Here is a 52,893-nt window from a genome sequence, read left to right as displayed (position 1 = left end):
CGGGCGGTTTCGACTAGTGTGGTCTCGGGAGTGTCGCTCATGCCGCGTGCCCTATCGCGCGCGTGCGATTCAGGCAATATCGCGCGTGGGCCACAGGCTGTCGGGAGGGCTTTACGCGGCCCTCGCGACACGCCAGAGAGCATGGCCATGTCCGACACACCCCCCGCCATCGAAATCCGCGACGTCGTCAAGCGCTATGCCGGCTCCAAGGGAGCAGAGCCCAAGCTGGCGCTGAAGGGCCTCTCGCTCGACATTCCGCAAGGCGGCGTGTTCGGCCTGCTCGGCCCCAATGGCGCTGGCAAGTCCACGCTGATCAACATCATGGCGGGCACGGTGAACAAGACCGGCGGCACGATCCGGATCTGGGGCCACGATATCGACGAGGACAGCCGCAATGCGAAGCTGTCCATCGGCATCGTGCCGCAGGAGATCATCTTCGATCCCTTTTTCACACCTTTCGAGGTGCTGGAGAACCAGGGCGGCATGTATGGCATTGCCAAGGCGCTCAGGCGCTCGGACGAATTGCTGCGCGCAGTGCGGCTGGAGGACAAGCGCAACGCATATGCGCGCACGCTGTCGGGCGGGATGAAGCGCCGCCTGCTGATCGCCAAGGCCATGGTCCATTCGCCGCCCATCCTCGTGCTGGACGAGCCGACCGCGGGCGTCGATGTCGAACTGCGCAAGCAGCTGTGGGAGCTGGTCGGCGAATTGAATGCCGAAGGCGTGACCGTGGTGCTCACCACCCACTATCTCGAAGAGGCGGAGCAGCTTTGCGACCGCATCGCCATCATCAATCATGGCGAGCTGATCACCAACAAGCCCACGCGCGAACTGGTGGGCATGATGGGTGAGAAGATCGTCGCCGTCACGGTGGACAAGGACATCGCCGAAATGCCCTCCGACCCGCGCTTCCGCAAATGCGAGGCGGTGGGTGAGCGGGTGATCGAGGTGACCTATGACAAGGCGGAAATGACCGCCGGACAGGTGCTTGCCCGCCTGCAGGAACAGGGCTTTACCATCGAGGATGTCTCCACCCGTGAGGCGGACCTGGAAGACGTTTTCGTGCAGCTGACCAGCGCAGTCGAGGCGGCCTGACGCACTAGCTGCGGCAATCGCAAGAACCGGGAAGAATCGCTCGCGCCACCGGGCTAGACCGCTCCGCCTGAAAGGAGCGGCCCCATGGCGAAATTGCTGGCGATCTTTGCGGGCGCCTTCCTGCTTCTGGCCCCAGTGGCCCTGTGGCCCTATGCCCCGGCTTGCTAGGGCCGCAACGCGAAAACCTTGCCGCCAGCCGCCTGCTTCGCCATGACGCGGGCATGACACAGCAGCACGACGTCCTTGTTATCGGTTCCGGCGCGGCCGGGCTCACCGCCGCGCTTTCGCTGGCGACGAAGCATAAGGTGCTGGTGCTGGCCAAGGGCAAGCTCACCAGCGGCTCCACCGCATGGGCGCAGGGCGGGATCGCCGCCGTGCTCGATGCGGGCGACACGTTCGAAGACCATATCCGCGACACGATGGTGGCCGGCGCCGGCCTCAACGATCTCGAGACGGTGGAATTCGTGATCGAGCGTGCGCCCGCCGCGATCGACCGGCTGTGCGAGCTGGGCGTGCCTTTCAACCGCGATGAGGGCGAGGGGCTTCACCTCACGCGCGAGGGCGGGCATTCGCATCGCCGCATCGTGCATGTCCACGATGCCACCGGCTGGGCGGTGCAGGCTGCGCTGCTGAAGGCGGCAGAGGAAAATCCCAACATCACCCTGCTGCCGCATCGCAGCTGCATCGACCTCATCACCGGCAGGCATGAGGCGAAATATTCGGGCAGCGGCCGAGTGTGGGGCGCCTATGCGCTGGATGAGGAGACCGGCAAGGTCGAAGCCCATGTCGCGCGCGCCACGGTGATGGCGGCGGGCGGTGCGGGGCGCTGCTACCTCTTCTCCACCGCGCCGCGCGGCGCGACGGGTGACGGGATCGCCATGGCCTGGCGCGCAGGCGCGCGCGTCTCAAACATGGAGATGATGCAGTTCCACCCGACCTGCCTCTACAATCTGGAGGTCAAGAACTTCCTCATTACCGAGGCGGTGCGTGGCGAGGGCGGGCATCTGCTCCACCCCGAAACCGGCCATCGTTTCATGGTCGATTACGACCCGGAGCGGATGGAACTCGCCCCGCGCGACGTGGTTGCCCGTGCGATCGACGATCAGATCAAGCGCTTCGGCCTCGACTACGTCCATCTCGATATCAGCCACCAGAAGCCAGATTTCGTGACCGGGCACTTTCCGACCATCCATGAAAAGCTGATGGGCCTCGGCATCGACATGACGAAACAGCCGATCCCGGTCGTGCCCGCGCAGCATTATACGTGCGGCGGGATCGTTATCGGGCTCGATGCGCGCAGCGACCTGCCGGGGCTATGGGCGGCGGGCGAATGCACCGAAAGCGGGTTGCACGGCGCCAACCGCCTCGCTTCCAACTCCCTGCTCGAATGTTTCGTGTTCGGCGAAGCGGCGGCGCAGGACATCCTTGCCGCCTGGGACAGCTTGCCCGAGGTGCCTTCAGTGCGCGAATGGGATGAAAGCCGCGTGACCGATTCCGACGAGGAAGTGGTCATCAAGCAGAACTGGACCGAGATTCGCCGCTTCATGTGGAACTATGTCGGCATTGTGCGCACCACCAAGCGGCTTGAGCGCGCGGCGCACCGGATCAAGCTGCTGGGCAGCGAGATTGACGATTATTACGGCCACTTCCGCGTGACCACCGACCTGATCGAACTGCGCAACCTCCACCAATGCGCCGAACTGATCGTCGGCAGCGCGCTCAAGCGGCATGAGAGCCGCGGGCTGCATTATACGCTCGATTATCCGGGGCTGGCGGAGGAGCCGGCGGATACTGTGCTGGTGCCTTAAAAGCGGGCGCTCAGCCTTGTCCATATTGTGCTGCCAGCGCCTCGCCCACGCGGCCGATCAGCTCCAGCGGCAGGGGTTCTGCATGAGGGAAGGAGAGGTTGCCCTTGGGGCCGCGCCACTGCGCCAGTTCCGCGACCAGCGCGGGCGGGGCGGTAACCGGCGGGTAGATGCCGATATGCTGCTTGAAGGCGGCGAAATAGGCGATCACCCGGCCCTTGCGCAGCGCCGGCATCTTGTAGGCGACGACGCGCTCGGTACCCGGAATGCGCGCCTCCAGCTCGGAACGGATGGCTGTCAGCCGTTCGCGCAGTTCCGGAGAAAGCGTGGCGAAATAGGCCGCATGCGGATCGGCCGCCATGGTGCGGCGATCAATCCATCATCCACAGGATCGCGAAGCTCAGGCCGGTGCCGATGAGGAACAGTATCCAGGACCAGTAAAGGTCGAAATAGAGACCGAACTCGCGAATCGCGATGTCGAAGCTGCGAATGTTAAGGAAGCCGCCAGTGGATCCGGCGGAGCCGATGAACATGCAGACAATGATGGTCAGGAAGATCCCGAAGGGGATCGCCTTCAGAAACGCAAAAACCATGCTTTGCCTCCTCGCTGAACCTTGTGATCCTTTACGTCTTACATAGTGTCGAAAGCATGCCGGCCGGTCCAGTCCCGGCAGCTACTTGCCCCCCATTATGCGCCCGCACGCGTGCCGCAGCGCAGCATTGTTGCGATCACGGATTCGAATGATTCACGGCTGTGGAACACACAGATTTTTTTCCGCAGAATCAACTTGGGGCTTGCGCTCGGCAAAACCCAAGCTTTGACCACGCGTCGCGGCGTATTGCATGGCTGACACACCGATAAAATCCACCCAATGCAATCAGTAAATAGGTCTTAACCCTCTTGCGTCCGGAATTGGTCCGATTCACTATGGGTTGTGGCACGGTTGCAGGGGGCACACACAAGACCTAGATTTGAGTAGTATGGCGCAGGGCACTGGATGCGGGCGCTTTTACTCCGATCGGGCGGGCCTTTTTTGCCGTGGCTGTGTGCTGGTGGGGGATAAGTTTTTCCCTGCCGACGCATGGAATTGAGTAGGTTGGCGCATCGCCTGCCGATTCGAACACATGCGGAACATCGGGATCGTTCGGCCAAGGGGCCGGACAGTTGGACGCTAGATCGGGGACGGGCGCGAAATGGAATTCAGGAATACGGACGAAGCGGCAATGGGTCTGGAAGAAAACATGGTTGCGGACGCTCCCGAAAAGAAGGCGGCGAAGGCCCGGACCGAAAAGCCAGGGACCGAAAAGGCAGTGGGTATGGAAAAGAAGGACGCAGGCAGTGAGGACCTGGTGAGTGAAGCCGCCGCCGAAGCGCTGGCGGAAGCGGCCAAGGCTGCCGCTGCGCCGCAAAGCGATTCCAAGAAGGTCAACCCGCGCCGATTCGACATTACAACCGATCCGGCGCGCGATGCGAACCTGACCGCTTTCGGCAAGGAAACGCTGACCGATCGCTATTTGCTGCCGAATGAGAGCTACCAGGACCTCTTCGCCCGCGTGGCCGATGCCTATGCGGACGATCAGGAGCATGCGCAGCGCCTGTACGACTATATCTCCAACCTGTGGTTCATGCCGGCAACGCCCGTCCTCTCGAATGGCGGCACCGGGCGCGGCCTGCCGATCAGTTGCTACCTGAACTCGGTGTCCGACAGCCTCGACGGCATTGTCGGCACCTGGAACGAGAATGTGTGGCTCGCTTCCAAGGGCGGCGGCATCGGCACCTATTGGGGCAATGTGCGCGGCATTGGCGAGCCGGTGGGCCTCAACGGCAAGACCAGCGGCATCATTCCCTTCGTGCGCGTGATGGACAGCCTGACGCTGGCGATTTCGCAAGGCTCGCTGCGCCGCGGCTCGGCCGCCTGCTACATCGACATCCACCATCCGGAGATCGAGGAATTCCTCGAGATCCGCAAGCCCAGCGGCGACTTCAACCGCAAGGCGCTGAACCTGCATCACGGCGTGCTGGTGACCGACGAGTTCATGGAAGCGGTGCGCGCGGGCGGGGAGTTCGAGCTCAAGTCGCCCAAGGACGGTAGTGTGCGCGGCAAGGTCAATGCCCGTTCGCTGTTCCAGAAGCTGGTCGAAACCCGTCTTGCCACGGGTGAGCCCTATATCGTCTTCTCCGACACGGTGAACCGGATGATGCCCAAGCATCACCGCGACCTGGGCCTCAAGGTCTCGACCTCGAACCTGTGCTCGGAAATCACCCTGCCGACCGGCATCGACCACCTCGGCAACGATCGCACGGCGGTGTGCTGTCTCTCCTCGCTCAACCTCGAAAAGTGGGATGAGTGGAATACGGACAAGCAGTTCATCGAGGATGTGATGCGCTTCCTCGACAACGTCCTGCAGGATTATATCGACCGCGCGCCGGACGAGATGGCCCGCGCCAAATATTCCGCCGCGCGCGAGCGTTCGGTCGGCATGGGCGTGATGGGCTTCCACTCCTTCCTGCAGTCGAAGAATATCGGCTTCGAAAGCCCGATGGCGAAGGTGTGGAACCTGAAGATGTTCAAGCACATCAACGCCAAGGCGAACGAGGCATCGATGATGCTCGCCAAGGAACGCGGGCCGTGTCCGGACGCCGAGGAAATGGGCGCGATGGAGCGCTTTTCCTGCAAGATGGCGATCGCGCCGACCGCGTCGATCAGCATCATCTGCGGCGGCACGTCGGCCTGTATCGAGCCGATCCCGGCCAATATCTATACGCACAAGACGCTGTCGGGCTCCTTCATCGTCAAGAACCCGTATCTGGAAAAGCTGCTCGACAAGAAGAGCAAGAATTCCACCAATGTGTGGAACTCGATCCTCGAAAAGGGCGGCTCGGTCCAGCATCTCGACTTCCTGACGGATGAGGAGAAGGCGACCTTCAAGACTAGCTTCGAGATCGACCAGCGCTGGCTGCTCGAATTCGCGGCCGATCGCGCGCCTTTCATCGACCAGGCGCAGTCGCTGAACCTGTTCATCCCGGCGGATGTCGACAAGTGGGACCTGATGATGCTGCACTTCCAGGCATGGGAGAAGGGTATCAAGTCGCTCTACTACCTGCGCTCCAAGTCCGTGCAGCGCGCCGGTTTCGCCGGCGGCGTGGAAGCGGACAATACGTCCGATGCGCAGAAGTTCGAACTGAGCGCAGGCGAAAGCACCGATTACGACGAGTGCCTGGCCTGCCAGTAGTAGGACCCTGCGCCATAACGTAAACACGCCGCAGATCGAAGACGGGCAAGGTGATAAAAACCTTGCCCGTTTTTCGTCTGTGAGATCAGATTTTCGTAAACCTGTGTCGAGGTTCGTTGCGATGTTATGCGGACCATGACATGTTCAGCGCCGATCCCGCCGTAACGGAGGGGCAGCAGGATGCCGCCAACGCCAATGCGCCGCGCCCGCAATCGACAATGGTGCCGGCGCCCAGCGCCCCCGCGACCACTGCCGCAGATCTCGAAGACTTCTATGCCAGCGAGGATGACGGCGAATTCCAAGGCGTCTTCGTCGAGGGCCAGCGCTCTGAAAATCGCCGCCTGCAGGATCAGTACTGAGGTCTCGCGCTAGCCGTATTGACCCAATAATACACCTCCGCTACCTTCCAATCATGAGCCAGGAAGCGTCCCACCAAGGTTCGAAGTTTGCACGTGCAGCGCTGGCCGGTGCTCTCGTCCTGCTGCTCTCCGCCTGCGCCAGCCAGATCGATGCGGGCGTGGCGCATGGAGAGGACGTGCCCGGCTTCTGGTGGGGCCTGTGGCACGGCTTCATCTTCCCCTGGGCCTGGATCGGATCACTGTTCGATAGCGACATCGCCGTTTATGCCGTGCCCAATGAAGGCGGCTGGTACGATTTCGGCTTCTTCCTCGGCATCACCGTGCTCGGTGGCGGCAGCTTCTTCGGGTCTAAAAAGGCGAAGGACTAGGGCTCAAGCGCCCATCGCGTTCCAGTACCAGACGTAGAACACCGTCCAGCAAAGGGCGAATACCGCCCAGAAAATCCGCTCGCCCAGCTTTGCGCGTAGCAGCGGACCCGCTGCGCCCGCCACCATGGCCACGGCAAGGAAACGCGGCAACCGCGCGGAGATCGACGCGGCGGCGAAGAAGGCGAGGCTGCTGCCCTTCACAGCTGCGGCATGGGCATAGAGCTTGTAGGGCACGCCGGAGAAGGAGCCTTTGGTCATGCCCATCACGCCTTCGCTGCGCCATTGTTCGGCGGCGGCCTCATACAGCTCGCGGTCGATCCCCGGCAGGGCGAGCATGGCTGCAAGGCTCCCCTGCGGATCGCTCTCCGCCCACAGATAGGTAACGACCCCGCCGATACCCGCGAAGACGGTAGCGAGTGCCGCCGCCTGCAGCGCGCGGTAACGGCCGAAGCGTGCGCCCAGTATCATGATCGGCACATCGGCCACCACGAAGAACAGCACTGCCTCCGCCAGCGCCCATATGGCGACGAGCGCGAACAGCGCGCCCATGTTAGGCGCCGAAGAAGTAGTTGGTGAGGTGGAAGAAAACGGGCGCCGCGAAGCTGACTGAGTCCATCCGGTCCATCGCCCCGCCATGCCCCTCGATCATCGTGCCCCAGTCCTTTGCGCCCAGCGAGCGCTTGACTGCCGAAAGCACCAGCCCGCCGACAAAGCCCGCCACCACGATGGCAAGCGCCATCAAAGCCGCCTGCCAGGGTGCGAAAGGCGTGATCCACCACAGGCCAGCGCCGACGGCCGAGGCGGTAAGGCCTCCGCCGACAAGCCCTTCCCAGGTCTTGGCTGGGCTGACGCGCGGCGCGACCTTGCGGCGGCCGAAGATCTTGCCGAACACATATTGCAACACGTCGGACAGCTGGACCACGGTGATGAGGAAGAACAGCAGCAGGAAGTTCTCCTCGAAACCCGGAATGTCGAGGATCAGCAGAGCGGGCGCATGGCTGATGCAGAACACGGTCAGCATCAGCGCCCACTGGATGCGTGCGTTGCGCTGGAGGAAGTCCTCGGTCTCCCCCTTCAGTACGGACATGACCGGCAGCCAGAGGAAGGCCCAGACCGGGATCGCGATGGCGAAAAGCGTGCGCCATTCCACCGCGATCAGCCAGTATTGCAGCGGGATGAAGATGTAGAAGGCCCAGACGATCGCCGCATGGTCCTCCGCCCGCCCCGGCGAGATCGAGAGGAATTCGCGCAGGCAATAGAAACTGACCAATGCGAACAGCACGACGGTCACGATCTTGCCGAAGGCGAAGGCGACCGCGAAGATCGCGATCATCAGCCACCATGCCTTGATCCGGGCATTGAGATTGTCGACCGTCGCGCGGCCGCTTTCGCTCGTCACCCGGCGGGAGAGGATGAAGCCGACGGTGGAGGCGAACAGCAGGATCGCCACCACGCCGCCGAACAGCAGGATCATCGTGTCGCTCATGCTTGCATCTCCCCTGAAAGTCCGGCCACCGCCTTGCGCGCCCGTTCGAGGAACGCGCCCTTGTCCTCATCCTCCGCCAGCGCGAGCGGCGTGCCGAAATTGGCGACACAGTTGATCGGCGCGGGCACCACCGCTCCCTTGGGATAGGCGCGCGCAAGGTTGGCGAGATAGACCGGCACCAGTTGCGCTTGCGGGTAATCGCGGGCGAGGTGGTGGAGGCCGGACTTGAACGTTCCGGGCAGCACTTCCTTGCCGCGTGTGCCTTCGGGAAAGATGATCAGGCTCTCCCCCTTGTCCAGCACATCGCGCAAGGGCGCGAGCGGATCGCGGCTGCCGGCACGCTCCACCAGCACGGCATTGAGCACGTCCAAGGCGATAAAGCGGGTGAAGGCATTGCGCCCCCAGTAATCGGCCGCCGCGACCGGGTGGGTCTTGCGCCGCAGCGTCGGCGGCAGGCAGGCCCACAATATGATCGTGTCGAGATGGCTCGCATGATTGGCGAAATAGATCCGCTGCTCCTGGTCCGGCCCGCAGCCGATCCAGCGGGCATTGCCGCCAACAAGGAAGCGGGTGAGCGCGAAGATGATTTCGCGCACGAGGCTTGCGATCATTGCCCGGCGTCTTTCAGCAGGCCCGCGATCCGCAAGCTCCGCACCGCGCAGGTCACAGCCGCACCCACGGCGATGATCCACAGCGCGATCTCCACCGCAAACCCGTCACCCATCGCCAGCGCGCCGAGCGCGCCCACGGTCAGCACGAACATGCGGTGCTGCTTCGCCATCGGCCCGACGAAATCCTGCGCGAAACCCAGCGCGCCGCCAGTGGCGCGGATATAGGCGGTGCCGAAGGCCAGGATCGTGGCGCCATAGCCAAGCTCCGCCATGCCGCAGCCATAGCCCGCGCCGATCAGCAGCAGCGCGTCCTCCGCGCGGTCGGGCAGTTCGTTGAACAAGGGGCCGGTGGCGCTCTTCTTCCCGCCCTCGACCGCGACCAGCCCGTCCAGCATATTGGCGAGCAGGCGCAGCTGGATCGCCACCGCGCCGCCAAGCCATAACAGCGGCGCGCTCTCCGCCTGCACGAAGGCCCATGCGCCCGCCGCGGCAAACAGGATGCCGATCGTCGAGATCGCATTGGGCGTCAGCCCGCTGCGCCCCAGCCCGCGCGCCAGCGCTTGTGCCCACCCGGCCTGCCGCGTCTTCAGCGGGCGGCGGTTTTCCATCTTGTCCAAGCGCGTGATCCCCTTTTCCTCCGGTCCCGCCAGCTTGAGGCAATGGCGCGGGATTGGGCAAGATTTTCCGCCAGAAGGGTTCCGTTTTCGTTGATGGCACCGGTAAAAATTGACGCCTGAGAAACCAGTTTCCAGTAGCGAATCATTAACTACACCCGGCGTATGGCTCTGCCTTATGAGCAGGGGTGCAAAGAGGTTTCCCACCCATCACGGGTATGGCGATGTTCGCGTGTCGCGCTATTTCGCGCTGTATATGGCACAGGCGGGATGGCTCGGCCTCGGCCTGTATCTCTATTTCGGCGCCTTCTGGCCCTCCACCTGCACGCCGGAAAACGTGCTGGAGGTCTATGGCTGCTCGATGATGCTGCCCGAAAGCGGCGGCTGGCGCGAGGCGAGCCTGCTGACCTGGCTGTGGGCCACGCCCATCCTGATCCTGCTGGAAATCTCGCGCCGCTTCTCCAAGGGTGACGACTAAGGGCTACGGACCTTCGGCCGGGGCAGCCCGCCCGCGCCCTCCGTTCGACTCACGCCAGCCACGCTTCACCGGGTGATTTATCCCCGCTTGAATCGGCCCGCTTGCCTTCGAATTCGCATGATGGTTCCCTATATAGGTCATTCGCGATTCATGCCGGAGGTACCAGATGTCGTTGCTCGAAGCCCGCAAGACCTACAAGCCCTTTGAATATCCCTGGGCCTATGAGTTCTGGAAGCGGCAGCAGCAGGTCCACTGGATGCCCGAGGAAGTGCCTTTGGGCGAGGATTGCCGCGACTGGGCGCAGAACCTCACCGATCATGAGCGCAATTTGCTCACCCAGATCTTCCGCTTCTTCACGCAAGCCGATGTCGAGGTGCAGGATTGCTATCATGAGAAATACGGCCGCGTCTTCAAGCCGACCGAGGTGAAGATGATGCTGGCGGCGTTCAGCAATATGGAGACGATCCATATTGCCGCATACTCGCACCTGCTCGACACGATCGGCATGCCCGAAAGCGAATACGGCATGTTCCTCGAATATGAGGAAATGAAGGACAAGCACGACTACCTGCAGGAATTCGGCGTCGACAATGACGAGGACATTGCCCGCACGCTGGCCATGTTCGGCGGCTTTACCGAAGGGCTGCAGCTCTTCGCCAGCTTCGCCATGCTGATGAACTTCCCGCGCTTCAACAAGATGAAGGGCATGGGGCAGATCGTGTCATGGTCCGTGCGCGATGAAAGCCTGCATTGCGAAGGCATCACCCGCCTGTTCCACGCCTTCTGTGCTGAGAGGGACTGCCTCACCAAGGCGGTGAAGGAAGACATCATGGATATGTGCCAGAAGACGGTGCGCCTGGAAGATGCCTTCATCGATCTCGCCTTCGAACAGGGCCCCGTGCCCGGCATGACGGCGAAGGAAATCAAGCGCTACATCCGCTATATCGCCGACTGGCGCCTGTCGCAGCTGGGCCTGCCGGCGATCTACATGATCGACGACCACCCGCTGCCCTGGCTCGCCCCGCTGCTGAACGGCGTGGAGCACGCCAACTTCTTCGAAACCCGCGCCACCGAATATTCCAAGGGCGCCACCAAGGGTAACTGGCAGGACGTCTGGTCGAGCTTTGACAGCCGCCAGAAGGCCAAGGCCGCGAACGAGGAAGAAGTGGTGGACGAGGGCCCGGACATGTTCGGCGAGGGTGGAGCTACCGAAGCGGCGGAGTAGCCGGTCGCTCGTCTGACGCGATGGATCTTCTTGCGATCTTCGACTCCGCAGTTGCGCCGCTTCCGGAAGGACCTTTCACTCCGGGGTTGAAAGCTATTCGCCGTCATATCGTCGCAGCAATTCGCCACTTCGAGCGCGAAGACGACGGCGAACAGGATAGCTTCACTGACGCCATCTATCGCTGCAATCAAGCGTATGAAGGCGGGCTAAAAGAGGCGTATCGCGTATTGGCGGATGAGGATCCCGCTCGCCTCACGCCTCACCAGATTGAGAGCTATTTGGAAGAAAAGAAGCTCTTGCGACCTCGAGTGCTCAAGCAGCTCACTAGATACAGAGAGGATTATCGGAATCCGAGTACCCACGACTACCGCTTGGATTTCGACGAAGACGAAGCGATTTTGGCCATCGTAGCCGTTTGCGCGTTCGCCCGCACTTTGATAAATCAAATCTCTGGTAAACTAGCCTACAACGCTGGCGCTGCAATACTTTCTGAAGGGCTGCTAAAATCATTTAAAAGCGAAGAAGACATGGCGGAAGAGGTCGCATCTCTCATTTCTCGGTCAATGCTCCAGGCACCTTCTTATCTTGATGGGGTTATTGATTTTGATTTATTTATTGATGGTGTGTTAAATTCAAATGGATTCGCTACAAAGCCTCGCTTTCCTTTTGACGAGCATTTCGACGAGGATGACCTGCCTTGGTCAAATGCCGCCTTGCACGGCGGGAAATGCGTTCCTGTAGAGGTACGCATTTTACCCTTAGCAAGTCTGTCAACTTCTCTAGCATGGCTTCGGGAAAAAATGCCCGAACGTAATGTTCGAGACGTTGTAATGTTCGTTGGTGGTCGCAAGAAATCGGAATCCTATGAAACGCGGACCAATGAGATATTAAAAGGTTACCGGATTCACTTAGTATTCCCTGCGCAGCATTCGCCTAGCGATATTGGTGAAGAGGAAATCGATATTTACAATTCCCTCGTGCAAGAGCGGGGCGCATAGCTATTAAGATATTGAGCGCTTGGGTGGTAATATCTGCGCTACACCTCGATTGCGCTCGACCCCTCAATCAAACGGATCCGGCGGCGGCGTCTCGCTCGGAGGCCCTGACGGGTCGGGCTCGATAAAGGGCGGCGTTTCGGGCGGCCCCGGGTCGGGGGTGAGCGGTTCCGGCGGGACGGGCGTTTCGGGCGGCAGGTCGGGCGCCGGCGTCTCCGGAGGGCTCGGCGGGGGTGTCGGGGTCGGCTCGTCCTGGCTCATGGCTCTGCTCCTTTTGGGGCTCCCTTGGCGATGGCTTGCGGCGATGGACTCGCTTGCGCGGCCATCCACGCTGCACTCACCTTAGCCTGAACCTGCATCGCGGCATTGACGTTCCGCAAATACACTGGCGCCTGCGCACCGCCACAAAAGGAAACGGCGGATCCCTTGGGGGGATCCGCCGTCCATGCGACCTTTCGCGCGCAAGTGTTTGAGGAGTCCGCGCGCTCAGGCTCTCTTATTCCGTCACCTCACCCATCGAGCCCTGCGGGATCGAGCGGGTCGAGGATCGTGGCCTGTGTATCCTCCTCTTCCCAGTCTTCATCCGCCGGGTCAAGCGGCTCGGGCGCAGGTTCCCCGTCGGGCGGGGCGGGCATGTCGGGTTCCGCGGTGGGCGGTGCTTCGGGGGGCGGCGGGGGCAGCGGCTCGTCCGGCGCCGGGGCCTCCGGCGGTTCGGGCGGCGGCGGTATGTCCTGCGCCATGGCGGCGCTGGCGCTCATGCCCAGCACGGCGATTGAAATGGCAAGAGTGGCAGCAATTGTCTTCACGGGATCTTCCTTCGTCCGGTTCGATCCCCCCGTTAACCATGATAGGGCCATGCAAACCGGCAGCTTGGCACCCCCCAAAGCGACCATGCGGTTTTTCCGCGCGACCAAAGCGCTTCGTTTATCTGGCGTTCATCTGCCAGCTGCGGCGAACCGTTGAAACGCCTCGTTTCGCCGCGACTCAGGCTTGATACGGGTCAATGCGCGCTAACCTTCATCGGGGGCATTGATGCAGATGAGGAAAGGAGACGGACGATGCAGGAAACCACTATTGAAGATCGCAAGAAGGAGCTGCGCAGCCTTCTCGACCAGATCGAGGCGCATCCGGAGAAAGCCTTTACCGAGGAGCGCAAGCGCGTCGCAGTATTGCAGAACATGCTCGCCGCGCATGAGAAGGCGCAGGGTTAGGGGGCACCCGCGCAAACCCGTGTTGCCGCTTGGTCGCAAGGCGATAAGCTGCGCGGCGAGAGGCGAATCATCGCCGATTCACCAGCTGGAGGACATTTCGATCATGAACACCATCACCAAGCCGCTGCTGCGCGCCGCCCTGCTGGGCTCCGCCGCGCTTACCCTCGCCGCCTGCCAGGCGGAGGAGCCGGAATTCGAAGTCGACGCGACCGACGAAAGCGGCGGCGAACTGATCGCGGTGCCCGAAGGCGAGGGCGTGCAGGTGGACCTGCCCGAAACCGAAATGACGCCGGTTGTTGAAGGCGCTGCGGCCGAAGACGCGATGGCCGAGGAAGCTCCGGCCGAATAAGCTACTCGCGGGTCAACCGCACCAATCGGGCCGCGCGGAGCTGCTATAGCGCTCTGCGTGGCCCTTTTGCATGAGGGTGCGGGCAAGATCCTCGCGATTGCCGTCCGCATCCTCGCGCCACAAGGTCTGCAGTTCGCGCCCATACTGGTCGCGCGGGACGCTGTTCATCGGGAGCATGAAGAAGGGCCCCTCATTGAGCCAGTCGGCCAGCGCCTGGGTGGAGATGCGCGCCTTGGCGGTCTCTGCCGCGCATCGCCCTTCGCGTTCGGGGGCGTCGATCCCCTCGATCCGTATGCGGCGATTTCCGATGCGCAACGTGTCGCCATCGACCACGCAATTGCGGCTGTATCCGGGCGCGTCGCATAGCGGGAAAGGCGCGGAGACCTCCTCGCCCGCCTCCATCGGCAAGCCGATCGCCACGCGGGTGGCGGGATCGTTCCACGCCTGCCACGCGATCAGGATCAGCGCGAGCGGGACGAGGTAGCGCAAGGGCCGCAGCCAGCGCTGCCTGCGCCGGCGGCGATATGCCGGACCTCGGTCGAAACGGGGGGTGCGGGCCATGTCCTGTCCCTGCCTGACGCGGGCCTGTGCGGCAAGCGCGCGCAAAAAATCGCCCCGACCCTTGAAAGCGATTTGCTGGTGCCTAGCTTTGTAATTGCGGACCGGGCCCCTCTGGCGGGCGTTGTTTGACGACGCTCGTGATGTCGGACCGCATCGGACAGCCGATGCGCTCCTGACCCCGGGTTCCCCATTCTCCGGAACAGCGCGGCGCAAAACCTGCCCGATCACCCTCAAGACTCTCGCAAGGAGACCAAGGATGACGGCCCGTTTGTATCGTTTGAACGAGATGCACCAGCGCATCGATTCCCGCCTGCGCGCGGCGCTGCAGCGCGCAAATGCGGACCCGCTGGAACTCACCCGGCTGACCGCGATGAAGCGGAGGGTGAAAGAGCTGATCCACAAGCTGTCGCCACGGCCCGTAGCGGGCTGAGCCGGCCAAGCCGCTTTTCGCGCCTTCATTCCCCGCCCGGCACGGCTGACGAGGATCCCTCCATGATTGCCCAGATCGCTCCCATGCTGCGCGACTTCCTGCGCCAGGAAAGCGCGGGCGGCATCGTGCTGATGGTCGCCGCGGCGGTCGCGCTCGCCATCGCCAACAGCCCCTTCGCCACCGCCTATTTCGACGTCCTGCAAGTCCCCGCCATCGCCGGGATCGGCGCGCTGGTGATCGAAAAGCCGCTGCTGCTGTGGATCAATGACGGGCTAATGGCGGTGTTCTTCTTCCTCGTCGGGCTGGAGGTGAAGCGAGAGGCGCTGGCTGGCCAGCTCGACAGCTGGGACAAGGCCGCGCTCCCGCTCTATGCGGCGATCGGCGGCATGGCGCTGCCCGCGCTGGTGTTCCTCGCCATCAATAGCGGTAGTCCCGAAAACCTTTCCGGCTGGGCGATCCCGGCGGCGACCGACATCGCCTTCGCCCTCGGTATCCTTTCGCTGCTCGGCCCGCGCGTGCCGGTGGCGCTGAAGGCGCTGCTGCTGGCGATCGCGGTGATCGACGATATCGGCGCGATCGCGATCATCGCGCTGTTCTATACCGCCGAGACCGACCTTGCGATGCTGGCAGGCGCGGCGGTGACGCTGGCGGTGCTGGCGGCGGTCGGCCGGGCGCGCGTCGTTTCCTCCATCCCCTATGTCCTGCTCGCCATCGTACTCTGGGTCTTCGTGTTGAAGAGCGGCGTCCATGCGACGCTGGCAGGAGTTGCCGCCGCTATGTGCGTGCCGCTGCAGGCGAAGGAGGAGAGCCCGCTGGAACGGATAGAGCATGCGCTGCTGCCCTGGGTGGCCTTTCTCGTCATCCCGATTTTCGGCTTTGCCAATGCCGGCGTGTCGCTTTCCGGTGTGGAGCTGGGCGACCTCGTCGCGCCGCTGCCGCTGGGCATCGCGCTCGGCCTGATTGTAGGCAAGCAGTTGGGCATTTTCGGCTTTGCCTGGGCGGCGGTGAAGCTGGGGCTGGCGCAGTTGCCCGAAGGTATCGGCTGGCGCGAGCTCCACGCCCTCTCCCTGCTCGCCGCCATCGGTTTCACCATGAGCCTGTTCATCGGCAACCTTGCCTTCGACCCCGCGATGATCGATGCGGTCAAGATCGGCGTTCTCAGCGGATCGCTGGTCGCGGCGCTGGCGGGTTACCTGCTGCTTGCACGCACATTGCCGCCGGAGCCTTCGCACGGCGAGAGCGATGCTGTCGAAGGTCCGACGCGCACCCTTTCGGCGACCGGCGAAATTCCATAGGCTCGCCCGCTCTGGCGGTCGAGCAAGTCATCGAGCATCCGCAATTGAGGAGTATGTAATGAAGACTGTTTTCCTGACTGTGTCTGCCCTGGCGCTTGCGGCCTCTCCCGCAATCGCTGCCGAGGAGTGGGAATATGAAGGCCCGCGCGGCGCCGATCGCTGGGGCCAGCTGCACCCCGATTTCGAGATGTGCGAACGCGGGATCATGCAATCGCCGATCGAGCTCGGCCAAGGCAATGCCACCGGCGATATCGAGCTGGATGTGAACTGGAGCGCCGGTCCGCTGACCATGCTCAACAATGGCCACACGGTGCAGGCGAATTTCGCGCCCGGTTCCTCGATCACCAGCGGCGGCACGGTCTTCAACCTGGTGCAGGTGCACTTCCACACGCCGTCCGAGCACACACTCAACGGTGAGCACTTCCCGATGGTGGCGCATTTCGTCCATGCCAGCGATGCGGGCGAACTGGCGGTGGTCGGTGTGATGTATGAAGCCGGTGACGCTCATGCGGAGATGCAGAAGCTGGTCGATGCCGCCCCTGCCGAAACGCAAGAGGCGACGGCGGTGGAAGGCGTGACGCTTGACCCCAACATGCTGTTGCCCGAGGACATGGCGATCTATCGCTACATGGGATCGCTCACCACGCCGCCTTGCAGCGAGGGCGTGAACTGGCACGTGGTGGCGCAGCCGGTCGAGGTCAGCCAGACGCAGCTCGATGCGATGGAAGCCATCATGGGCATGAACGCCCGCCCGGTGCAGCTGCTCAACGGACGCCTGCTGGTGGCGCCGGAATAACGGGAAATTGGTGGATGGGGGCGGTCAGTCGCCGCCGCTCCCATCCTTCAGCTGGCGGATCTGGGCGAACTCGCCGCGCAACACTGCGAACTTGTCGCGGTCATCGGGTGAGAGGCCGCTTTCGTCCACCATGTTCATCAGCACTTCGACCACGTCGCCCAGATGGCCCAGCTGGCGGCCATAGGAGCCGACCTGTTCGAGGATTTCGCGCTCTAGCTCCTCGTCCCCGCTATGGCCGAGGTCGATATTGAACAGCGAGATCGAATTGCCGGTGAAGAATAGCGGGTTGATCATCTGCCACAGCTTCTCGGGCGCCAGCGCGACATCGCCATAGCGCACGGTCAGCGCCGTTCTGTCGGGTGATGCATCGGTCATCACGGCCCTCCGAGTCATGGAGCGGGAGCGCGCATGATACACCATGTTGCAGTGCGGCAAAAGCGCTGCGCTCAGCTGCGCAGGATCTTCTCCATCGCCTTGCCGCGCGCCAGCTCGTCGACCATTTTGTCGAGGATGCGGATCTCGCGCATGAGGTCTTCCTCCACCTCCTCCACCCGCACGCCGCAGACGACGCCGGTCACCTTGTCGCGATCGGGATTGAGCGCGGGGGCTTCGGCGAAGAAGGCGGTGAAGTCGCGCTTGTCCTCCAGCACTTTGGCCAGACCCGCTGCATCATAGCCGGTGAGCCAGGCGATGATCGCGTCGAGCTCTTCCTTCGTGCGGCCCTTCTTCTCCGCCTTGGCGACATAGTGCGGATAGACGCTGGCGAAGCTCATCGCATAGATGCGGTGTCCGGCCATGGCGGTCAGTCCTTGCCCGGCCCATAATCGGGGATCGGCTTGAGCAGGCCGAATTCCTCGTCCAGCGGTTCGTGCCCCAAATCCGGCCAGTCAATCTCCTCTTGCGCAATACTCGTATCGGGCAGACGGTCCAGGAGGTTGCGGATCAGGGTCAGGCGGCCCTGCTTCTGGTCGTTGTAATCTACCACGGTCCAGGGTGCGTGATCGGTATGGGTGGCCTTGAACATCGCCTCTCGCGCGGCGGAATATTCGGCGAAGCGGGTGCGCGCCTTGATATCGATGGGGGAGAGCTTCCAGCGCTTGAGCGGGTCATCCAGCCTTTCGGCAAAGCGCTCCTCCTGATGTTCCTGGTCGCAGCTCAGCCAGTATTTGAACAGGCGGATGCCGTCATCGACCAGCAGCTTCTCGAAAGTCGGCACATCGCGCAGGAAGGCTTCGACCTGTTCGTTGGTGGCAAAGCCCATGACCTTTTCCACCCCGCCGCGATTGTACCAGCTGCGGTCGAACAGCACGATTTCGCCAGCGGCTGGAAGGTGCGGGACATAGCGCTGGAAATACCACTGCGTGCGCTCGGTTTCCGTCGGCTTGGGCAGGGCGACGACGCGCAACTGGCGCGGATTGATGCGCTGGCTGATCGCCTTGATGGTGCCGCCCTTGCCCGCCGTGTCGCGCCCTTCGAGGAGCACGCAGATCCGCTCTCCCGTCGCCCGCGCCCAATGGGCCATTGCGACCAGTTCATGTTCCAGCGGTTCGAGCGCTGCTTCATATGCCTTGCGTTTCATGGGGCGCGAGCATTCCCGCGCGCGAGGGATTTGGCAAGCCTCAGGCTGCGCACCAGTCTCCGCGCCGCCCCTGCCATTCTTCTGCCAGCCCCTCGGCCACCAGCGCCGCGCCCAGGCTCGCGCCCTCGCGGGTGACGCGGCGCAGCAGCCGGCCATAGCGGTCGGTATCGCGGCCCTCGCTCTCCAGCGTGAAGGGGCCTTCATTGAGCAGCACGATCAGCCGCTCGGTCGCCCGGCGGCCCAAAGCCGCCTCGCGATCGCAGGAGGGGCGCGAGGTTTCGGGGGTGTTGATGTCAATCAGGCGGATCTTGTCGCCGCGATACCAGATGGTGTCGCCATCGACCACGCAGGTCACGCGGTTGCTTCCGTGGCACAAGGCGAAGTTGCCCCGCTCCAGATCCCGTGCGGAAACATGTTGGGGCACGCATGCAAACAGGATCAGGAGCAGGGCTGTACGGAACATGCCCCAAGACTATTGGCGGGCGATGCGCGGCATCATCCGGGCGAACACCTAATCGGGGCAGGGATGCATCCGCATTCCCTCCGCATCGGAGCAATACAGCTCGCTCTATGCAGTGCGCACCAAAGCCTCTATTGCGCGGCCCACTATGACCGACACACGCGACAAACAGATGCTGGCCAAGGCCGAAACGCTGATCGAGGCCCTGCCCTATTTCCAGCGCTATGCCGGGCGCAGTTTCGTGGTGAAATATGGCGGCCATGCCATGGGCGATCCCGAGGCGGCGCAGGATTTCGCCGAGGATATCGTGCTGCTGAAGGCGGTCGGCATCAACCCGGTGGTGGTGCATGGCGGCGGCCCGCAGATCGGCGCCATGCTGAAAAAGCTGGGCGTCGAATCGCAATTCGTCGACGGGCTGCGCGTCACCGACAAGGAGACGGCGAGCGTTGCCGAAATGGTCCTGTCGGGCGCGATCAACAAGGAACTGGTCGGCTGGATCAACCAGGCGGGCGGCAAGGCGATCGGCCTGTCGGGCAAGGACGGCAAGATGGTCCGCGCCGAAAAGGTCACCCGCACGGTGAAGGATCCGGACAGCCAGATCGAACAGGCGGTGGACTTGGGCTTTGTGGGCGAGCCGAAGGATGTCGACATCACCGTGCTCAAGACCGTCAGCGATGCCGGCATGATCCCGATCATCGCCCCCATCGCCACTGATGGGCACGGCCATACCTACAATATCAATGCCGATACCATGGCGGGCGCGATCGCATCCGCCCTGGGCGCGGCGCGGCTGTTCCTGCTGACCGACGTGACCGGCGTGCTCGACAAGGAAGGCAAGCTGCTCACCGACCTCAAGCCCGCCGATATCGCGAAGCTCAAGGAGAACGGCACGATCAGCGGCGGGATGATCCCCAAGCTGGAGACCTGCGTCCACGCGGTCGAAGGCGGGTGCGAGGCGGCCGTGGTGCTCGACGGGCGCGTGCCGCATGCCATGCTGCTCGAATTCTTCACCAGCCGCGGTGCAGGTACGCTGGTTTCCGCTTGAGTACGCTGCTGCGTATTAGGCAGTTGATACACCTGCCGCCGATAGGCTAGACCACCTCCAAGGGACGCATAAGGAAAGGCTTTCACCCATGGTGCTTATGACCATTGCACAGATCATCAGCATGCTCGCTTCGGTGCTGATCTTCCTGGTGATCGCGCAATTCGTGCTCAGCCTGCTGATCTCGTTCAATGTCGTGAACATGCACAATGATTTCGTCGCCGCGATCTGGCGCGCGATCAATGCGCTACTCGACCCGCTGCTCAACCCGATCCGCAAGATCATGCCCAATACCGGCGCGATCGACTTCTCGCCGCTGGTGCTGATTATCGGATTGCGGATCCTCGAGGTCATCGTGACGAATATGGCGATCAGCTACGCCTACTAGTCAGACCCGATTAGTCAGCCTTTGACTTTCCGCACGCGCACGCGCAGTTCGGTTTCATGACCAACCGGTTTTCCGTTCGCGGCGCACTGTTCGCCGCCACGCTTGCCTTGCTGGCAGGCATAGCCGCCCCGGCAGAGGCGCAATTCCGCCGCCCGCGCGGGGAAGAACCTCCGCCGCTTCCCGCCAGTGCAGAGCCGGGCCGCGTTGCCGCCGCAGACTTTGCCTTCGCCAAGCAGGCGCGTGAAGAAGGGCTGTGGACCGCCTTTCGCGCCACCATGCATACTGGCGCTGTGATCCATACGCCCGGTGGCCCCAGCGATGCCGCGCAATTCCTCGAAGGGCGCGCCGATCCTGCGGAGAGCCTCGTCTGGGCACCGTCCGAAGTGTGGTCGAGCTGCGACGGCACGCTTGCCGCCACGATCGGCCGTTTCACCAATCCCGATGGCACGGTGGGCAGCTATATCACCGTCTGGGCCCTGCAGGAGGACCGCCGCTCCTATCGCTGGGCCTATGACATGGGCGCGACCGACGATCCGCAGCCGCCACCTCCCGCGCCAGAGCCCGAACCCGGCCCCGACACTATCGTGATCGAGGAGCTGGTGACCATTAACGGCCATGTTGCGGACTGTCCGGCAGGTGCCCCGCGTCGCGGAAGGCCGGGAGAGTCGTTGCAGCTCGCCATGGATGCATCAAGCGTGCGCGCCACCGACGACAGCCTGCGCGTATCGTGGGGCGATGAGGCCGACGGCGCACGCGTGGCGCGGGTCGACTGGCTGCAGGATGGCGAATGGGTGGAAGCCTATCGCATGACCATCCCCGGACGCAGCGAAGCCAGCGAATGACCGAACTCTTCCTCTCCGCCTTCGTCACCCTGTTCGTGGTGATCGATCCGCCCGGCTGCGCGCCGATCTATGCCGGGCTGACGGCCAATGCCACGCCTGCCGCGCGCCGGAGCATGGCGCTGCGCGCCTGCCTGATCGCTGGGATCATCCTCGTCGGCTTCGCCCTGTTCGGCGAGGACTTGCTCAATGCCATGCATATCGAGCTCGACGCCTTCCGCATCGCGGGCGGCATCATGCTGTTCCTCATCGCGCTGGAAATGGTGTTCGAGAAGCGCACCGAGCGGCGCGAGGACCGGGCCGAGAAGCTGAAGGGCGATCCCGAATATGAGGACGTCTCGGTATTCCCCATGGCCATGCCCATGCTGGCGGGTCCCGGCGCGATCGCTTCTATCATGCTGCTGACCGGCGAGGCGACGGGGATGGAAGGCACGCTGGTGGTGCTGGGCGCGCTGGCGGCGGTCCTGCTGCTGACCATGCTCGCCCTGATGGCTGCGAGCCCGCTGATGAAGGTCTTCGGCGCCAAGGTCGAAGCGGTGATCACACGGCTGCTGGGCGTGCTGCTGGCAGCGCTGGCCTCGCAATATGTGATCGATGGGTTGAGAAACTCGTTTTCCTGATTGTTTGCGTTTCGCTCGCCCATCCGGGCGAGCGTCCTCGGTGCTGTTCCCTCCGCTTCGCTGCGGGGCACCTGCGGGCGGCCGTTCGGCCTTGCGGTCGCAGTGCGACCGTGCTGCCGCCGCCTTCCATCAAAGCTCCAAACCGGGCCGCAGGCCCGCAAGCGCGAATGCGCGCCCGCAGCCGCCCCGCAGTCCGAAGGACGGAGGGATTCAGGCGAGGATAGCCAAGGCCGCGGATGCGGCCGCCGGCGCTTGAGGCCTACTGAAGAGTCACTCGATCATCGTCAGGATCGCCCTTGCCGAAAAACTCCATCAGCTGGACGAGCAATTCGCAGCGCGTCGGAAGGTCTGGTGCTTCGAGCAGCGCCTGCTTGCTCGCCGCATCGAAGGGGGCGATTTGGGAGAGGCCGTTGACCAGCGCCACGTCGTCCAGCCTCGCAACCGATTCCCAGTCCACAGAATAGCCCTGCGCATCGGCGAAACGGCGCGCTTCGGTTTCGAAACTGGCGCGTTCGGCGCTGGAGAGATATTCCTCCTCCGGCTCCTCGATCAGCTCGGCCTCGACCTGGCGGAAGGGGGTTGTGACGTCGAGCTCGCGCAGCACGCGAAAGCGCGCCTCTCCGCCCAGCACGATGTTGTAGCGCCCGTCCTCGCTGGTCTCGACATCCTCGATCTTGCCGACGCAACCGATCTCGAATAGCGGCGCGCCTTCGGTGCTGTCCTGCGGCTGGATCATCGCGATCCGCCGGTCACGGGCGAGCGCATCGCCCACCATTGCGCGGTATCGCGGCTCGAAGATATGCAGCGGCAATTGCAGGCCGGGGAACAGGATCGCCCCGGTCAGGGGGAAGATCGAGAGGCGCTTTGAACTCATCCGAACAGCAGCAGGGACAGCTTCCGGCGCTGGCCGGCGACCCACGGGTCTTCCAGCCCGACAGCCTCGAAGATCTGCAGCAGCTTGGCCTTGGCCGCGCCTTCGTTCCATGCCGGATCGGCCTCGATCATGCGCAGCAGCACTTCGGCCGCCTCGTCGCGTGAACCCGCGGCGAAGGCGGCCTCGGCGAATTCCATCTGCACGTCCATGGCGGCAGGCTGTTCGGCGGCCATGGCGCGCTTGGCCTGCAGCTCGCTGTCATCGACATCGGGTCCGGCAAGTTCCAGCGCGCTATAGGCCTGCTGGACCACTGCCTCGTCCTTCATCTCCTGGGGCAGGCCTTCATAGGCCTGCTCGGCATGTTCCTTGTGCCCGGCGGCGAGCAGCGCGCGGATCAGGCCGGCGAAAACCTCGGGCCGGGAATTGTCCATCTGCGCGATCTGCATGAACATCTGCGCCGCGCGTTCGGCATCGCCTTCGCCCAGCATCTGTTCGGCCATGGCCACCAGCTGGTCGAGATCGGGCAGCTGCTCGCCGCCTGTGCCGTCCTCGCCACCCGGCTTGATCGGCAATTGCGCCAGGATCTGGTCGAGCGCGCCCTTCAGCTGCGATTCGCTGCGTGCGGGCGACAGGTCGGCCACCGGCTGGCCCTGGAACATGGCATAGACGGTGGGGATGGACTGCACCTGGAACTGGCTGGCGATGAACTTTTCCTCGTCCACATTCACCTTGGCCAGCACCACGCCCTTGTCGGCATATTCGGCGCAGACCTTCTCGATCACCGGGGCCAGCGCCTTGCAGGGCCCGCACCATTCGGCCCAGAAATCGACCACCACCAGCTTGGTCTGGCTCGGTTCGACGACCTGTTTCTGGAATCGTTCGACGGCTTTCTGCTCGTCAATGCTGAGGCCCATGCTTGCCAATTGGCTGCTCCTGCTGGCGGTGTATCTGCGCTAAGCCCCCTATGTGGCGCATTATGCGCATTTGTGAAGGGTGTAGGGGGAATTGGGCGCGGCGTGGCGGCAGCGCAAATTTGCCTCTTGCACACATGCAATGCCGGTGTTAGTGGCGCGCCTCCCCACCGGGAAAGGCCCTTTTCGGCCCATCTGGTAGAGCGTCAGTGAGCGGGCGTAGCTCAGGGGTAGAGCACAACCTTGCCAAGGTTGGGGTCGTGAGTTCGAATCTCATCGCCCGCTCCATTTTCCACTTGGATATCAAGCGAAGACGGCCCGGCTGATGCGCGGGCCGTTTTGCGTTGTAGGCATTTTGCAGTTAGCGCCCGCGCGCTCGACGGTCCCGGCGATTCAATTGTTCCGTGTCTGATGGGTCTGGGTGTGTTCCTCCGCCCTTCCATTCGCCTGAGGCCAACCACTCTTCGAAATAGTAGAGCCACGTAGCTGCCCAGGGGACGAACGTTTGATCTATCCGCATCGAAGAGTCCCATTCGAAGGCCTTGGGAAGCATGAGACAAAGCCGCAATGGGTCGCGATAAACGTGCGGCAGGTCTCTGTCGCCAGCCAGTTCTGAAAGACTAGGGTCAATCACAAAGACACGCGGAGTGGAACCCTGCCGGTATTCGATGCGGACGGTATACTCCCGACCAATCAGACTCGGTCTGACCTTGTATTCCCAAGTGAGGGCCCCGGCACGAAGGCTGCCGCTGCCACTACAAATAGGGTTCTTGCGCAGGAACAGATACTGCGCCGCTGCGGTTAGGCGAGGCTGGCGAGAAGTGAACAATCTAGTCGCCGAAGAAGGTGTTGGGCTTCACTGGCGTCGCGCTAGCCATGGCAGAAGTGGTCAGCCCAACCATAGGCGCGACGAACAGCTTCTTGTCGGTGCGCGCTGCGGAAATCTCTTCGGTGCGTTTGTCGATAACGCCCCGCACCAGCGACGGCCCAAGACTATCATTCAGGCTTTTGGTGAGCTTATCCATGCCTTCCAGCCCGGCCAGTCCTTCGAAGTCACTCAGGGCCTTCGCATGCCATTCGTAGAAGGCGGCGGCGCGCTGGGGCTCGGAGTTCCACCGATCAGCAAAATTTTCGCCGCTGGTCGTTTCGTTCTCGACAACATAGATGCGCTGCCCCGACACAATTGGCCTGTCTATGAAGTGCGGCATCAAGCGGATCGTCGCTACGAGGACATCTAGCTCTGATTCGAAGGTAAAGTGATCGACACAGAATTCATACGACCTTGCAGCCAGCGTCGTTATGATGATTGAAATAGGGGCAATGTCGTCGGTAACGGGCAGAAAGTGAAGGTCTCGGTGTCTCTTAAGGAGCTGCACGGTCCGACGCAAAACACCCTTGTTTCCACTGTGGGTAGGGAACGGCTCAACGGAAGCCTGCGGGGATACACCATCGGTGATTGTCTTCGCTAAACGGAACCTCGGCATCAGTTCGGCCCGTCGCTCGAAAAGAGATTTGAAGCCCTTCGGGTTGGTCGGCTTGAACTGACGGAGCTTCTTGTCTGGCACCAATTCACCGCCGTTCTCGCAGGCGGGGTTCGCTATCGTTGGCGATATATCGAGATGATAGTCGCCCGCATAATCAAGCCGCCAGCAACGCTTCTTTTCGACAAGGATCGCGGCGTATGCAGTGTGCTCCCGGAGCCGATCACCGACAATGCGCTTGAGTTCGGCTGGGGATTGGTCGGCGGTGAAGTTGAGCACGTGCTGAATTAGATCGGCATCGAACTCGTTCTGCCCAATTGGCCGCACTGTGGTCCCTACCGCGGTAGAACCGTGGGCGTAAATTGATGAACCGGCGAGCATTGGATTGGACGATTCCGCCAGCCATTTCCCAACAGCATTGTAGCTTGTGGTGACAGCTTCCAGCTGGGTCTTCGTGGGTTCCAGCTCTTGGCATATCGCCTCCAATATCCCGAAGACTTCGGCCTTCTTGGCAGCTTCAAAAGGGAGCGTGAACTGGTTTGACATCGTGTTCATCGGTGATCGCCTTCCAGAGAATAGATCGGTTCAAATGGTTCGATAGGCTGGGCGAAAAAGACAGGATCCAGCTTCGGGCGGGCTTTCCTCGCCGCCGAGGCCCCCATTCCAGACAGCTGACTCGCTCGACGAGTGTCATCGAGCTTGAAGAAGTCCTTCGGAACGGCTGGGCAGTACCGGTAGATCGCATCCCGCGTGTGTTCATGGCCGGTAAGCAACTTGGCCATGCCATTAGCGCCGTGAGATTGCCCGTCGAAAAACAGCCTAGCGGCGTCCCACGCGAGTGATCCCCAACCGGGTGCTTCACCGAGCATATATGTTTCACTTCCACAGCCGAGGCTCAGCACCTGCAGACGATCCGAAGGCCAGCCCAGCAAGGTGATTGCTTCAACCACTGCCAGCGCAATTGGGTTGTTGGCCCAGATGCCGCCATCTAGTAGACCGACATGTTCGGCGGTCCGGTGCCTCCTGTAGTATGTTGGGGCTGCCGCCGTCGCCATCGCCGCGTCAACTGCTAGTAGTCGGTAATCGTGCTTTAGGCGCTCATGGTGGGCGGTCTTGTAGATATACACGCTCCGGTGATCGGCGTCCCACGCGGGAATAAGCAGCCGGGTTTGGGCATCACTAATCCGTCGATCCCCAAGCACTGCTTCAAGTTCTTCCCGAAGTAGGTCCGCGTCGTGCTTGGCCGTGAATGTGTGCTTGAAGCCGCGCCAGCAGTCGGCCAATCGGCCCTTAATGCCGCTTTCTGCCTGACCAAAAATCCTGGGGCCGCGTTCGGTGTAGAGCGTGAGCAGGTCTTTCGCTGGGATCCCCATGGCGAGGCCGATGGCGATAATTCCGCCGGTGGAGGTGCCTGCAATTAAATCGAAATACTGTCCAATTGGACCATCTAGTTGTTCTTCCAGCGTGGCAAGGAATGAGGCAGGGAGCACGCCCTTTATGCCGCCCCCGTCGATGCTCAGGATACGGTAGGTTGGTGCATCTGGTGGCTTGTCGCTAGTTTCCATCAGCCCGCCTCCGGCACGCTTGACCCGTGATTCGACCCGTCATATAGGGCATGACGTTCTGTAACAGGCCTTTGCCAAAAAAAGGCCCCGGAGGGCATGACGTTTAACATATGATTAACTATACGCTTCCGTCATGAGCGAGTCAAGCTTGCCACCAACGTTCGCTGCTCGGCTGAAAAAGCAACGTGAAAACCGTGAGCTAACCCAGTCGGACCTTGCGCGGCTCGCTGGCCTTCAGCCTAGTGCAATAGCGCACTTCGAGGCAGGGAGGCGCAAACCGTCCTTCGACAACGTCCGCTCCCTTGCAAAGGCGCTCAGCATATCAGCGGATTACCTGCTCGGTTCGTCCGGGCCGACAACCGCGTTTCGGCATGAAGACAAGTTGTCCGCACGGGATCGGGATATCATCCAAGGCATGATCGACTCGATGACCAGTAAGAAGCAGTAGGTCAGTTGGCGTGGCGGGTTTTCGGCTCAAGGTGGCAACCCGCCTCGGCGAGAAGATAGCTTTGGACTTTGGCTTCGAAAGCTTTCCGGTCTGCCCGAGAAAAATTGCCGAGAGCAGGGATATTTCCGTCGAAGCCAAACCGCCGGAAGTCACTGGCGTGTCGGGTGCGATCATCTTAGCGGGTGATTCTGCGATGATCATCTATTCGACAGAGCTTCAAAACGAGGGCTTCGAGAATTTTTCCATCGCACACGAACTTGGGCATTGGTTCTTGCCGGGCCATCCGGAAGAAATTGCCAAGGCTGGTGGTATGCACCTCTCGCGGGCTTCCTTTACGGAGAACACGTCCATAGAGTTGGAGGCAGATCATTTCGCGAGCGGGTTGCTTATGCCCTCGCGCCTTACTCGGAATCTACTTGGCGAGAGCCAAATCGGCCTTGACGGAATTGTCCAACTTGCTGGCGTAGCGAAGACCTCGATCACGGCGGCTGCAATTCGCTCGGCAGAATGCTGCCCATATCCAGTCGCTGTAATCGTCAGCAAGGGCCAGAAGATTGCCTACGCTTTCCTGTCCGAAGCCTTTAAGAGCCTGGGGCGCCTATCATTCTTGCGAAAAGGCGATCCCCTCCCGACCAGCGCGACAAGCCGCTTCAATGCGACGCCAGAAAACGTGCGTCTTGGTCGTCGATCAACAGAACAGACCGATTTGTCCATATGGTTTGATGGCCCCCGCGATATCGAACTCGACGAAGAAGTCCTTGGCCTCGGCGGATATGGCTACACCCTGACCGTTCTTAGCAGCGAAGAACTGCCCGAGGATCCGACCGAAGCAGATGATGAAGATGCGCAGCTCGAAGAGAGTTGGAAACCGCGCTTTGCATACGGGCGGTAAGGTCAGCTAAATCCACCCCTCCAACTGCCCCACGCCAACCACTCCTGGCTTGAGATATTCGGACGCGAACGCAGCGCCTGCGAGCGCAATGGCAAGGTCGCCATGGTGCGCCCCGCTCTTGCCCTGCACGATCACCTGATTGCCAGCAGCGGTGGTTTCCAACTGGAAAGTCTCAAGTTCGGCAAGGATGTCCTCGCGCAGCGCCAAGCCCTGCGCGAATTGTAATTCATGCGTTGCGAACAGGACGGACAGGCACTCAAGCATGAGGGTTTTGCCGACATTGGTGTATCGGCCTGACCGCTTCCAATTCTGCCCTGCGGTCATCTGGATTGCCGTATGCTGCACTCCTGCATCGTGGAGCAAATCCGACACCACACGGCCTAGCCCCGAGCCATCGACAACAAGGCGCGTCCGCCCGCGCAATGGCTCGCGCGTCATGACGCGAATAACGTGCGAGACGACATCGGGATAGGATACGCCCTTGAACTTATCGGCGTAGATGACTGTACGCGTTCTCGGCCCAAGCATCTGACGATTTGGGCCAGCCCAAACGGGCAGTTGCTCGTCATGGATGACGACAAGGGCGGTGTTATCCTGCGCCTGGGCAAGATCGACCCCAAGCCAATAGCGGGAGTAGCCCTGCACCCGCTCGATGGCAGGGTCAGCGCCTGCCTTGAGAATGGCCGTACCATCGGGTTGGATCAGGTAAGACATAGTTCGAGTGCCTTTCGGTCACATACCGCCCGCTCGATCGCTGCAATGTCGAAGTAGTTCTCCCCGCCGCCGAGCATTTCGACCTCGACCTCTTGGCGAAACTTCGTCGGAGGCAAGGCGACACGCAGGCGTTCGACGCGCGCAGCGAGGCGGGGAATTTCAGTTCCTTTGACCACGATCCGTTCGACTTCGGGCTTAGGTTCGAGGAACAGGCTAGCGAACATGCCTGTGCGGCCCGCAGGGGTGGATGCGAACACGGTGCGCCCGCAGTCCTTCACCATCGGCAGCACGGCGATCAGACTGTCATCATCGCAGAAAGCGGCCTCGTCGATCAGCAGCAGGTCGACCGTGTAGCCACGGATCGTCGCTCCCGTGGACGGAACGCAGATCAGCCGCGCGCCATTGGCAACCTCGATCTCTGTCTGCGTGGATCGCTCCACTACCAAGTCGGTCATGGGGAGGTATTCGCGGACCTTGCGCGCCAACTCCTTCGCCTGCCGCTCCGCTGGGCAGATCACGAGGACTGTTCCACCCTTCCGCATCTCAACGATGGCGAGCGTTGCAAGGCAGCACGACTTGCCCGCTTGTCGACAGACCCGCAGAGCCATCGTCGCCGCGCTAGAGCGAAGGATGCGGGCCTGCCATCCGTCGGCCGAATTGCCGACGAACCTCTCGAACAGGAGGACGGGATCGAGCCGTTCTTCAAGGGATAGGAGCCAATCATCGAGCATCGGTGATCGAAAGCCGCTCGCGCTTGGCAAGTTGGAGGAACATCGCCTTCGCTTCGGGATGGGCGTTGAAGACCCGTTCGAGCAGGTCGCGGACGACAATCCACTCCTTGCTGTCCATCAGGCTCACTTGCACGGTTAGCTGCTGGGCCAGCTTGCCCTGCATCTTCGCGATGTCGGAGAGGACGCGGCGCAGGCCTTCCATGCTCGCCAAGGCAAGGCTGTCGTCCCCATTCTCCTCTGCCCTGTCGATCAGCTTCCCAACGCGCCGCGCTAGACCATCATAGGTCGCCGCGATATCCAGCCTTTCGTCATTCAGTTCGTTCGCCGTCTCCTGCGCGCGCTCCCGCTTGAGATCGACCACGATCTCGCGGCGCATCTCTTCCGTGATGTGGTTTTCCTCGTGCCGGCGCTGGCTGTCGGGGGTGATACCGAATTTCCGCTCGATAGCCGTGCGCGATGTGCCCGCGACGATGGCGCGGTTGATCTCGTCCACGCGAGGGTGCGAGCACACCGTGCAGCGGCGACCGTTCACCACCCGAACTCCTCGCCACTCGCTTGAGCAGAAAGGCGGCGGGCGACATATTCGGCGGCATCAGCAAGATAGACAGGAGACGCAAGATGCTCATCGTAGAACGCCTCATAGAAACCCTCGACGACTTCGACGCGGAAGCGATCCGCAAGGTGCTGTTGGAACTCTCGCCCGAAGCTGCTGCCGCTTGACGCGTCGGCGGCGGCTAGCGCCTGCAACACCATCCGGTACTTGATCGGGTTGTCGATGACCGGGCGCTTCTCGTCCTCAAACTCCGAAGACCCTTCCTTGAAGTGCTGCGCGATCATCGTGCCATCGGGCAGCACTTCGGGTGCGATAGCCCCGTAGAAGGTCAGCGCATACTCGACATGCGCGGCATAGACAGGGTGGAGGTCAGCCATTGGGGACCTCCAACCGCGCGTCGCGGTCCTTGCCAGTGGCCAGCTCGAAGTGCTTCTGGTGAAGGTATTCCGGCAGGTCATCGACAGAGCCGTAGAATTGAAGCTGGCGGTTTCGTTCGGCGGCGATCTGGTTGAGCCGGGCGATACCGAGTTCCCGCATCAGGCGGCGGTTGGCGTAGAGTAGGCCGCGGTCGGGATCGTCCACGAACTTGACCGGCGAAACCTTCTTCTCCTCGCCTTCTTCATCGACCACGCGAAGCTGCCGCCCTTGCCGTGCCGCCAATTCCTTCATCGCCCGATATTTCATCGGGTCGAGCATGTCGGTCTTGCTGATATGGAGTTCGGTTTCGGTCCCGCGCAGGGCCTTGCCGTGCTTGCCTTCAAGCACGCGCTTTTCCATCAGGATATCGTCGCGGTTGCGTTCGATCTTCTCCAGCTTGCGCCGGAGTTCATCGTTCTCGGTCTGGAGCTTGATGCGCTCGGTTTCCGCATCGAACTCGTCGAGTATTTGGGTCAGGCTGGGCTTGGTTTCCTCGGCCATTTGGACGTCTCCAATTCACTGGCCGAGGAAGTAGATGTCTCGTGAACCCCGGCCTGGGTTATGCGAGGGTCGGCCTCGCTTCAGACCTGATCGTGGACGGCGCGGGGGTGCTTCCCAACCGATATGAAAGAAAGAGCGCGGCGTTCTACGCGGCGAACGAACTGAGCGACCATTCGTGCAGAAGGTCTGTGTCGATGCCCGCGACGATGGCCCATGTATCGCGTGAGGTCGCCCATGGGCCATCAGGGGCGCAGAGGAAGCGGATCGCTTCTTCGTCGCCTAATTTAGCATCCTTCACCGCCGTTTCGATCACGGCGGCTGCGAGCATTTCGACATTGGTCCCGGAGTAGTTCTCGGTGAGCGTGACTGGTGGCAGGGCTACGGGTGGTTTCGTCTTCTTGATCGGAGCAGGCTTGTCTGGCGGTAGGTTCCCGTTCCTCGCCTTGTGGCGGATCGCATAGGATTTGTTCCGCTCGCTAGCCGTTGGCTCCCGCGTGAAGTGCGTCCGTATCCAGTGCGGCGGCCTTGTCATGCGCTCGCACCAGTCCACAGGCAGGCCTGCCTTGCGCATTTCCTCCGCCAGCTCGGGAACGCTTTCCGAGTTATCCCACTTGCTGGGCTGCGCGGGCGAGTTGATCAATGCGAGCCGCTTCAAGTCAGCCTGCATCTTGGCTGGGGCATCGTGCAGTGGCTTCGGCTTGGGTGGGCGGGTCAGCTTCGCAAGCAGCTTGTCGAACGTGCCGTCCTTGACCGCCGCTTTCACCTTGTCCGCAAGGTTGCGCTCATCGAGGTTCAACCTGCGCGTGTAAACGGTGCGGACCCAATAAGGCTCGTGCCGCTGCCGAACGCATGAGGTGACGGGAAGGCCGGCCTTGCGCAGTGCTTCCTCGAAGTCGGGTGCGGGTTCGGTATCGCCCCAGCGTTCAGACGGCATGTGACAGCGAACGCTCTGGCACCATCCGTTCGGCAAAGTTGCGCTCGTGATCGGTCGGCGCGCGCCGCCACTCGATCAGGACACACTGCGGCGTGCCTTCGGCGTAGCTGGCGCGACGGACGGGCAGGCCGTGGGCCTGTAACCGGGACGCTACCTGCGGATCAGATATGCGGGCGTTGAATGTCGCCTTTTCGGGCGGGGCATGGCGGAATGGTCGAAACATGGCGTGTCCTTTCGCCATGTCATGGTGCCTGCTACGGGGTGGGTGTTACCGCTATTTTAGAAGTCGTAGATCACTGATATGTAGGGTCAGAAGCAGAAGGAAGAGCGGAGCTTATGGCTGACCCGAAATCGACAAAGTCCCTCGAAGAAGAGTCTGACTTGAGGAAGTTGACTGTGATGGAAGCGGCTGAATTGGCAAAAGCACTTGAAGAAGAGTGGGGTGCAAGCGCTGTGGCAGTTGTTGCTGGCGCTGGCCCCGCTGCCGGGGGTGGTTACGCGATAGAGGAAAAAGACGAGTTTGACGTCATTTTAACCGGCGACGGCGGGAAGCGAATACAGGTCATAAAGGAGGTTCGTGCCATCACCGGTCTCTCCTTGAGAGAAGCCATGGCGCTTGTCGAAGGCGCACCGAAGACGCTGATGGAGGGCGTGGATAAGGCTGGAGCCGAGAAGATAAAGAAAAAGCTGGAAGGTAGTGGTGCTACGGTTGAGCTTGAGAGTAGCGCAGCTAGCGCTGACATCGAGCTAAAGGAGTTTGCGAAGATTGTTGCGCAAAAACTTCAAGAGGCACTCTTAGATCAACCAGACCATCATATCGCTTTCGTCCGAAATACGCTTGCGCCTGTTATGGAGGCCAGCTGATGGCATTTTTTAGCCGAAAGCAGGCAGCTGAACTTGCCGAGGAGATAACTGACCACCTGAAGTTGATTGAAAATGTCAAAGCACTCCAAACGGCCCAAAAGGAAATTGCCACAGCAGTTGCCAAATTGGGAGAAGACGTTCGGCGTCTAGAAATAGGGATGACCGCGCTCAAGTCCGATGTGAAATATGAAGCGATGAAAGAAACACAAGCTACTGTCTTCGCGGTGCAGAGTAGTTTTAACGAGCGACTTCAAGACATTTCCCTCAAAGTAAGAGATATCGAGCATGCTACGGGCCGAATAGGCACTCAGAAGCCCAATCTTTTGTCAGATGGCAACGGCAGCGACACCACGAACGACCAGATCGAATAGATTCAGGATTCCCACCGATGCTCATGCTGCTTTCTCCAAATGGTTGATGGCGGCACGGACCTTTTCATAAGTCCACTCGCCGCGGCCTGATGCAGTCGGGATGCCCATTGCGTTCAGGCGGTGGGCGATCTGCGCTGTCGGCATGGTCTGCCAGCCTTTCACTTGGCCAAGAGTTACACGGGCGCGCTTCACTGCCTTTGCTGTCCTGACCGCTGCTGATCGTTCGCTGGCCTTTGGACTGATCGTGCCACCGCGATGACCACCAAGCTTGATCCCCTGCGCCTTCTTCACGGCCAAGGCTTCCTTGGTGCGCTGGCTGATCAGGCGACGCTCATGCTCCGCGACAACGGCAAGGATGCCGATGATGAACTCGTCCGCACTGGGCAGATCGACAAACCGGATGGCAATGTTCTCCTTGCGCAAGGCGAGCAGAAAGGCAGCGTCGCGCGAAAGGCGGTCGAGGCGGGCAACGATGAGGGTGGCACCATAAACGCGGCAGAGATCGAGAGCGCGGGCAAGCTCCGGGCGGTCGTCGCGCGACCCTGACTCGACCTCCTCGTAATATCTGTCACCGATCAGGTTGTAGCCGTGCTGGTGTGCGAAGTGGTCCACGGCGCGCCGCTGGGCTTCGATCCCGAGCGTTTGGCGACCGGTGGAAACGCGGAGGTATCCGACAGCATAACTCATGGCATGTCCTGCAACATCGTTCGTTGATGCTGAACGTGGACGGCGCTGCGGGGCTGCTCAACCGCAGATTCGAGGAAGTTCCGCGCGCTCGTCAGCGGTATACGGTAATCAGGGGCATACAAGGTGTATGGTTACACTAATGCACCTGCTGACGATCCGCGCACGGGAGTTTGCTCGCGCGGATGGAACGGTGGCGGTGTGGTCGAGATGTTCCGCACTTTGTATATTATACGTTATATATACGAACTGCGGGACATCTGAGATACCTCAGCTCGCGACCCGCCGCGTCTTGAATTCAAATGGATGGAGGTCGCATGGCAAAAATCGTTGGAAACGTGAACGATGTCGAGCGGAAAGAATCTTGTTTCTTCTGCGGCGCAATATTCACGTTCAGAAACTCTGAAATTCAGAGTAGGGTTGTTGGCAGTGAACTTGAGGACGTCATATACTGCCCGGGGTGCGATGCGGGGATTGAAGTTGATCGCTGGTAAGGTCTCCCAGGGGGCGAAATTCGCGATTTGATCACCTGGGCTCACTTGACTGCCGGTCCATCTGGTTAGCACCTCTTCTCCCACCGCAACGCGCCTATCTCCACCATAGCCGCATCGAGATCACCGTCCTCACGGACCCACGCCCGATATGGCTGTGTCTGCCCCTCACGCACCCAGTATTTGACGTTCGCTGCCCGCTTCACACGCTCGACGAACCGCCCGCTATAACCGAACACCCGCTCGATCTCTGGCGGCGACAGCAGCAGAACATCACCGCAGCGCGCCATCAATTCGCGCTCCTCTAGAGCCTCCGCCACCTCTACATCGAGCGCGAGGAAGTGACCGATGAACACGCGCAGCGGTTTACTGCGCCTCGTCGCCCGCCCGCGTCCGAAGGCCTGTAACTGCGATGCGTGCCAGATGTCGCGCGCGACGGAATCCGCGCGTTCGTCAGGGTGGCGCAGCTCATAACCTGCATACCCTTCCGCAATCGCCTTCTCGCGCTGATCGTACCAAGGAATGCCGGACTCTGGCACCGGAACGCGGACCAGCTTCTCGCCCCGCCAAAAGTGACCCATCGCAATCGCCTCGACATCCCATGTCGGTGGAGCCGAGCGACCGAATTGCGCCAAGCAATCGACCTCCGCGCCTTTCATCGTCACACCATTGCCGAAAGTCCACTCGTCCTGTCCCTGCACGGCCCCGTAGTGGCCGAAGGCGACATGCGGAAACTCGTGCTCGGCCTCGATCAGTTCGCGCACGTCTTTCGGTAAGATGCACACCGTGTAACCCGGCTGGCCGTTCAGCCATTTCGCCAGTCCCTCACGGTTGGCATAGGCGCGTTCGAGTTCCTTCTGCCGCTCTTCGCGGGCGAGGAACTGATTTTTGCGCCCGCTCATGTTCAGCACCTGGGCGACATGCACGTTACGGTTAGGCGCATTGAACTCGATCGTCTCAAGGTCTGGGAAATGCGCGCGCAAGGCCATCTCGTTCGGCGTTGCGTCGAAGAATACGACCACCTGCTGATCGTTGAGGAAGTCAGCCTCGACCTGCCAACCGACGCGCACCTTCCATTCCTTTTGGTCGCGGGCGTAGTATTTGTGGATCGCGTTCACATAGTCGCGGTCGAGATTGCATTCCGCGAGCAGCTGCTTCCAGAACCTGTATAGGGCGGGATGATAGCGGCCAGAAGTGCGGCTGACCTCCTGTATGATAGTATCGTCATCCATCGCGGGCGACACCATCACAACAGGTTTCAGACTCAATTCGAGATCGAGGGCTTCTGCTATCTCGGCCCGGGTCAAGCCGAAGTCGCGCGGCGACATCGTTTCCGTGTCGCCATCGACAAGTGCCGCATGGGCGCGCCTGCTAAGTTCATCGAGGCGCGGGTGGCGCGGTTTGAGAAGGGCGGAAAGCTTGAACGATGTGCCTCCAGCCAAGTGGTTGGTGATGCCCTCGTCGATGAAGACGACTTCGGCCTCGTTCCCGATGCGCCGCTCCTGCGTCAGCGTATTCGACGGGACAATCCAGCGGCGATGCCCGATCATCTCATATTGCTGCACGTGGCGGCACTTGGCGAAGAAGGGACATTTGATGTCCTGACCGTGACCGCACAGGTCTTTGTAAACGGAGCCGCCCGCAGCAAAGACGGCTTCCGCCGCTTCCCGACGCGCGCACATTCCGGGTTGGCTTCGGCCCCGCCAGACCTCAAATGGAACGCCGACCTCGCTTTCTGGATCGAAGTCTTCCCAGCTAGTCTGGTCGAGGTATCGCCGCTTTTCCTCCTCCGCATTCAGTCGCTCTTGCATTTCTTCACATCGCTCGATGGACGGTGCCATGATCACCGTATTGCGGCTTTCTCGCGTCGCCTTCTCAACGATCTGATGCGATTTCCCGACGCCGAGGGGCAGCTTGAACAGATGGTGGCCGGGGGTCTCTAAGACGCGCTCTAGTTCGCGCTCCATGCCGGCGTATGCCTCATCCACGGACCCCGCAGGTTCGATGTAGCGCGGCAAGCACCAGCCTGTCCTGTCGCTGTCGCGGAACTTGAACTGCCGCCACATGCGCGCGGCCTCCGACAAGTCTGCGCCGCCGAGCCTTTTCCATGCGTCCGCCGACGCACCGACCCTTTCCATCTCCGCGACGAGTAGCGGGTAAGCTTCCGCCCAAGTCATCTTGGGATCGTGCCAGCGCGTCCGAGCAACCCAGTATTGCACGGCCTCGGAGCGGTAGGACTCGGAATCGAACGCGTCCTTATTCAATCGCGGCATCGCGAAAGATGTGCCGCGCGTTGGCATCGTCGCTGCCTTTTCCAGCGTCTCGAATTCTGGCGGGAAGCGGAATGCAACGTGTTCACTCTCCCGCGCGCTGTAGAAGATGCGCTGTTTAAACGGATCACCGCCGTCGATGATCGGGGGCGCAACAAGCAGGAATTGACCAAGGTTGCGGATACTCGTGTCGCAGGCCTCGCCAAGCACCCGCCCGTGAATCTCGTCGATGTAGTCAATCTCGTGCGGCTGGTATGGCCGATAGAGGGCTAAGTATAAGTGATAGCGGAGGCCGATGGCCTCACCATCCTTCGAGAAGCCAGCCGACGAGGACAGCACAGCGACGTAAGAGTACTTCTCTGGCAGGTTGTGATAGTGCCGTATGTGCTTGTCGAGCACACCTTCGGGGTCGCGGATCAGATTTTCGCGCGTGTAACCATCGAGGAACGGCGCACCATCGACCTCGCACACATAGACGCTGGTGGCGACGCGCTCGAAGTCATCGCCCCTCCGCTCGCCGTTGAGCGGCGCATCGTCTTTCCGGCTAGTCGGAATAAGCGCATTGCCTCGCTCTGCGTGGTGGCAAAGGAAGGCATAGATTTTGGCCGCGCTGTCGAGTTCGTGGGAGCGCACAGACTGAAAAAGCATCCGCGACGGCCAGACAGTCTGGTCCGCAACGATGCGGTCGCCGTCGACCTTGAGCCGCTTGGCTATCGGCCTTTGGTCCCAGGAAGAGGCTATGGTGAACATGCGCGCTTACCGCAGCCTCACACCTGTCTCTCCGGTTGTCGTCTTGCGGTGGAATTCGTAAATTCGACGGGCGAGAAGCAGACGATCACCGAGGAGGCGTGGCGAGAGCCGCGCCTCCTTTTTTACGCAGCTTCAACGACGGACGAGTTCACGTACTCGTCGAGATCGGATTGCCGGTAACGGACCTGATGGCCGAGGCGGACAAAAGCGGGCCCGCGCATCGGCTCAGTGGTGCGCCAGTGTTCTAAGGTAGAACTCGAAAGGCCGAGATAGTCGGCGGCATCGCGCGTATTGAGCAGCATTGATCACTCCTAGACAACAACAGTTTCCGTTCCAGCAGCCGTTGTTAAGAGTGTGCCTCTCTGCTCCTTGCGGACTCATCGGGGCAGGCAAATCCCGACAAGGTGGTTCTCGCGATATAGGGCGAATTGCGCCCAAATACAACGTGTATTCAAGGACTTGATCTTTGGTCAAGCCTCCGAATTATTTAAACGGTTGGCCAGTTCGTCCGTTACAGCGTCCATGACGGGGCGCATACTATCGACATGCACGTGGATGTAGCGATTGGTTACAGAGCGCATCCCGTTGCTGTGGTTCAGGATGCGACCGATTTGATCTTCCGGGATTCCAATCTCGGCTGCGACGCTCGCCCAGGTGTGGCGCAGGGAATGCAGTGTGCCGGGCACCTCGTCATGGCGCGGGTGGACGACAGGCTTCTGGCCAGTGCGGTCAGGGAACACGTAGCGACCCTGTTCTTCCAGCCTGTCGAGAATGGCAAAGTGGTGATCGTTGAGCGGCAGGTAGTGCTCGCGCCCGCTTTTGGTCTTGGGGATCGTTAGAAAGCGGCGTTCACGGTCGATATGCTCCCATTCCATCCGTGCGATCTCGCCCTTGCGCATTCCTGTCAGCAATGCCCAGCGATAGAACTCTTGATGCACCGGGTTGACGATCCGTTCGACCGCTTCGCTCCATTCAGCAAGATCGTGGATTGGTTTGTTCCGTGTCGGCTGCGGATTGTTCCACGCCTGTTTCTTGCCTGACCGCTTGCGCAAGATGTCGGTGGGGCAGGGTGGTATGTCATACTTCTCAAACTCGTCGCGGGCGGCGTTCCATACGGCACGCATCGCGCGCATGGTTTCGTCCGCCATGACCGGGCCATCGTCTGTCAATTCGCGGTGACGCTTGCGCACCATTGCGCCCGTGATCTCGGAGAGGGGGTGCGATAGCCATTCCTCAAGCCGAACCTCCAATGCGCGCTTCACGTAGGCCACATGCTGGTCGCAGGCGCGGGTGGTTTCGAGATAGGTGTTCAGCGCATCATGCAGCGTGATCTCGCGCCGCTCCAAGCCCTTCGCTTTGCCAAAGCGCATCTCGTAGTCGAGTTGGCGCGCGGCATCGCGGGCCTTGTTGACGCTGACGGTAGGAAAGCGGCCAAGATTGACGCGCTTGGTTTTGCCGCGCTGGTCGATCTGAAAGTAAAGCGTGGTCGCTGTCGGGCGGACATGGGCGACAAGGCCGCGGACTACCGTATCCCAATAGCGCACGAGGCCAGTTTCTGGCCGAGGCAGCGAGTCAAGCTGGCGAGCGGATAGTTCGACGCTAGGCATCGTTGTAGGTCTCCTCTGATTTTGCAGGTAGATTGCAGTGAGTGACCCGTCACAAGCGGTTGCAACGCATTGCATCCTCTTGGATAAGTCACTGCAATATCGGGGATTCTGCAAGGCTATGCAACCGGAGACAATCGAGTTTTTTAGGTTGCCAAGGTTGGGGTCGTGAGTTCGAATCTCATCGCCCGCTCCATTTTCCTTCATTGCAGGTCCTATCTCGACACCGCCTTGCGCGGCGATTAGCCATGCGCGGCGAGGGAGACGTTCATGGGCATTCTGGCAGGACAGGTGGCGCTGGTAACCGGCGCGGGGCGCGGATTCGGGCGCGCTATTGCAGAGCGGTTCGCGGCAGAGGGCGCGCAAGTGGCGCTGCTCGCCCGCTCGATCGCGCAACTGGAGGATGTCGAGCGCGCGATATCTGATGCCGGAGGAACGGCGCTGGCCGTCCAGTGCGATTTGACCGAGCCCGATTCGATCATGCGCGCGGTGCGGCAGGTTGAGCGCGGGCTGTGGCCAGTGGACCTGCTCGTTTCAAATGCCGGCGTGCCGGGGCCCTTCGGGCCGCTCTGGAAAGTGCCGCCGGAGGAATGGTGGCGCGCGCAGGAAATCCATATCCGCGCGCCTTTCCTGCTGATGCAGGCGGTGCTGCCGGGGATGGTGGAACGCGGGCAGGGACGGGTGATCTGCGTTTCGGCCAAAGCGGCACGCATCGTCGCCCCGCATCTTTCGGCCTATTGCACCGGCAAGATCGCGCAGAACCGGCTGGTGGCGGAAGCCGCGGCCGAGCTTGCGGATACGCCGGTCTGTACTTTCGCCATCGATCCCGGCTTCGTCCCTACGCAATTGGCGCGCGAGACGATGGAGGATGCCGCCGCGCAGCAATATCTGGGCGGAATGGTCGAGCGGCTGAAGGAGCGGGTCGACGATCCCGAGGCGCAGGGAGACCTCGCCCGCTGCGCCCAGCGCTGCGTGGACCTTGCCTCGGGGAAATATGACGAGTTGTCGGGCGGCTATTACGAATTGCCCGACGATCTGGATGAGGCGCTGGCTGAGAAGCGCGCCGAAAGCGCCTAGGCGTCCGGCTCGTCCGCCGCATCGCCCTCGTAATCGTCGAGCTCGTCTCCGCTCAGCGTCACCACGTGGAGCAGATTGGTCGCGCCCGAGCGGCCGAAGGGCACGCCCGCCAGCATCGCCACATTCGCGCCCGGCTTGCCGAAGCCGTGGCGCAGCGCCATGCGCCTGCCCTTGGCGATCATCTCCTCGAAGCTGCCGATATCCTTGGTCGCCACCGCATGCGCGCCCCACAGCAGAGCCACGCGCCGGGCGACGGCGAGGGAAGGCGTGAGCACCATCAGCGGCATGGCCGGCCGCTCGCGCGCGACGCGGCGGGCGGAGGAGCCGGAGGAGGTGAAGACGGCGATGGCGGCAATGTCGATCGTATCGCCGATGGTCATGCAGGCATGCGCCAGCGCATCGGCCGTGGTGCGGTCGGGCGGCGTGTCGAGCATGCGCACGCGCATCCTGTAGCCATCGTCCGCTTCTACCTGACGGGCGATAGAATCCATCATCATCACCGCTTCCTCGGGCCAGTCGCCCGCGGCCGTTTCCGCGCTCAGCATCACAGCATCGGCCCCGTCATAGACCGCGTTCGCCACGTCCGAGACCTCGGCGCGCGTGGGCGTGGGGCTTTCGATCATGCTTTCGAGCATTTGCGTCGCCACGATCACCGGCTTGCCGGTCAGCCGCGTGGCGTTGACGATCTTCTTTTGCAGCGGCGGCACTTCTTCGGGGTTGAGCTCGACGCCAAGGTCGCCGCGCGCGACCATGATGCCGTCCGCCGCGGCGATGATCTCGTCGATACGCTCGACCGCCTGCGGCTTTTCGATCTTGGCGCAAAGGAAGCCGCGCCCGGCCATCAGTGCCTTGGCCTCCTCGATATCTGCGGGCCGCTGCACGAAGGATAGTCCGATCCAGTCCGCGCCATGCTCCATGGCGAAGGCGAGATCCTTCTTATCCTTGGCCGTCAGCGCCGGGATCGGCACTTCGGAATCGGGCACGTTCACGCCCTTGCGGTCGGAGATGACTCCGCCGACCTCGGCCACGCAATGGGCGGCGTCCTCGGCCAGCTCCTTCACGCGCAGGCGGATCTTGCCGTCATTGACCAGCAGGCGGTGGCCGACTTCCAGCGTCTCCCACAATTCGGGATGCGGCAGGCAGACGCGCGTGGCATCGCCCGGCTCCTCGTTCCGATCGAGCGTGAAGCGCGCGCCATGGGTGATGGTCGCCTTGCCATCCTTGAAGGTGCCCACGCGCAGTTTGGGGCCCTGCAAGTCGCACAATATGGCGATCGGGCGGCCGAACTCCTTTTCCAGCGCGCGCACGGTGCGGAAGTTCTTTTCGTGCACCGCATGATCGCCATGGCTCATATTGAAGCGAAAGGCGTCCGCACCCGCGCGGAACAGTTCACGCAGCACGTCCGGGTCGCTGCTCGCCGGGCCGATAGTGGCCAGGATCTTGACCTTGCGGCCACGCGGTTCGAACGTCGGCAGATCGGCTTTTGTCATGTGGCGCAGCCTATGGCAGAGCGGCGCGACAAAACAAGGACGCATGATGACCCAACCTACCGATCCGCTTGACCAGTTGCCCGACGATGTCGCCGCCGCCGCCTTCCGCCGGCTGGTGCGCCATCTGCGCCACCGCCACGATGCGCAGAATATCGACCTGATGGGCCTCTCCGGATTTTGCCGCAATTGCCTCGCCGACTGGATCCGCGATGCGGGCTATGAAGGTGACAAGGGTGAGGCGCGCGCACTGATCCACGGCATGCCGATGGATGAGTGGAAGGCTAAGTACCAGAGCGAGGCGACGCCGGAGCAGCTGGCCCGCATGGAAGAGAGCCTGAAGAAGAACCGCGCGCACTGACCCCCGCCGTTACCCACGGGTGATATCCACAGGCAGGCGGGGATAAGTTGCGCTTCACCCGCGCCCACTCCCCCGCTAACCAGCGGCCAACCGATTCTTGCATATTTTGACCGGAGTAGATGATGGCTGAAGCCACCGATGACCGCCTGCGCCTGCTGATCGAGCGCATCGAACGCCTCGAGGAAGAAAAGAAGGGCATCGCCGACGATATCCGCGACGTCTATGCGGAAGGCAAAGCCGTGGGCTACGACGCGAAGATGATGCGGCAGTGTGTGCGCCTACGGAAGATGGACGTAAATGATCGGCGTGAAATGGACATGATACTGGAGACCTATCGGGCGGCGCTTGGGATAGATTAGCTGTCTGACAGCAGGCGAAGCCTTGCTTCCTCGTATTCCGCCAGCACCTTGGCATCACTGGCCTTCAGATCTTCAAGGATCTGGCGCATGTCGGCTTGATGGATCTTGAGTTTCGAATTCACAGTTTCGATGGCTTCCAGGACCGCCTCCATGATCCAGAAGAACGAGGCAATGCAAAGGTCTTTGTCCATATTGTCGATGGCAACATCATCCATGGATTTCGGATGGGTTAAGGCGTTGCGAAGCTCGACGAAACGAAGGAAATTCTGCCAATTGCCATCGTCGAAAACTACGGAGAAATCTGAACTCAGCCTTCCCACGATCCGGACACACAGGCGAAACGCGGACGGCAACGGGACGAATTTCTGTTGAAGCGAGACTTTCCCCCTGCTCGTCACTGAGAAAGCTTGTTCGGAAAGCGCTTGTTTCTCTCCTTCTTCGAAGAGCTCCATTACGTCTGCTGCGTGGTTGACGCTTTGCTTCATCATCTGAACCAGCCCCTCGACGCATGCGAAGCTCGTCCGTACGAGATCACGCCTTGTAACCTGCGTGTCCGATTGCCTGTTGCGGGTGATCGCAGCGGTCGCGTCTTCGACCAGAATTCGTGTTAGCGAGAGATCTGTAAGCTCGGTCATTGGCTGGGGATGACGTTTTTCAGCGCAGACAACAAGGCTCGTATTCCTTGAATTCCAACCTTGCTGTATTATATCGACAATACAGTATTGGAAGACACGAGAGGAAGGAGATTGCCATGGCCGGTCCGTGGAAGGATGCGCGCGGGATTATCGTCACCACCACCCCTACTATCGAGGGTAAGCCGATCCAGGATTACCTGGGCGTGATCACCGGTGAGGTTATCGTGGGCGCCAATGTGTTCCGCGACATTTTCGCCGGCATTCGCGATATCGTGGGCGGCCGCTCGGGCAGCTATGAGCGCATCCTCGGCGAAGCGCGCGAACAGGCGATCGCCGAATTGCAGGCCGAATGCGCTTCGCGCGGCGGCAATGCGGTGGTGGGGATCGACCTCGATTACGAGGTGATCGGCGCCAATGGCTCGATGCTGATGGTCTCCGCCAGCGGCACGGCGGTGAAGATCTGACCTATTCGAAGGCGAAGACCAGCGCGTTGAACATGGCGTGCTGGGCTATCGCCGCGGCCAGTCCCAGCCTTGTGCGCGTATAGGCGAGGATCAGCCCGCCCACGGTCTGCGAGAGGACGAGGATGGCGTCGATCACCTCGATCTGCCCCTCGTAATTGACCAGGTGGCTGAGGCCGAAGGCAAGCGCGCTTCCCCACACCAGCAGGCGGTAATTGCGGCTGAACCAGTCCGGCACGCTGCTCTCGCGCTTGCGGTTGAGTAGCCACAGCACCAGCGAGGCGAACAGGATGATGAGGCCCGCGAGCCAGACCGCGAAGGCCATCGTCTCGTCCACCCGTCCGACGAGCACGACATCGCCCAGCAGCATGATCGCCACGCCCACGATGCAGCGTAGTCCGAGCTTCAGCGCCGATCCTTTGCCTGACAGCCAGCCGCGGAAGATCGCCTCCTCAAGGATCGGGGCGAGAATGACGAGCTGCAGCAGGTCCTCCCACACCGACAGGTCGCTCTCATATGGTTCGGGCGGTTCATATCCGGCGAATTCCGCGCCCCAGAGCACGGTTTGCGCACCCAGCGCCACCGCCATGTCGAGCGCGAGAAGCAGCAAGAGCAGGGCCGCCCATGTGCGTCCCGGCGCCAGCGGCTCGGCCACAGGAGAGGGGTTTTTGGCGAAGGCCCAGACGTCGGCCAGCAAGCCGCGTCCGTGCCTAGCGAGAATCGCTAGCCTTGCTTCACTGATTGCCATGAGGGTAAGAGCCGTCCCCGAAACGCAGCCCAACCGGTAGGAACCAATGGCAGGCCATTCCAAATTCAAGAACATCATGCACCGCAAGGGTGCGCAGGACAAGAAGCGCTCCAACCTCTTTTCCAAGCTTTCCCGCGAAATCACCGTCGCGGCGAAGCTGGGCACGCCCGATCCGGACATGAACCCGCGCCTGCGCCTCGCGGTCAACACGGCCAAGGCGCAGTCCATGCCCAAGGACAATATCCAGCGCGCGATCGACAAGGCGACGGCGGGCGATGACGAGAGTTACGAGGAAGTGCGCTACGAAGGCTACGGCCCCGGCGGCAGCGCGATCATTGTCGAGGCGCTGACCGACAACCGCAACCGCACCGCTTCCAATGTCCGCACGATCTTTTCGAAGAATGGCGGCAACCTTGGCGCATCGGGTTCGGTGGCGCATGGGTTCGAGCGGCTCGGCTATATCTTCTACGATGCCGATGCGGGCGATGAGGAAAAGGTGCTGGAAGCAGCGCTGGAAGCCGGTGCCGAGGACATCCAGTCCTCCGATGACGGCCACGAAATCTGGACCGGCGCGGAAGAGCTGCACGCGGTTTCCTCCGCGATGGAGAAGGTGCTGGGCGAGGCGAAGGAAGTGAAGCTCGCCTGGAAGCCCAACCTCACCACCGAGCTCGACGAGAAGGATGCCGGCGTGCTGCTCAAGCTCGTTGATGCGCTCGACGATGACGACGACGTGCAGACCGTGTGGGGCAATTACGAGATCTCCGACGAGATCATGGACAAGCTGGACGCCTAAGGCAGGCGGGCACAGCAAGTGCTGATCCTCGGCCTCGATCCTTCGCTCAGCTGTACCGGTTGGGGCGTGGTGCGGGCCGAGGGATCGCGCATCGCGCATGTCGCCAACGGGCAGGTGAAGACCGATCCCAAGGCGCCGATCGCCGCGCGGCTCTCGCACCTCGTCACTGCGATAGAGGCGGTGATTGCCGAACACGGCCCGGACCGGGCGGCGGCGGAAGAGATCTTCGTCAACAAGAACCCGCAATCGACGATTAAGCTGGCGCAGGCGCGGGGCGCGGTGCTGGCCGCCTGCGGCGCGCGCGGGCTAGAAGTGCGCGAACATGCGGCGCGCCTCGTCAAGAAGGCGGTAGTCGGTACTGGCGCGGCGGAAAAAGCGCAGGTGCAGGCCATGCTCAAGGTGTTGTTGCCCGGTGCGAAACCGGCAGGGGCCGACGCCGCCGATGCGCTCGCGGTCGCGATTGCCGATGCGCATTTGCGCTGATCGTGTAGAAGGGCGCCATGTTCCTCGTCGTCTTCCGCAACCGCAAGCGCGCCGACATGGATGCGGCCGCCTATGCCGATGATGCCGCGCGGATGGCACAGATGGCCGCGGCACAACCGGGCTACCGCTCCTTCAAATCCTATACCGCCGATGATGGCGAGGTGATCGCCCTTTCCGAATGGGACAGCGAGGAGGCGGCGCGCGCATGGGGCAGGCAGGCGGAGCACCTGCAGGTGCAGGGCCGCGGAAGGCGCGACTATTACGACAGCTACACGCTGTTCGCCTGTGCCGATCCGCGGGTGCACCGCTTCGACCACAAGGACATTTCATGATCCAATTCTATGGCATTCCCAATTGCGACACGGTCAAGAAGGCGCGGAAGTGGCTGGAAAGCCAGGGTCTCGACTACAGCTTCCATGACTACAAGAAGGAAGGCGCCGACGCGGAAAAGCTCGCTCGCTGGTCGGACGAGGCGGGCTGGGAAGTCCTGCTCAACCGTCGCGGCACCACCTTCCGCAAGCTGCCCGATGCCGACAAGGAAGGGATCGACCGCGACAAGGCCATCGCGCTGATGGTGGAGCATCCCAGCATGATCAAGCGCCCGGTGGTCGAATTGCCCGATTCCACCCGCATCCTTGTCGGCTTCGCGCAAAGCGAATGGGAGAACGCGCTTACGTGAGCGAGGCGCCGGCACTTCCCGCACATGCCGCTGGCCATCCGGTCATCGTCTTCGACGGCATGTGCGTGCTGTGCTCGGCCAATGCGCAATTCGTGTTGAAGTATGACCGCAAGGGCCATTTCCGCCTCGCCGCCATGCAGGGGGAGGTTGGTTCGGCGCTCTACCGGCATTTCGGCATAGATCCCGCAGACCCGGATACGATGATCGTGGTCGATGGCAACAAGGCGCTGCGCGACAGCGATGGCGTGCTGGCGATCTATGGCGCGCTCGGCTGGCCATGGCGTGCCCTTTCGATCTTCAAGCTGGTGCCGCGCGCGATCCGCGATCCCTTTTATCGTTTTGTCGCACGCAACCGCTATCGGATCTTCGGCAGGCGCGAGACCTGCTTTGTACCGCGCCCTGAATATATGGAGCGAATCCTGTGAAATGGCTCCTTGCCTTCCTTGCCCTTTGTCTATGCGCGCCGGCGATGGCGCAGGAGGATAACGCCATGATCGTGATCGCCCATCGCGGCGCCAGCGGCGACCGGCCCGAACACACGCTCGCCGCCTATGAGCTCGCCATCGACCAGGGCGCGGATTTCATCGAGCCGGACCTTGTGGCCACGAAGGACGGCGTGCTCGTCGCCCGGCACGAGAACGAGATTTCGGGCACCACCGATATCGGCGAGCATCCCGAATTCGCCGCGCGGCTGACCACCCGCGTGATCGACGGGGAGGAGCTGACCGGCTGGTTCACCGAGGATTTCACGCTGGCCGAATTGCGCACATTGCGCGCCCGCGAGCGGCTGCCCGAACTGCGCCCCGACAACACCGCCTATGACGGGCTCTACCAGGTGCCCACGCTGGCGGAGATCATCGCGCTGGTCCGCGCCAAGGAGGCGGAGACGGGCCGCACTATCGGCCTCTATCCCGAAATCAAGCACCCGACCTATTTTGCCAGCATTGGCCATGACCTCGGCGCCATGCTGGTGCGCGAACTCCATGCAGCAGGCTATGGGGGAGCGGATGCGCCGGTTTTCATCCAGAGCTTCGATGTCGAGCCGCTGGTGCGCCTCAACCGGATCACGCAATTGCGGCTGGTGCAGCTGGTGTCGGCGAGTGGCAGCCCTGTCGATACCCCCGATGTCTCCTATGGCGAAATGCTGCTGCCGCAGGGACTGGAAAACATCGCCCGCTATGCCGACGGGATCGGGGCGGACATACGGCTGGTGCTGGGCGATGGCGGCCGGTCGAGCGGGCTGGTCGAAGCAGCGCATGCGCAAGGGCTGCTGGTCCATGCCTGGACCCTCCGGCGCGAAAATGCCTTCATGCCCGATGCGCTCAAGACCAATGACAATCCGCGCGGGCTGGGCGGATTGCCGCCGCTGATGGGAATGCTGGTGGCGGCAGGGGTGGACGGCATTTTCACCGACCATCCGGGCGCTGCGGTCACCTTGCGGGCGAGCGGGAATTACGAACCCTGACAGGCGCTTGACTGCCGCCGGGGAAACGAAACCTTATCCTTTTCAGTGCTATGGCTCACGGCTCGAAGCGATGAGGAGCCATATCATGCGTGCCATCCTGCCCTTGCTCTGCGCCGGACTGCTGACCGCTTGCGGCACGTCCTCGTTCGAAGAGAAGCCGCTGGAAGAGATCATTGCGGGGACGGCACAATTCATCAACACCGATGGCCAGCGCATGCTGCCCGACCTACCCGGAAATGTCGCCGCGGTAGCCGAAGGCGATACGCTGGTGATGCGGATCACCAACCTGCCGATCGGCGGCTATACCTATAACGAACAGTATTTGCGGCGCGAGATGCGCCCTTTCGTCTGCGACCTTGAAGGTAATCGCTACGTGATCGATCGTGGCGGCAAATTCCGGGTGGAGATGGTCTCCAATACCGGCGTTGCCTCGCCTCCGGTGACTTTTGCGCGCTGCACCTAGCCCTGATCAGGCGCGTTGCGCCGTGACGATGTAGTTGAGCGCCAGATCGTCCGAGAGGTGCAGACCCTTGGTCGGCGACCACGAGATGCCCTTCGGCGTACCCACGGTGAGACCCGCAGCGACTAGCAGCTCCTCCAGCTCCTCCGGCGTTACGAAATCCTCCCAGTGATGCGTGCCCTTGGGCACCGCACCAAGCGCCTCGGCAGCGCCGACGAGCAGCGCGCGGCTGGCAAGCGTACGGTTCGGGGTGGAGAGGACCATGAGCCCGCCGGGAGCAAGATGCGCGGCCAGCCCGGAAACGAAAGCCTGCTTGTCCGCCACATGCTCGATCACTTCCATCGAGGTGACGAGGTCGAACTGGCCGAGGCCGAGCGATCCCAGCTCGCCATGGCGATAATCGATGGCAAGGCCCGAACCTTCGGCATGGGCCCTGGCCGCCGCGACATTCTCCGCCGCCGCATCGACGCCGGTCACGTTTGCCCCCAGCCGCGCCAGGGGTTCGCACAACAGGCCCGCGCCGCAGCCGACATCGAGCGCGCTCTTGCCCGCGAGCGGCTTCACAGAGTGGATATCGCCCGCCCAGTGCAGGTCGATCGCCTCTCGGATGAAGGCGAGCCGCACGGGGTTCAGCTTGTGCAGCATCGCGCTGGAGCCCTTGGGGTCCCACCACTCCGCCGCCAGCGCGCCGAAATGCGCCGCCTCCTGCGGGCGGATGGTTTCATTTGCTACAGTTGCATCACCCATGTCCTCGCCCTAACAGCGCGCGAGGTTTCGGGCCAGACTCGAATATCCTTCCAATTGGGCGCAGCAGGGAGTTCGTCTTGGCCCGTATCGTGATGAAATTCGGCGGCACCTCCATGGCGGGGACAGAGCGCATTCGCCGCGTCGCCAACCTCGTGCGCGCGCAGGCCGCGGGCGGAAACGAGGTGGCGGTGGTCGTCTCGGCCATGGCCGGCGAGACCGACCGGCTGGTGAACTTCTGCCGCGAGGCGAACCCGCTCTACGATCCGGCCGAATATGACGTGGTCGTTTCCTCCGGCGAACAGGTGACCAGCGGCCTCCTCGCGCTCACGCTGCAGGCGATGGGCTGCAAGGCGCGCAGCTGGCTGGGGTGGCAGGTGCCGATCCACACCTTCTCCGCCCATGCCAATGCCCGCGTCGGCGATATCGATGCCGACAAGCTGATCGAGCATATGCAGGCTGGCGAGATCGCGGTGATCCCCGGCTTCCAGGGCGTGTCCGACGAAGGGCGCATCACCACGATGGGCCGCGGCGGTTCGGATACCAGCGCGGTGGCCGTGGCGGCGGCGGTGAAGGCCGATCGCTGCGACATCTATACCGATGTCGACGGCGTCTATACCACCGACCCGCGCATCGTTGCCCGCGCGCGCAAGCAGAAATATGTCACCTTCGAGGAAATGCTCGAACTCGCCTCGGTCGGGGCCAAGGTGCTGCAGACCCGCTCGGTCAGCCTCGCCATGAAGCGCGGCGTGCGGCTGCAGGTCCTCTCCTCCTTCGTGGACGAGGATGCGCCCGCCGCAGATACCATTCCCGGCACCATGATCGTCTCCGAAGCGGAGATGGACGAACTTTTGGAGAAGAGCCAAGTGGAACGCCAGACCGTTACCGGCATCGCCCACGACAAGAACGAGGCACGCATCGTCCTGACCCGCGTGCCCGACAAGCCCGGCGCAGTGGCGGAAATCTTCCTGCCGCTGGGCGAAGCGGGCATCAATGTCGACATGATCATCCAGAATGTCGGCCGCGAGAAGGGCGAGACGGACGTCACCTTCACCGTGCCGCAAGCGGACCTCGCCCGCGCGCAGGCGCTGCTGGAAGACCGGCGCGAGAAGATCGGCTTCAACCGCATCATTACCGACAGCAAGGTGGCCAAGGTCTCGGTCGTCGGCATGGGCATGAAGAGCCATGCGGGCGTCGCCGCCGCCATGTTCAAGGCGCTGGCCGATCGCGGCATCAACGTGCAGGCGATCTCGACGTCGGAGATCAAGGTTTCCGTGCTGATCGACGAGGACGAGACCGAACTGGCCGTGCGCGTGCTGCATACTGCCTATGGCCTGGATGCACCGGCGGAAGCGGCCTAGCCAAATTCCGCCACGCTTGCGGCCACTGCTTTTTGCGCTTTGCAATAAGGTTTTACAATCGCCCGATTGTATGCATTATTGATCGTCGCAAGGGGGAGTGCCGCGCGCTTCGCTATTAATTCGAGAACCTTGCCGCGCATCTTCCCGTGCAGCTGACCCGGACCAACCGGGCGGCAATGGAGGGAGGAACACATGCAGGCACTATCCATGGGCATTGCGCATACTCGCCGTGGTCTGAGCACGACGGCAATCGCAATCGGCCTTCTCGGCGCCTTGAGCAATCCGGCCTTCGCGCAGGATTCGGACGGCGCTGAAATCGAAGAGGACGAGATCATCGTCACCGGCTCGCGCGTCCAGCGCAGCACTTTCGATACGCCCAGCCCGGTCACCGTGTTCGATTCGGAGAATATCGAAAATCTCGGCCTCACCGATGTCGGCGATATCGTCAGCCAATTGCCTGCGAACTCCAACTTCTTTTCATCCAACAATGTCGGCCTCGGCAATTTCAACGTCGGCGCGCAATTCGTGAACCTGCGCGGCCTGAACCCGTTCTTCGGCACGCGCACGCTGACCCTGGTCGACACGCACCGCGTGGTGCCGACCGCGACGGGCGGCGGTGTCGACATCACGCTCATCCCCTCGATGCTGGTGGAGCGAACCGAGACGGTGACCGGCGGCGCTTCGGCACTTTATGGATCGGACGCCATCGCCGGCGTCGTCAACATCATCCTCGACAAGGACCTGACGGGCCTGCGCGCGCAGGCGGACTTTACCCGCACCGATGCGGGCGATGGCTATGAGTATCACGCCAGCGCCGCCTTCGGCACGGAGTTTGCGGGCGGCCGCGGACACTTCGTGTTCGGCGGCGAGTACCAGCAGACCGATGCCATCGGCAATTGCAGCGAGGAGCGCGGCTGGTGCTCGGAACGCTACGGCCTGTTCACCAATACCGGCTACGCGACCAACGGCCTGCCGCACTATATCATCGGCCCGCAAGCCTATTCGGCGAACCAGAGCCTGACCGGAGTGCTGGTACCCTGCACGGTATTCGCCGGGGCCTGCATCAACGTGCCCGAAGTCAGCGGTGACCTGATGCAGTTCAATGCCGACGGCACCGAGCTTATCCCCTTTAATCGCGGCTTCCATTCCACGGGCGCGGGCTTCTTCGGCTTCCGCCAGGATGGCGACGACGAATTCAGCGCCGGCGCATATGACGGCACGACGCTGCGGCCCGAAGTCGAACGTTACACGCTGCTTGGCCATGCCACCTATGAGCTTGGCAGCAATATCGAGCTCTTCCTCGAAGGCTCCTATGCGCACAGTGCGGCGGTGAACCCCGTCGCCACTGGCGCGATCGGCCCCTATGCGCTGGAAATCTTCGATCGGGGTTATGTCGGCTTCCGGGTGTTCAACGACAATGCCTTCCTGCCGGCGGAAGCGGCGGCCCTGATCGGCCCGGCCGGTGCCGGGTTCGGGCGCAACATGCTGAGCGAACAGTCCGCCCGTAACGAGACCAACAATTCCACCTGGCGCGCCCTTGGCGGGCTCGAAGGCGAATTGGGCGGCGGATGGATCTGGGATGCCTATTTCTCGCATGGCGAGAACAAAAACGACCAGCACCTCTTCCACAATGTGGTCGCGCCTTTCCTGACCTTCGCGCTCGACGCGGTGCAGACGGATGGCGGCATCGTTTGCGGCGTGGACGTTCCGGGGCGGATCAATCCCAATACCGGCGCGCCCTATACGGCCGACGACGTCGCCTATGCCAACAGCGCCGGCCCCTGCGTGCCGCTCAACCTGTTCGGCATCGGCAATGCCGATCCGGCGGCGGTCGACTATGCATTCCGCACGCTGGAGGAACTCTCCACCATCAAGCAGGATGTGGCGGCCGTGAATGTCGCAGGCGACCTGTTCGACGGCTTTGGAGCGGGCGCGGTAAAGCTGGCGGCAGGCGCGGAATGGCGGCGCGAGACGGTGAACGTCACGCACGATCTTGAGAACACGCCGTTCTACAACGACTTCACGCTGAGCTACGGCCTCGACTACGGCGGCAATATCCAGGTGCTCGAAGGCTATGCGGAACTGATCGTCCCGGTCTTCGAGAACGGCGCTCTGGGCCGCTATTTCGAGCTCGACCTGGCGGCGCGCGGCACCAGCAACAAGGCCAAGGGCACTGCGGGCGAATATGCCGGGGAGACGGCCAGCAGCGAATTCGTGACCTGGAAGGTGAGCGCGCTGTGGGACGTGACCGACTGGCTGCGCTTCCGGGCGACGCGCTCGCGCGACGTGCGCGCCCCGCAGTTCCGCGAATTGTTCCAGACCTACAACCGCACGGTGGGCGGACCCTTCGGTTCGGTCGCCAATCCATGGAATGACGGCCTGACCGATGCCGCCACGATCACCACCGGCGGCAATGTCGGGCTGGAGCCGGAAAAGGCGGACACCTGGACCGTCGGCGTGGTGCTGACCCCGCAAGGAGGTGCGCTTTCCGGCTTCCGCTTCTCGGCCGACTGGTACGAGATCACCATCAAGGACGCGATCGCCGGTCCGCCTTCGGGTATCGGTGCGGCCAATATCGTCGCCCAGTGCTTCGCCGGGGCGCAGGAATTCTGCGACCTGATGGAGGGCGAGGGCACCGACGACATCACCGCCATCACCAATACGGCGGCGAACTTGCAGGGCTTCACTACGCGCGGCGTCGATTTCGAGGCGGCTTACAATATGCCGCTGGGCGCGGAGTCCTCGCTCAACGTCCGCGTGCTGGCCTCGCTGCTCTACGACCAGCTGTTTTCGACCGGCCTCGGCTCCCCGGTATATAATTATGCGGGGCAGACGGGCCCGACGGCGGCCTTCGGCACGTTCAACACTTCGCCCAAATGGCAGGG

General features: G+C 62.1%; 67 protein-coding genes, 1 tRNA gene and 1 pseudogene (2 of these 69 cut by a window edge). 35 read left to right on the top strand and 34 right to left on the bottom strand.

The features are described from left to right. Positions 1-41, bottom strand: partial view of a zinc-finger domain-containing protein gene (locus E5222_RS14195; RefSeq protein WP_136694462.1) — the 5' end (the start) only. 172 nt of this gene lie to the left of the window's left edge; 41 of the gene's 213 nt are visible here — the first part of the coding sequence; its start codon is at positions 39-41; the stop codon falls past the left edge of the window. A 106-nt stretch (positions 42-147) separates the two neighbouring features. On the opposite strand from E5222_RS14195, the gene E5222_RS14190 reads away from it, so the two are divergent. Together E5222_RS14190 and nadB are read left to right on the top strand one after the other, a co-directional pair. After that, positions 148-1,095 (top strand): ABC transporter ATP-binding protein, encoded by a 948-nt coding sequence (locus tag E5222_RS14190; protein ID WP_136694461.1) that lies wholly within the window; start codon positions 148-150, stop codon positions 1,093-1,095. 221 nt (positions 1,096-1,316) lie between these two features. Further along, positions 1,317-2,903 carry an L-aspartate oxidase gene (gene nadB / locus E5222_RS14185; RefSeq protein ID WP_136694460.1) on the top strand — a complete coding sequence of 529 codons (1,587 nt, stop codon included), beginning with the start codon at positions 1,317-1,319 and terminating at the stop codon, positions 2,901-2,903. Positions 2,904-2,913: 10 nt separating this feature from the next. On the opposite strand, the gene E5222_RS14180 is transcribed toward nadB, so the two are convergent. Together E5222_RS14180 and E5222_RS14175 are read right to left on the bottom strand one after the other, a co-directional pair. After that, positions 2,914-3,261, bottom strand: a complete 348-nt coding sequence (locus tag E5222_RS14180; protein WP_136694459.1) for an iron chaperone — start codon at positions 3,259-3,261, stop codon at positions 2,914-2,916. Between the two features lie 10 nt (positions 3,262-3,271). Beyond that, positions 3,272-3,493, bottom strand: coding sequence for a hypothetical protein (locus E5222_RS14175; RefSeq protein ID WP_136694458.1), 222 nt, complete (start codon positions 3,491-3,493; stop codon positions 3,272-3,274). 649 nt (positions 3,494-4,142) lie between these two features. On the opposite strand from E5222_RS14175, the gene E5222_RS14170 reads away from it, so the two are divergent. The 3 genes from E5222_RS14170 (at position 4,143) to E5222_RS14160 (ending at position 6,861) form a co-directional block, all read left to right on the top strand. Continuing rightward, complete coding sequence (locus tag E5222_RS14170; protein ID WP_425456276.1) at positions 4,143-6,134, top strand: ribonucleoside-diphosphate reductase subunit alpha; 1,992 nt, start codon at positions 4,143-4,145, stop codon at positions 6,132-6,134. Positions 6,135-6,274: 140 nt separating this feature from the next. Further along, positions 6,275-6,493 carry a hypothetical protein gene (locus E5222_RS14165; protein WP_136694456.1) on the top strand — a complete coding sequence of 73 codons (219 nt, stop codon included), beginning with the start codon at positions 6,275-6,277 and terminating at the stop codon, positions 6,491-6,493. A 53-nt stretch (positions 6,494-6,546) separates the two neighbouring features. After that, the gene (locus E5222_RS14160) at positions 6,547-6,861 is read left to right on the top strand and encodes a hypothetical protein (protein ID WP_136694455.1); all 315 of its coding nucleotides are present in this window, start codon (positions 6,547-6,549) and stop codon (positions 6,859-6,861) included. 3 nt (positions 6,862-6,864) lie between these two features. Here the strand turns inward: E5222_RS14160 and E5222_RS14155 are convergent, their stop codons facing one another. Genes E5222_RS14155 through E5222_RS14140 form a run of 4 tightly spaced genes read right to left on the bottom strand, consistent with a single transcriptional unit; the run spans position 6,865 to position 9,575 of the window. Beyond that, positions 6,865-7,410, bottom strand: coding sequence for a hypothetical protein (locus tag E5222_RS14155; RefSeq protein WP_136694454.1), 546 nt, complete (start codon positions 7,408-7,410; stop codon positions 6,865-6,867). Between the two features lies 1 nt (position 7,411). Next, a complete protein-coding gene (locus tag E5222_RS14150; RefSeq protein WP_136694453.1) occupies positions 7,412-8,347 on the bottom strand; it encodes a phosphatidate cytidylyltransferase in 936 nt (311 codons plus the stop codon). Then, positions 8,344-8,958, bottom strand: coding sequence for a lysophospholipid acyltransferase family protein (locus E5222_RS14145; RefSeq protein ID WP_136694452.1), 615 nt, complete (start codon positions 8,956-8,958; stop codon positions 8,344-8,346). Before E5222_RS14145 ends, E5222_RS14150 begins: the two co-directional genes overlap by 4 nt. Then, positions 8,955-9,575, bottom strand: a complete 621-nt coding sequence (locus E5222_RS14140; protein ID WP_211196165.1) for a CDP-alcohol phosphatidyltransferase family protein — start codon at positions 9,573-9,575, stop codon at positions 8,955-8,957. Before E5222_RS14140 ends, E5222_RS14145 begins: the two co-directional genes overlap by 4 nt. A 175-nt stretch (positions 9,576-9,750) precedes the next feature. Here E5222_RS14140 and E5222_RS14135 point away from each other — a divergent pair, with 175 nt between their 5' ends. The 3 genes from E5222_RS14135 (at position 9,751) to E5222_RS14125 (ending at position 12,273) form a co-directional block, all read left to right on the top strand. Then, on the top strand, positions 9,751-10,050 hold the full coding sequence (locus E5222_RS14135; RefSeq protein WP_136694451.1) for a hypothetical protein: 300 nt from the start codon (positions 9,751-9,753) through the stop codon (positions 10,048-10,050). Positions 10,051-10,216: 166 nt separating this feature from the next. Continuing rightward, complete coding sequence (locus E5222_RS14130; RefSeq protein WP_136694450.1) at positions 10,217-11,275, top strand: ribonucleotide-diphosphate reductase subunit beta; 1,059 nt, start codon at positions 10,217-10,219, stop codon at positions 11,273-11,275. A 20-nt stretch (positions 11,276-11,295) separates the two neighbouring features. Then, entirely contained in the window at positions 11,296-12,273 is a 978-nt protein-coding gene (locus E5222_RS14125; RefSeq protein ID WP_136694449.1) for a hypothetical protein, read from the top strand. Positions 12,274-12,779: 506 nt separating this feature from the next. Here the strand turns inward: E5222_RS14125 and E5222_RS16625 are convergent. Further along, positions 12,780-13,076, bottom strand: a complete 297-nt coding sequence (locus E5222_RS16625) for a hypothetical protein (RefSeq protein WP_169053612.1) — start codon at positions 13,074-13,076, stop codon at positions 12,780-12,782. A gap of 252 nt (positions 13,077-13,328) precedes the next feature. Between E5222_RS16625 and E5222_RS14115 the strand changes: the two genes are divergently transcribed. Together E5222_RS14115 and E5222_RS14110 are read left to right on the top strand one after the other, a co-directional pair. After that, positions 13,329-13,481 carry a M20 family metallopeptidase gene (locus E5222_RS14115; protein WP_136694447.1) on the top strand — a complete coding sequence of 51 codons (153 nt, stop codon included), beginning with the start codon at positions 13,329-13,331 and terminating at the stop codon, positions 13,479-13,481. 103 nt (positions 13,482-13,584) lie between these two features. Beyond that, on the top strand, positions 13,585-13,830 hold the full coding sequence (locus E5222_RS14110; protein WP_136694446.1) for a hypothetical protein: 246 nt from the start codon (positions 13,585-13,587) through the stop codon (positions 13,828-13,830). A 12-nt stretch (positions 13,831-13,842) separates the two neighbouring features. Here the strand turns inward: E5222_RS14110 and E5222_RS16620 are convergent, their stop codons facing one another. Continuing rightward, positions 13,843-14,391, bottom strand: a complete 549-nt coding sequence (locus tag E5222_RS16620; protein ID WP_169053611.1) for a thermonuclease family protein — start codon at positions 14,389-14,391, stop codon at positions 13,843-13,845. Positions 14,392-14,647: 256 nt separating this feature from the next. Here E5222_RS16620 and E5222_RS16615 point away from each other — a divergent pair, with 256 nt between their 5' ends. From E5222_RS16615 to E5222_RS14095, 3 genes are all read left to right on the top strand, one after another. Beyond that, positions 14,648-14,821 carry a DUF465 domain-containing protein gene (locus E5222_RS16615; RefSeq protein ID WP_169053610.1) on the top strand — a complete coding sequence of 58 codons (174 nt, stop codon included), beginning with the start codon at positions 14,648-14,650 and terminating at the stop codon, positions 14,819-14,821. A 62-nt stretch (positions 14,822-14,883) separates the two neighbouring features. After that, positions 14,884-16,116, top strand: coding sequence for a Na+/H+ antiporter NhaA (gene nhaA / locus E5222_RS14100; protein ID WP_136694444.1), 1,233 nt, complete (start codon positions 14,884-14,886; stop codon positions 16,114-16,116). A gap of 58 nt (positions 16,117-16,174) precedes the next feature. Then, positions 16,175-16,912: a carbonic anhydrase gene (locus E5222_RS14095; protein WP_169053609.1), complete on the top strand. Its 738-nt coding sequence runs from the start codon at positions 16,175-16,177 to the stop codon at positions 16,910-16,912. A gap of 24 nt (positions 16,913-16,936) precedes the next feature. On the opposite strand, the gene E5222_RS14090 is transcribed toward E5222_RS14095, so the two are convergent. From E5222_RS14090 to E5222_RS14075, 4 genes are all read right to left on the bottom strand, one after another. After that, entirely contained in the window at positions 16,937-17,287 is a 351-nt protein-coding gene (locus E5222_RS14090) for a hypothetical protein (protein WP_136694442.1), read from the bottom strand. Between the two features lie 71 nt (positions 17,288-17,358). Next, complete coding sequence (locus E5222_RS14085; protein WP_136694441.1) at positions 17,359-17,709, bottom strand: DUF2200 domain-containing protein; 351 nt, start codon at positions 17,707-17,709, stop codon at positions 17,359-17,361. 5 nt (positions 17,710-17,714) lie between these two features. Further along, a complete protein-coding gene (gene ppk2 / locus E5222_RS14080; RefSeq protein WP_136694440.1) occupies positions 17,715-18,491 on the bottom strand; it encodes a polyphosphate kinase 2 in 777 nt (258 codons plus the stop codon). Between the two features lie 40 nt (positions 18,492-18,531). Further along, complete coding sequence (locus tag E5222_RS14075; RefSeq protein WP_136694439.1) at positions 18,532-18,954, bottom strand: thermonuclease family protein; 423 nt, start codon at positions 18,952-18,954, stop codon at positions 18,532-18,534. A 145-nt stretch (positions 18,955-19,099) separates the two neighbouring features. On the opposite strand from E5222_RS14075, the gene argB reads away from it, so the two are divergent. From argB to E5222_RS14055, 4 genes are all read left to right on the top strand, one after another. Next, positions 19,100-19,996, top strand: coding sequence for an acetylglutamate kinase (gene argB, locus E5222_RS14070; RefSeq protein ID WP_136694438.1), 897 nt, complete (start codon positions 19,100-19,102; stop codon positions 19,994-19,996). Positions 19,997-20,084: 88 nt separating this feature from the next. Further along, positions 20,085-20,381, top strand: a complete 297-nt coding sequence (locus tag E5222_RS14065; RefSeq protein ID WP_136694437.1) for a YggT family protein — start codon at positions 20,085-20,087, stop codon at positions 20,379-20,381. 56 nt (positions 20,382-20,437) lie between these two features. Then, positions 20,438-21,223 (top strand): hypothetical protein, encoded by a 786-nt coding sequence (locus tag E5222_RS14060; RefSeq protein ID WP_136694436.1) that lies wholly within the window; start codon positions 20,438-20,440, stop codon positions 21,221-21,223. After that, the gene (locus E5222_RS14055; RefSeq protein ID WP_136694435.1) at positions 21,220-21,840 is read left to right on the top strand and encodes a MarC family protein; all 621 of its coding nucleotides are present in this window, start codon (positions 21,220-21,222) and stop codon (positions 21,838-21,840) included. The genes E5222_RS14060 and E5222_RS14055 overlap by 4 nt, the downstream gene beginning before the upstream one ends. Positions 21,841-22,099: 259 nt before the next feature. On the opposite strand, the gene E5222_RS14050 is transcribed toward E5222_RS14055, so the two are convergent. Together E5222_RS14050 and E5222_RS14045 are read right to left on the bottom strand one after the other, a co-directional pair. Continuing rightward, entirely contained in the window at positions 22,100-22,714 is a 615-nt protein-coding gene (locus tag E5222_RS14050) for an LON peptidase substrate-binding domain-containing protein (protein ID WP_136694434.1), read from the bottom strand. Further along, complete coding sequence (locus tag E5222_RS14045; protein ID WP_136694855.1) at positions 22,711-23,628, bottom strand: tetratricopeptide repeat protein; 918 nt, start codon at positions 23,626-23,628, stop codon at positions 22,711-22,713. Before E5222_RS14045 ends, E5222_RS14050 begins: the two co-directional genes overlap by 4 nt. Positions 23,629-23,838: 210 nt before the next feature. Here E5222_RS14045 and E5222_RS14040 point away from each other — a divergent pair. Then, positions 23,839-23,913, top strand: a tRNA-Gly gene (locus E5222_RS14040). A 73-nt stretch (positions 23,914-23,986) separates the two neighbouring features. Here E5222_RS14040 and E5222_RS16935 read toward each other — a convergent pair. The 3 genes from E5222_RS16935 to E5222_RS14025 are packed head-to-tail and all read right to left on the bottom strand — an operon-like array spanning position 23,987 to position 26,671. Continuing rightward, the gene (locus E5222_RS16935; RefSeq protein WP_136694433.1) at positions 23,987-24,454 is read right to left on the bottom strand and encodes a type II CBASS E2 protein; all 468 of its coding nucleotides are present in this window, start codon (positions 24,452-24,454) and stop codon (positions 23,987-23,989) included. A gap of 1 nt (position 24,455) precedes the next feature. Next, on the bottom strand, positions 24,456-25,661 hold the full coding sequence (locus tag E5222_RS14030; RefSeq protein WP_246021802.1) for a nucleotidyltransferase domain-containing protein: 1,206 nt from the start codon (positions 25,659-25,661) through the stop codon (positions 24,456-24,458). Next, the gene (locus E5222_RS14025) at positions 25,658-26,671 is read right to left on the bottom strand and encodes a CBASS cGAMP-activated phospholipase (protein ID WP_136694432.1); all 1,014 of its coding nucleotides are present in this window, start codon (positions 26,669-26,671) and stop codon (positions 25,658-25,660) included. The genes E5222_RS14030 and E5222_RS14025 overlap by 4 nt, the downstream gene beginning before the upstream one ends. 133 nt (positions 26,672-26,804) lie before the next feature. Between E5222_RS14025 and E5222_RS14020 the strand changes: the two genes are divergently transcribed. Continuing rightward, the gene (locus E5222_RS14020) at positions 26,805-27,119 is read left to right on the top strand and encodes a helix-turn-helix domain-containing protein (protein WP_136694431.1); all 315 of its coding nucleotides are present in this window, start codon (positions 26,805-26,807) and stop codon (positions 27,117-27,119) included. 10 nt (positions 27,120-27,129) lie between these two features. Beyond that, positions 27,130-28,011, top strand: coding sequence for an ImmA/IrrE family metallo-endopeptidase (locus tag E5222_RS14015; RefSeq protein WP_136694430.1), 882 nt, complete (start codon positions 27,130-27,132; stop codon positions 28,009-28,011). 6 nt (positions 28,012-28,017) lie between these two features. On the opposite strand, the gene E5222_RS14010 is transcribed toward E5222_RS14015, so the two are convergent. The 7 genes from E5222_RS14010 to E5222_RS13980 all read right to left on the bottom strand — a co-directional run bounded on the left by E5222_RS14010 (position 28,018) and on the right by E5222_RS13980 (position 32,084). After that, positions 28,018-28,725, bottom strand: coding sequence for a hypothetical protein (locus E5222_RS14010; RefSeq protein ID WP_136694429.1), 708 nt, complete (start codon positions 28,723-28,725; stop codon positions 28,018-28,020). Beyond that, the gene (locus tag E5222_RS14005; protein WP_136694428.1) at positions 28,713-29,456 is read right to left on the bottom strand and encodes a terminase large subunit domain-containing protein; all 744 of its coding nucleotides are present in this window, start codon (positions 29,454-29,456) and stop codon (positions 28,713-28,715) included. Before E5222_RS14005 ends, E5222_RS14010 begins: the two co-directional genes overlap by 13 nt. Then, a complete protein-coding gene (locus E5222_RS14000; protein ID WP_136694427.1) occupies positions 29,446-29,988 on the bottom strand; it encodes a hypothetical protein in 543 nt (180 codons plus the stop codon). The genes E5222_RS14005 and E5222_RS14000 overlap by 11 nt, the downstream gene beginning before the upstream one ends. After that, the gene (locus E5222_RS13995; protein ID WP_136694426.1) at positions 29,985-30,386 is read right to left on the bottom strand and encodes a hypothetical protein; all 402 of its coding nucleotides are present in this window, start codon (positions 30,384-30,386) and stop codon (positions 29,985-29,987) included. Before E5222_RS13995 ends, E5222_RS14000 begins: the two co-directional genes overlap by 4 nt. Further along, positions 30,379-30,927: an SPFH domain-containing protein gene (locus E5222_RS13990; RefSeq protein WP_136694425.1), complete on the bottom strand. Its 549-nt coding sequence runs from the start codon at positions 30,925-30,927 to the stop codon at positions 30,379-30,381. The genes E5222_RS13995 and E5222_RS13990 overlap by 8 nt, the downstream gene beginning before the upstream one ends. A 145-nt stretch (positions 30,928-31,072) precedes the next feature. After that, positions 31,073-31,861 carry a hypothetical protein gene (locus E5222_RS13985; RefSeq protein ID WP_136694424.1) on the bottom strand — a complete coding sequence of 263 codons (789 nt, stop codon included), beginning with the start codon at positions 31,859-31,861 and terminating at the stop codon, positions 31,073-31,075. Further along, positions 31,851-32,084, bottom strand: a complete 234-nt coding sequence (locus E5222_RS13980; RefSeq protein ID WP_136694423.1) for a hypothetical protein — start codon at positions 32,082-32,084, stop codon at positions 31,851-31,853. The genes E5222_RS13985 and E5222_RS13980 overlap by 11 nt, the downstream gene beginning before the upstream one ends. Positions 32,085-32,197: 113 nt before the next feature. Between E5222_RS13980 and rplL the strand changes: the two are divergent. Continuing rightward, positions 32,198-32,581 (top strand): annotated as a pseudogene (gene rplL, locus E5222_RS13975) (50S ribosomal protein L7/L12); the annotation flags it as partial. 143 nt (positions 32,582-32,724) lie between these two features. Further along, a complete protein-coding gene (locus E5222_RS13970) occupies positions 32,725-33,096 on the top strand; it encodes a hypothetical protein (protein ID WP_136694421.1) in 372 nt (123 codons plus the stop codon). A 21-nt stretch (positions 33,097-33,117) separates the two neighbouring features. Here E5222_RS13970 and E5222_RS13965 read toward each other — a convergent pair whose 3' ends face one another. The 4 genes from E5222_RS13965 to E5222_RS13950 form a co-directional block, all read right to left on the bottom strand. After that, entirely contained in the window at positions 33,118-33,783 is a 666-nt protein-coding gene (locus E5222_RS13965; RefSeq protein ID WP_136694420.1) for a recombinase family protein, read from the bottom strand. 556 nt (positions 33,784-34,339) lie between these two features. Beyond that, positions 34,340-37,291 carry a hypothetical protein gene (locus E5222_RS13960; protein ID WP_136694419.1) on the bottom strand — a complete coding sequence of 984 codons (2,952 nt, stop codon included), beginning with the start codon at positions 37,289-37,291 and terminating at the stop codon, positions 34,340-34,342. 122 nt (positions 37,292-37,413) lie between these two features. Then, a complete protein-coding gene (locus E5222_RS13955; protein WP_136694418.1) occupies positions 37,414-37,593 on the bottom strand; it encodes a helix-turn-helix transcriptional regulator in 180 nt (59 codons plus the stop codon). Positions 37,594-37,761: 168 nt separating this feature from the next. Beyond that, entirely contained in the window at positions 37,762-38,898 is a 1,137-nt protein-coding gene (locus E5222_RS13950; RefSeq protein ID WP_169053608.1) for a tyrosine-type recombinase/integrase, read from the bottom strand. A 267-nt stretch (positions 38,899-39,165) separates the two neighbouring features. On the opposite strand from E5222_RS13950, the gene E5222_RS13945 reads away from it, so the two are divergent. Next, complete coding sequence (locus E5222_RS13945; RefSeq protein ID WP_136694416.1) at positions 39,166-39,972, top strand: SDR family NAD(P)-dependent oxidoreductase; 807 nt, start codon at positions 39,166-39,168, stop codon at positions 39,970-39,972. Here the strand turns inward: E5222_RS13945 and pyk are convergent. Next, the gene (pyk, locus tag E5222_RS13940) at positions 39,969-41,462 is read right to left on the bottom strand and encodes a pyruvate kinase (protein ID WP_136694415.1); all 1,494 of its coding nucleotides are present in this window, start codon (positions 41,460-41,462) and stop codon (positions 39,969-39,971) included. The two genes, E5222_RS13945 and pyk, sit on opposite strands and share 4 nt — an antisense overlap. Before the next feature lie 46 nt (positions 41,463-41,508). Between pyk and E5222_RS13935 the strand changes: the two genes are divergently transcribed. Together E5222_RS13935 and E5222_RS13930 are read left to right on the top strand one after the other, a co-directional pair. Then, on the top strand, positions 41,509-41,820 hold the full coding sequence (locus tag E5222_RS13935; RefSeq protein WP_136694853.1) for a DUF1244 domain-containing protein: 312 nt from the start codon (positions 41,509-41,511) through the stop codon (positions 41,818-41,820). A gap of 122 nt (positions 41,821-41,942) precedes the next feature. Further along, the gene (locus E5222_RS13930) at positions 41,943-42,179 is read left to right on the top strand and encodes a DUF2312 domain-containing protein (protein ID WP_136694414.1); all 237 of its coding nucleotides are present in this window, start codon (positions 41,943-41,945) and stop codon (positions 42,177-42,179) included. Here E5222_RS13930 and E5222_RS13925 read toward each other — a convergent pair. After that, positions 42,176-42,814, bottom strand: coding sequence for a hypothetical protein (locus E5222_RS13925; protein ID WP_136694413.1), 639 nt, complete (start codon positions 42,812-42,814; stop codon positions 42,176-42,178). The genes E5222_RS13930 and E5222_RS13925 overlap by 4 nt on opposite strands. A 116-nt stretch (positions 42,815-42,930) precedes the next feature. On the opposite strand from E5222_RS13925, the gene E5222_RS13920 reads away from it, so the two are divergent. Further along, positions 42,931-43,278 carry a heavy metal-binding domain-containing protein gene (locus E5222_RS13920; protein ID WP_211196164.1) on the top strand — a complete coding sequence of 116 codons (348 nt, stop codon included), beginning with the start codon at positions 42,931-42,933 and terminating at the stop codon, positions 43,276-43,278. A gap of 1 nt (position 43,279) precedes the next feature. On the opposite strand, the gene E5222_RS13915 is transcribed toward E5222_RS13920, so the two are convergent. Beyond that, complete coding sequence (locus tag E5222_RS13915) at positions 43,280-44,023, bottom strand: CPBP family glutamic-type intramembrane protease (RefSeq protein WP_169053607.1); 744 nt, start codon at positions 44,021-44,023, stop codon at positions 43,280-43,282. 46 nt (positions 44,024-44,069) lie between these two features. Between E5222_RS13915 and E5222_RS13910 the strand changes: the two genes are divergently transcribed. From E5222_RS13910 to E5222_RS13880, 7 genes are all read left to right on the top strand, one after another. After that, a complete protein-coding gene (locus tag E5222_RS13910; protein WP_136694411.1) occupies positions 44,070-44,816 on the top strand; it encodes a YebC/PmpR family DNA-binding transcriptional regulator in 747 nt (248 codons plus the stop codon). 18 nt (positions 44,817-44,834) lie between these two features. Then, the gene (ruvC, locus tag E5222_RS13905) at positions 44,835-45,299 is read left to right on the top strand and encodes a crossover junction endodeoxyribonuclease RuvC (RefSeq protein ID WP_136694410.1); all 465 of its coding nucleotides are present in this window, start codon (positions 44,835-44,837) and stop codon (positions 45,297-45,299) included. Positions 45,300-45,316: 17 nt separating this feature from the next. Continuing rightward, the gene (locus E5222_RS13900; protein WP_136694409.1) at positions 45,317-45,631 is read left to right on the top strand and encodes an antibiotic biosynthesis monooxygenase family protein; all 315 of its coding nucleotides are present in this window, start codon (positions 45,317-45,319) and stop codon (positions 45,629-45,631) included. Beyond that, a complete protein-coding gene (locus E5222_RS13895; RefSeq protein ID WP_136694408.1) occupies positions 45,628-45,978 on the top strand; it encodes an ArsC family reductase in 351 nt (116 codons plus the stop codon). The genes E5222_RS13900 and E5222_RS13895 overlap by 4 nt, the downstream gene beginning before the upstream one ends. Then, a complete protein-coding gene (locus E5222_RS13890; RefSeq protein WP_246021800.1) occupies positions 45,975-46,403 on the top strand; it encodes a thiol-disulfide oxidoreductase DCC family protein in 429 nt (142 codons plus the stop codon). The genes E5222_RS13895 and E5222_RS13890 overlap by 4 nt, the downstream gene beginning before the upstream one ends. 44 nt (positions 46,404-46,447) lie before the next feature. After that, positions 46,448-47,443 (top strand): glycerophosphodiester phosphodiesterase, encoded by a 996-nt coding sequence (locus E5222_RS13885; protein ID WP_136694406.1) that lies wholly within the window; start codon positions 46,448-46,450, stop codon positions 47,441-47,443. A gap of 85 nt (positions 47,444-47,528) precedes the next feature. Further along, a complete protein-coding gene (locus E5222_RS13880; RefSeq protein ID WP_136694405.1) occupies positions 47,529-47,906 on the top strand; it encodes a hypothetical protein in 378 nt (125 codons plus the stop codon). Positions 47,907-47,912: 6 nt separating this feature from the next. Here the strand turns inward: E5222_RS13880 and ubiG are convergent, their stop codons facing one another. Beyond that, the gene (ubiG, locus tag E5222_RS13875) at positions 47,913-48,650 is read right to left on the bottom strand and encodes a bifunctional 2-polyprenyl-6-hydroxyphenol methylase/3-demethylubiquinol 3-O-methyltransferase UbiG (protein WP_136694404.1); all 738 of its coding nucleotides are present in this window, start codon (positions 48,648-48,650) and stop codon (positions 47,913-47,915) included. Positions 48,651-48,727: 77 nt separating this feature from the next. On the opposite strand from ubiG, the gene E5222_RS13870 reads away from it, so the two are divergent. Further along, on the top strand, positions 48,728-50,008 hold the full coding sequence (locus E5222_RS13870; RefSeq protein ID WP_136694403.1) for an aspartate kinase: 1,281 nt from the start codon (positions 48,728-48,730) through the stop codon (positions 50,006-50,008). Here E5222_RS13870 and E5222_RS16610 read toward each other — a convergent pair. Beyond that, complete coding sequence (locus E5222_RS16610; RefSeq protein ID WP_169053606.1) at positions 50,005-50,148, bottom strand: hypothetical protein; 144 nt, start codon at positions 50,146-50,148, stop codon at positions 50,005-50,007. The two genes, E5222_RS13870 and E5222_RS16610, sit on opposite strands and share 4 nt — an antisense overlap. A 52-nt stretch (positions 50,149-50,200) precedes the next feature. On the opposite strand from E5222_RS16610, the gene E5222_RS13865 reads away from it, so the two are divergent. After that, on the top strand, positions 50,201-52,893 hold the 5' portion of the coding sequence (locus E5222_RS13865) for a TonB-dependent receptor domain-containing protein (RefSeq protein ID WP_136694402.1). It continues 361 nt past the right edge of the window; only the first 2,693 of its 3,054 coding nucleotides appear in the window; it begins with the start codon at positions 50,201-50,203; its stop codon lies off the right edge, out of view.

The sequence above is a fragment of the Alteraurantiacibacter aquimixticola genome (genome assembly GCF_004965515.1).
Lineage (GTDB): Bacteria > Pseudomonadota > Alphaproteobacteria > Sphingomonadales > Sphingomonadaceae > Alteraurantiacibacter > Alteraurantiacibacter aquimixticola.
Note: the sequence above shows the minus strand (reverse complement) of the source record. Positions and strands in the feature narration are given on the sequence as shown.

Bases quoted from the DNA above. Each gene is read 5' to 3' on its own strand.
- E5222_RS13935 (WP_136694853.1), top strand. From the start codon at position 41,509: ATGACCCAACCTACCGATCCGCTTGACCAGTTGCCCGACGATGTCGCC.
- E5222_RS14125 (WP_136694449.1), top strand. From the start codon at position 11,296: ATGGATCTTCTTGCGATCTTCGACTCCGCAGTTGCGCCGCTTCCGGAA.
- E5222_RS13980 (WP_136694423.1), bottom strand. From the start codon at position 32,084: ATGTTTCGACCATTCCGCCATGCCCCGCCCGAAAAGGCGACATTCAAC.
- E5222_RS13970 (WP_136694421.1), top strand. From the start codon at position 32,725: ATGGCATTTTTTAGCCGAAAGCAGGCAGCTGAACTTGCCGAGGAGATA.
- nhaA (WP_136694444.1), top strand. From the start codon at position 14,884: ATGATTGCCCAGATCGCTCCCATGCTGCGCGACTTCCTGCGCCAGGAA.
- E5222_RS14095 (WP_169053609.1), top strand. From the start codon at position 16,175: ATGAAGACTGTTTTCCTGACTGTGTCTGCCCTGGCGCTTGCGGCCTCT.
- E5222_RS13895 (WP_136694408.1), top strand. From the start codon at position 45,628: ATGATCCAATTCTATGGCATTCCCAATTGCGACACGGTCAAGAAGGCG.
- E5222_RS13960 (WP_136694419.1), bottom strand. From the start codon at position 37,291: ATGTTCACCATAGCCTCTTCCTGGGACCAAAGGCCGATAGCCAAGCGG.
- E5222_RS13950 (WP_169053608.1), bottom strand. From the start codon at position 38,898: ATGCCTAGCGTCGAACTATCCGCTCGCCAGCTTGACTCGCTGCCTCGG.
- E5222_RS14050 (WP_136694434.1), bottom strand. From the start codon at position 22,714: ATGAGTTCAAAGCGCCTCTCGATCTTCCCCCTGACCGGGGCGATCCTG.
- E5222_RS13955 (WP_136694418.1), bottom strand. From the start codon at position 37,593: ATGCTGCTCAATACGCGCGATGCCGCCGACTATCTCGGCCTTTCGAGT.
- E5222_RS13910 (WP_136694411.1), top strand. From the start codon at position 44,070: ATGGCAGGCCATTCCAAATTCAAGAACATCATGCACCGCAAGGGTGCG.
- E5222_RS13985 (WP_136694424.1), bottom strand. From the start codon at position 31,861: ATGCCGTCTGAACGCTGGGGCGATACCGAACCCGCACCCGACTTCGAG.
- E5222_RS13965 (WP_136694420.1), bottom strand. From the start codon at position 33,783: ATGAGTTATGCTGTCGGATACCTCCGCGTTTCCACCGGTCGCCAAACG.
- E5222_RS16610 (WP_169053606.1), bottom strand. From the start codon at position 50,148: ATGCGCGGCAAGGTTCTCGAATTAATAGCGAAGCGCGCGGCACTCCCC.
- E5222_RS14170 (WP_425456276.1), top strand. From the start codon at position 4,143: ATGGTTGCGGACGCTCCCGAAAAGAAGGCGGCGAAGGCCCGGACCGAA.
- argB (WP_136694438.1), top strand. From the start codon at position 19,100: ATGACCGACACACGCGACAAACAGATGCTGGCCAAGGCCGAAACGCTG.
- E5222_RS13885 (WP_136694406.1), top strand. From the start codon at position 46,448: ATGGCGCAGGAGGATAACGCCATGATCGTGATCGCCCATCGCGGCGCC.
- E5222_RS14180 (WP_136694459.1), bottom strand. From the start codon at position 3,261: ATGGCGGCCGATCCGCATGCGGCCTATTTCGCCACGCTTTCTCCGGAA.
- E5222_RS16620 (WP_169053611.1), bottom strand. From the start codon at position 14,391: ATGGCCCGCACCCCCCGTTTCGACCGAGGTCCGGCATATCGCCGCCGG.
- pyk (WP_136694415.1), bottom strand. From the start codon at position 41,462: ATGACAAAAGCCGATCTGCCGACGTTCGAACCGCGTGGCCGCAAGGTC.
- ubiG (WP_136694404.1), bottom strand. From the start codon at position 48,650: ATGGGTGATGCAACTGTAGCAAATGAAACCATCCGCCCGCAGGAGGCG.
- E5222_RS14130 (WP_136694450.1), top strand. From the start codon at position 10,217: ATGTCGTTGCTCGAAGCCCGCAAGACCTACAAGCCCTTTGAATATCCC.
- E5222_RS14045 (WP_136694855.1), bottom strand. From the start codon at position 23,628: ATGGGCCTCAGCATTGACGAGCAGAAAGCCGTCGAACGATTCCAGAAA.
- E5222_RS13920 (WP_211196164.1), top strand. From the start codon at position 42,931: ATGGCCGGTCCGTGGAAGGATGCGCGCGGGATTATCGTCACCACCACC.
- E5222_RS14145 (WP_136694452.1), bottom strand. From the start codon at position 8,958: ATGATCGCAAGCCTCGTGCGCGAAATCATCTTCGCGCTCACCCGCTTC.
- E5222_RS14190 (WP_136694461.1), top strand. From the start codon at position 148: ATGTCCGACACACCCCCCGCCATCGAAATCCGCGACGTCGTCAAGCGC.
- E5222_RS14165 (WP_136694456.1), top strand. From the start codon at position 6,275: ATGTTCAGCGCCGATCCCGCCGTAACGGAGGGGCAGCAGGATGCCGCC.
- E5222_RS14110 (WP_136694446.1), top strand. From the start codon at position 13,585: ATGAACACCATCACCAAGCCGCTGCTGCGCGCCGCCCTGCTGGGCTCC.
- E5222_RS14160 (WP_136694455.1), top strand. From the start codon at position 6,547: ATGAGCCAGGAAGCGTCCCACCAAGGTTCGAAGTTTGCACGTGCAGCG.
- E5222_RS14115 (WP_136694447.1), top strand. From the start codon at position 13,329: ATGCAGGAAACCACTATTGAAGATCGCAAGAAGGAGCTGCGCAGCCTT.
- E5222_RS14075 (WP_136694439.1), bottom strand. From the start codon at position 18,954: ATGTTCCGTACAGCCCTGCTCCTGATCCTGTTTGCATGCGTGCCCCAA.
- E5222_RS14090 (WP_136694442.1), bottom strand. From the start codon at position 17,287: ATGACCGATGCATCACCCGACAGAACGGCGCTGACCGTGCGCTATGGC.
- E5222_RS13930 (WP_136694414.1), top strand. From the start codon at position 41,943: ATGGCTGAAGCCACCGATGACCGCCTGCGCCTGCTGATCGAGCGCATC.
- E5222_RS14010 (WP_136694429.1), bottom strand. From the start codon at position 28,725: ATGTCTTACCTGATCCAACCCGATGGTACGGCCATTCTCAAGGCAGGC.
- E5222_RS13990 (WP_136694425.1), bottom strand. From the start codon at position 30,927: ATGGCCGAGGAAACCAAGCCCAGCCTGACCCAAATACTCGACGAGTTC.
- E5222_RS14175 (WP_136694458.1), bottom strand. From the start codon at position 3,493: ATGGTTTTTGCGTTTCTGAAGGCGATCCCCTTCGGGATCTTCCTGACC.
- E5222_RS14060 (WP_136694436.1), top strand. From the start codon at position 20,438: ATGACCAACCGGTTTTCCGTTCGCGGCGCACTGTTCGCCGCCACGCTT.
- E5222_RS13925 (WP_136694413.1), bottom strand. From the start codon at position 42,814: ATGACCGAGCTTACAGATCTCTCGCTAACACGAATTCTGGTCGAAGAC.
- E5222_RS14085 (WP_136694441.1), bottom strand. From the start codon at position 17,709: ATGGCCGGACACCGCATCTATGCGATGAGCTTCGCCAGCGTCTATCCG.
- ppk2 (WP_136694440.1), bottom strand. From the start codon at position 18,491: ATGAAACGCAAGGCATATGAAGCAGCGCTCGAACCGCTGGAACATGAA.
- E5222_RS14025 (WP_136694432.1), bottom strand. From the start codon at position 26,671: ATGGAAACTAGCGACAAGCCACCAGATGCACCAACCTACCGTATCCTG.
- E5222_RS16615 (WP_169053610.1), top strand. From the start codon at position 14,648: ATGACGGCCCGTTTGTATCGTTTGAACGAGATGCACCAGCGCATCGAT.
- E5222_RS14020 (WP_136694431.1), top strand. From the start codon at position 26,805: ATGAGCGAGTCAAGCTTGCCACCAACGTTCGCTGCTCGGCTGAAAAAG.
- E5222_RS13900 (WP_136694409.1), top strand. From the start codon at position 45,317: ATGTTCCTCGTCGTCTTCCGCAACCGCAAGCGCGCCGACATGGATGCG.
- E5222_RS14055 (WP_136694435.1), top strand. From the start codon at position 21,220: ATGACCGAACTCTTCCTCTCCGCCTTCGTCACCCTGTTCGTGGTGATC.
- E5222_RS14155 (WP_136694454.1), bottom strand. From the start codon at position 7,410: ATGGGCGCGCTGTTCGCGCTCGTCGCCATATGGGCGCTGGCGGAGGCA.
- E5222_RS13945 (WP_136694416.1), top strand. From the start codon at position 39,166: ATGGGCATTCTGGCAGGACAGGTGGCGCTGGTAACCGGCGCGGGGCGC.
- E5222_RS14030 (WP_246021802.1), bottom strand. From the start codon at position 25,661: ATGAACACGATGTCAAACCAGTTCACGCTCCCTTTTGAAGCTGCCAAG.
- E5222_RS13915 (WP_169053607.1), bottom strand. From the start codon at position 44,023: ATGGCAATCAGTGAAGCAAGGCTAGCGATTCTCGCTAGGCACGGACGC.
- E5222_RS14150 (WP_136694453.1), bottom strand. From the start codon at position 8,347: ATGAGCGACACGATGATCCTGCTGTTCGGCGGCGTGGTGGCGATCCTG.
- nadB (WP_136694460.1), top strand. From the start codon at position 1,317: ATGACACAGCAGCACGACGTCCTTGTTATCGGTTCCGGCGCGGCCGGG.
- E5222_RS14135 (WP_136694451.1), top strand. From the start codon at position 9,751: ATGAGCAGGGGTGCAAAGAGGTTTCCCACCCATCACGGGTATGGCGAT.
- E5222_RS13995 (WP_136694426.1), bottom strand. From the start codon at position 30,386: ATGGCTGACCTCCACCCTGTCTATGCCGCGCATGTCGAGTATGCGCTG.
- E5222_RS13880 (WP_136694405.1), top strand. From the start codon at position 47,529: ATGCGTGCCATCCTGCCCTTGCTCTGCGCCGGACTGCTGACCGCTTGC.
- E5222_RS14005 (WP_136694428.1), bottom strand. From the start codon at position 29,456: ATGCTCGATGATTGGCTCCTATCCCTTGAAGAACGGCTCGATCCCGTC.
- E5222_RS14065 (WP_136694437.1), top strand. From the start codon at position 20,085: ATGGTGCTTATGACCATTGCACAGATCATCAGCATGCTCGCTTCGGTG.